The organism is Corynebacterium tuberculostearicum (genome assembly GCF_016894265.1).
In the GTDB taxonomy this organism is placed as follows: Bacteria; Actinomycetota; Actinomycetes; order Mycobacteriales; family Mycobacteriaceae; genus Corynebacterium; species Corynebacterium tuberculostearicum_D.
In genome coordinates this window covers 165,413-223,083 of the sequence record NZ_CP069791.1, presented here as the reverse complement: position 1 = coordinate 223,083, position 57,671 = coordinate 165,413, and the positions used below count along the sequence as shown (strand labels likewise).

Sequence of the window (57,671 nt, the reverse complement as noted above, 5' to 3'; positions counted from 1 at the left end):
TCGAGATGCGGTTTGTGCCGAAGGAAGCCTAGTCATTCTCGCCGTCGGCGTCGCGTTTGCGGCGCTGGCGGCGTTTTTCTTCTTCTGCCTCCTGTGCGCGGCGCTGCTTGAAGCGCTCCTTTTCTAGGTTCCACAGGAATTCCTCGTCATCGTCGGGGCCCTTGATAGCGCGGGGTTGTTCCACCTCGCGCTTTTTCCATGTCGAGGGCCCGAAGGCCTTCCAGACGAGGTAGGCGGCGAGGACAAAGAGTAGGAGGAGGATGATTCGGCCCATGCGTGCGATTCTACCTGCACCGCGTACAATCAACCCCCATGACGCATAACCCTGAGCCACCCAAGCCGGACCCAGAACTGCGCCGCCGTTCGCGCGCGGCGCTGTGGAAGTACGGGCTCGCCCGCGTAGTGCTTTTTATCGCATTGACCGCGGTGATCGAGATTTTGGCCATCACCATCGGCTTTCCCATCCCGGTGCTCATCGCGGCGCTACTGGCGCTTTTTGTGGCGCTGCCGCTATCGATGCTGATCTTTAAAAAGTGGCGCATCGAGGCCACCCAGACGCTGGCCGAGTACTCCGCCCAGCGCAAGGCCCACAAGCGCTGGGTACAGGCGGAGCTGGAAGGCCGCGCCGCCCAGGACTAGACGATGATGAGTGCGGCGGCCTCGATAACGGCCCACAGCAGCATCGCGCGGCCGGTCAGACCGAGCACGGGGATAAGCTCTGGGCCTTTGGCGCCGCGGTTGACGGTGCGGATGGCGCGCAGCGCAAGGGGGAAGTAGACCAAGCCGGCGAGCGCGAGCCAGCTGCCGAAGGCGATGCCGATGGTCAGCAAGAATGGCAGCAGGAGCAGCACCGTAAAGAGCAGGCGCGCCTTATCATTGCCGAGGCGCACGGCGAGGGTAATCTTGCCGGTTTCGGCGTCGGAAGGAATATCGCGGATATTGTTGACCAGGTTGACGCCGGAGCTCATCGCGCCGATGCCCACTGCCAGTGCGAGGCCCGACCACGACAGCCGGCCGGCCTGGGTAAATTCGGTGCCGAGCACGGCGACGAGCCCGAAGAAGACGAACACGGCGACCTCGCCGAGCCCGCGGTAGCCATAGGGATTCTTGCCGCCGGTATAAAACCAGGCGCCGGCGATGCATAGCGCGCCGACGAGGATGAGCCACCACGCGTGCGCCGCGAAGGAGAGCGCGATGCCGGCGATTCCGGCCACGGCGAAGGCGGCAAAGGCCGCGAGCTTTACGTGCTGCGGGCGGGCCAAGCCGCCGCCGGTCAGGCGCTGCGGGCCGGTGCGGTCGTCGTCAGTGCCGCGGATGCCATCCGAATAGTCATTGGCGTAGTTCACGCCGATGATAAGAGCCCACGCCACGATGAGGGCGAGCAGCGCGCGGCCTACGTGGCCGCCGTCGATGCCGAAGGCCGCGCCGGTGCCCGCGACGACGGGCGCGAACGCGTTGGCCCAGGTATGCGGGCGCGCGCCCTCGAGCCAATCCTGAGCAGTGGCGGGGTAATTACCGGCGGAACGGGCCCCAGAATTCGGGGCAGACTTCGAGGCAGACATAGCCACCATTGTGCCACTGGCGTGGTGGCGGGCGGCAATCAGCGTAGGCAGGCGCGGTGGTGTACCCGATACGCAGCCAGCGCCGCGATAAAGAGCGTGGCATTGGTGACCGTCATTGCGGCGGAGGTGGCCGCGTTTAGGTAGTACGCCAGCCAGAATCCTGCTACCGCGCTCAGCGCAGCGATGCCGCAGGCAGCCAGCACTAAGGCGGGAACCCGGCGAGTGATAAGCCGCGCGGTCATGGTGGGAAAGACCATCAAGGCGATAACCAGCATGGCGCCGGCGGCGTGGAAGGCGGCGGTAGCGGTGCAGGCGATGACCGCCATGAACGTTGTCTGTACGGCGCGGGAGTGGACCCCACGCACGGTGCAGAAGGGGGCGTCAAAGGATGTGGCGGAAAGCCGCGGCAAGGTAAGGGCGAGGAAGATCGCATTAGCGGCAAGCACGCCGGCCATGACATAGCAATAGTGGGGATTGGAAAAGGCGGCGAGGTTAACATCGCCAACCAAGACGGCATGGACATCGATATGTACGTGGCTCATTCGGGTAGAGATGAGGATGACGCCGGCGGCAAAGAGGGCGGGGAAGATGAGGCCTAGGGCGGCGTCGGCAGTAACCAGCGCGCTGCGCTGCAGCCACCGCGTGCCGAGGGCGACGGCCAGGGCACCGGCCGCGGCGGTAATAAGCAGCAGCGGGGAGTCGATATCGGAGGTTAAAAGGTAGCCCACGGCGATGCCGGGGAGGACGGCGTGGCCGATGCCGTCGATAAGCATGGCCTGTCCCTGTAGAACTACAAAAGTGCCGGGCAGCGCGCATGCTACGGAGGTAAGGACGGCGAGCAGGCAAGCGGTAGCTGCAAGGGTCATGGTCGAAGCTTTCTGGTGACGAGGCTGAACGCTACGGTGGCGGCTTGCACCAGCACGATGATGGGGCCGGTAGGCAGCGGGCCAAAGGCGATGGAAAGGTAGCAACCCACGGCGGCAGTAAGCGCGCCTAGGAAGCCGGCTAGTGCAATGAAGGGAAGCAGGCGGTGAACCCAGGGGCGGGCGGCCGCGGCCGGGCTGATGACTACGGCCACCATGAGGACCACGCCGACCACCTTGACGCCTATAACCGTGACGGCAGTTAAGGAGAGGAAGCTGAGGGCATTTAAGGCCGTGGTGCGAATGCCGGCTACGCGGGCAAAGGGGGCGTCAAAGGCGACGGTGGCTTGCCGAGTGTGTACCGAAGAAAGAATTAGCAAGACGCCGCCGCCAATGACGAGCGCAGAACTCACATCGGCGCGCGTGAGCGTGGACGCGTTTCCCAACAGGTAGTCCTGGATGCCGGCCTTGCCGGGCAAGGGCTGGCGGGAAATATGCTGCATGAGCAGCATGCCGATGGAGAAGAATGTGGTAAGCGTAGCGGCCATCGCGGTGGTTGAGCCGAGCGGGGCCAACCGCGGAATTAGGTGAATGCAGCCGACGGCCAGGGTGCCGGTGAGGATGGCGCCGGCAGACAGCAGCCAGATATTGCGGCCGTCCCACCCTAAGGCCGTGGCCACGATGAAGGCGACCAGCAGGCCAGGCAGGGAGGAATGCGAAATGGCATCAGCGAGCAGGCTGGTGCGGCGCACATAGACTAGCGGGCCGAGTGCACCGGCACAGGCTCCGATGAGCACGGTGCCCCACAGCGCCTGGCTATAGGTGAAGTCTTGAAAGAGCTCTAGTGGGTTCATGACGGCAAGCAGAACATGTCGGCGATGGCGGATTCGGTCAGTACCTGGCCGGTGGGGCCGGCGGCGATGAGGTGGCCTTGGCCCACCATGAGGACCTCATCACAGAAATCGGCGACTTCTGCCAGGTTGTGGTGGACCAGCAGGATGGTGGCGCCATCGGCGCGCAGTTGCCGGAGCACGTCCATGATGGCGCGCTGGCTTGCGGCGTCGACCCCAGCGAAGGGCTCATCCAAGACAATGAGTTCGGGATCGCTCACGAGCGTGCGGGCGAGCAAGACGCGCTGGCGCTGGCCGCCGGACAGGGCCGAAATGGGCAGGTGCGAGTGCTCTTGCATTCCGGTGCGGGCGAGTGCGTCGTGAGCGGCGCGCTTATCGACGCGGCTCGGCCACTGCCACCAGCGCAGGCCGGCGGTGCGGCCCATAAGCGCGACGTCGAAGGCCGTGGCCGGAAAATCCCAATCGATATCCGCGTGCTGCGGCATGTAACCGAGCCGGTGGCGGAAATGGGCAAGGTTGGTGCCATCAAAGGTGAGCGATTCGCAGTGAAGCGGTGGAAGCAAGCCCACCAAGGTGCGCACAAGGGTGGACTTGCCGGAGCCGTTGGCGCCCACGAGGCCGGTGATGGTGGCGGGAGTGAGGGCAAAGGTGGCGTCGGCAAGCAGGGGCGTGCGCGGATAGCCTACGGTGAGGTGGGTGGCGCGCAGCATTAGCTTAAGGCCTTTGCCACGGTGTGTGCGTTGTGCTCGAAAGCCCCAAGGTAGGTATCGGTGGGTGCGTCGGGTCCGAGGGTATCGGCGAAGAGCTCCTCGTCCGAGACGGTAACCTTCCAGCCGCGGGACTCCACGGCCTGCTGCAGCGAGGTGATGGCCTGTGGGTTGGCTTGATTGTCCTTGAAGATGACGGGGACCTTTTTATCGGCGATGGTATCGGCCAGCTCGGAGATCTCGGTGGCGGATTTTGTTGCCTCGGTGGTGACGAAATCGGTGGCGTGAATGTCAAAGTCGAAGGTCTTGCCAAAGTAGTTGAAAGCATCATGGCCGGTGATGAGCACGCGGGGCTTCGCAGCAGCGAGTTCCTTCTTAGCCTTGTCCTGTGCGGCGGCGATCTGGCTTTCGTAGTTATCGGCGGCAGTGGAGTAGTCCGCGGCGTGCTCGGAGTCGATATCGCCAAGTTTGTCGCCGATGCTCTCGACAGCCTGGCTCCACAGCTTGGGGCTATTCCAGATATGCGGATCATAGAGTTGCTCGCCGCCCTTTCCTTGTTCCGGCCAGGGCAGGAGATCTTGTTCATCGAGCTGATCGCCCACCGCGAGCTGCTTGTCTCCCAGGGACTTGAGCTGGTCCACCATCTGGGCCTCGAGGTGGAGGCCATTCCAAAGTACGAGGTCGGCGTCCTTCATAGCCTCAATATCGTGCGTGGTGGGCTGGTAGGTGTGCGGATCACCGCCGGGGCCGACCATGGTGGTGATATCGGCTTCGGGGGCGAGGCTGGCTGCGGCATCGGCCAAGTAGCCGGTGGTGGCGAAGATTTTTAGGCTATCTCCGTGGTTGTCATCGCCGCTTGAGCAGGCCGTTAGCGTAGTAGCGGCGAGCAGTACGGCGAGGGGAAGTGCGGTGGTTTTCTGCAACGAAAAGTCCTTAAATTAGAAATGAATACCAAAGTTCAATGTAGTGAACTTCTAAAAACATACATATTGAAACTCATGGAAGCAATAGGATGAACTACGATGGGGTGAATGCACGTAAGCGAGCTGCCCGAACGCACCCAGGACTACCTCAAGATTTTGTGGAACCACGAGGAAAAGGCGGGACGCGATACCGCCATGCCGCTCGGTGATCTGGCCAAGGCTGCCGGCCAAAAGCTGCCCACCACCTCCGAGTCCGTCAAGCGCCTCGCGGCCAAGGGACTCGTGGAACACGAGCGTTACTTTGGCGTCCGGCTGGTCCGGGAAGGTCGCGAATTGGCCGTGGCCATGGTGCGCCGCCACCGCCTGCTCGAGACCTTTTTGGTACGCACCTTGGGCTATACCTGGGACGAGGTGCATGAGGAAGCCGAAATGCTAGAGCATGCGACCTCCGATAGGTTTGTCGAGCGCATCGATGCTTTCCTCGGCGCCCCTGCGCGCGATCCCCACGGCGATCCCATTCCGGCGGCCGATGGCACGGCTGAGCCGCTCTCGCGCATTACGCTTGCCGACGTCCCACCCAACTCTCCCGCCACCATGGAACAGGTCAATGACGCCGATGGCGAATTCCTGCGCTACTTGGACAAGCACGGGGTTCGTCCAGGCGTGCGGCTGACCGTCGTTGCCCCGCCGGTAGCCGGCCTCCTAGAGGTTAGCGTGGATAATGGAGCCAGCTTTTCGCTCGGCGAATCCGCGGCGCGCGATATCGCGGTGCGCGACGTGGAAGGTGGCTAAGCGCCGAAGATGCGCGCCACCGCGCGGCGGTCTATTTTGCCTGGCCCGGCCGTGGGAAATTCCGCGAGGCGCTTGATGTCTTTCGGTATCTGCCAGCGGGGAAGCTCGGCGTCCTCGAGGGCTTCGAGGATATCGCCGATATCGGCCCAGCCGGTATACGCCGCCATGATTGCCTGGCCGAGCCGCGGGTGTGGCACGCCGACGACGCAGGCATGGTCCACGCCCTTAACCTTGAGGATTTCGGTTTCTAGCGCCTCTGGGTGCAGCTTGAGGCCACCGGAATCGATGACATTATCCAGTCGGCCAGTGACGGTGAGGGTGCCGGCGTTGATAAAGCCGCCGTCGGAAGTGGCGAACCAGCCCGGCTCGCGGAAGGCTTCGTGCTCGGGCGCGTTGCGGTAGCCGTGGGCGATGGTGGGCCCACCTAAGAGGATGCGGCCGTCCTGGACGCGGACCTGCGCGCCGGGAATCGGCCTACCATCGTAGACGCAGCCACCGGCGGTTTCAGACGACCCATACGTCGCCACCACCGCAATGCCCAGTTCCTCGGCCGCTGCGCGCAGGCGCGGGTTGATGGCCGCGCCACCGACAAGGATGGAGTCAAAGGTGCGCAGCGCGTCGATGCCTTCGACCGAATCCATGGCCTTAGCCAGTTGTAGCGGGGTGAGCGCGGTATAGGTGCGGTCCCCGGTACGGTCGAGATCTGCGGCCGCGCGGGCGAAGGTGGGTATATCGAAGCCCTCGCTGAGATCCATGCACAGCGGGTCGACGCCCGCTACCAGCGAGCGCACCAGTACCTGGATGCCGGCGATGTGGTGGGCCGGCATGGCGAGCAGCCACTGGCCGGTGCCGCCGAGCACCTGGTGGGTGGCATCCGCGCTGGCCACCAGGTTTGCTGGGGTGAGCTGCGCGCCTTTCGGCGTGCCAGTGGAGCCAGAGGTGGACATCACCAGGGCGATGCTGGAGTCGATGGGCTCGCCGGCGCGTTGAGTATTGCGCAGGAGGGTGGCGCGGGTGGCGTCGGCAAGCGGGAGCGGCAAAAAGCAGGCCTGCCCGGCGATGGCGTCCTCCAGGTCCGGGAGGATGGCGGCCGGGGAGTGGGGGTCAACCGGAAGAGGGGAGAGGATAGTCACGGCCGTCGATTTTAGCTGTCAAAGGGGCGGGATTCGTCTTTTTCCGCCTTGCGTATGCCGCGCAGCAACACAATGCGCCCGACCACGAGCGCACCCGTGGCCACGACGGCAATGCCGATACAAAAAGCGATAAGCATTAGTAGTAGTACGGGAAGCTATCCCAATTAGGCTCGCGCTTTTCTAGGAAGGACTCCTTGCCCTCGACGGCCTCGTCGGTCATATAGGCCAAGCGGGTGGCCTCGCCGGCAAAGACTTGCTGGCCCATAAGGCCATCATCGGTGAGGTTGAAGGCGAATTTGAGCATGCGCTGGGCGGTGGGGGACTTCATGTTGATCTCCTGGCCCATGCGGATGGCGGCGTCTTCCAGCTCGCCGTGGTCCGCGACCTCGTTGACTGCCCCCATTTCGTACATGCGCTGGGCATCGTAGGTGCGGCCCAAGAAGAAAATCTCGCGGGCGAATTTTTGGCCCACCATCTTTGCAAGATAGGCCGAGCCGTAACCGGCGTCGAAGGACCCCACGTCCGCATCCGTCTGCTTGAAGCGCGCCTCTTGGCGGGAGGCGACCGTCATATCGCAGACCACGTGCAGCGAGTGTCCGCCGCCGGCCGCCCAACCATTGACCACGGCGATAACCACCTTGGGCATGGTGCGGATAAGGCGTTGGACCTCGAGGATATGTAGGCGGCCGCCTTCCACCTTCTCGCGGGCGGTGTCCACGGTGGATTCATCCGCGGTGGCGTCATCATGGGCGTGCTCGGTGGCGTAGCGGTACCCGGAGCGGCCGCGAATGCGCTGGTCGCCGCCCGAACAAAAAGCCCAGCCGCCATCCTTGTCGGACGGACCATTGCCGGTGAGCAAAATCGTGCCCACATCCGGCGTGCGGCGGGCGTGGTCAAGGGCGCGGTAGAGCTCGTCTACGGTATGCGGGCGAAAGGCATTGCGCACCTCAGGGCGGTCGAAGGCGATGCGCACGATGCCGTTCTTGCGGCCCTCGCCGTTGAGCCGGTGATAAGTGATATCCGTCAGGTCTTCAAACCCTTCTACGGAATGCCACAATTCCGATCGAAAGGGATTATCGGTGCTGTATTTTCTCTGCTCGCTCATAAAGGCCAGCTTAGTGGCAAAAGAAGAATAGTCCCCATTCCCAACCCTCACCCACACACGCTGCCCAGCAGGCCGGTAATAATCAATACGCGATACTGCGAGGTTGTTGCCCCGCACAATACCCGTGTACGCCATACCAGCGCGGTACTCCATGCCATGGGGAGACTCGAACTCCCCGCCCCTTAAAGCGCTAAAGGGGGCCAGTGTCCCAGGATTTTCCCCTCCAGGGTGGGGGCCTGCTCGCTGCAGGTGTGTGGGCTACCATCGCGCGCTCTAAGCAGCGCGCGATATGACTATCCGTTTTTCAGTTCGGTATTCCAGTTCAGCTGCTGGATGCGGGTATCCAGCTCGCGGTACTGCTTAGACAGATCGTCGACGCGCTTGCGCAGATCCGCCACCGGGATGGTGGAGACAAACTTAATCTCAGTGCGGGAATAGCGATCCGAGCGCGTGCCCGCCCGCTGCGCCAGGTCGTGGTAGATGCGGCGCTTGCGCAAGAGGCCGTCGCGAAGCGCGAGGGCTTCCATCAGGTTCCTCTTCTCATCAAAGGCGGTGGCGATATTCGTCGCATTGATGGCCTGCACCAGCTCATCGATGCGCCCGGCCACGCCGTCGAGCTCGCGCAGCAGCTCCTGCGGATCCTCATCCGGGGTATCGCCCTCCTGCACGCGGGCCACGGTGAGCAGCCGCTCGTGCAGGCTATTGAGGCGCTCCTGCGCCTGCGCACGCTCCGCCAATGCCTCAGCTAGCAGCATAATTCCTCCTTTATTGGTATAGGTTCCCAAAATAGCGCAGAGCGGGGGAGGGGTCAACGGCCGGCGGGCGCTACCATGAAGGCCATGCATATCGATGACGTCCTCGACCGCGCCCACGTAGTCTCCCTTCCGCTCGCCGTGCGTTTCCGCGGCATTACCACTAGGGAGGCCCTGCTCATCGAGGGCCCGGCCGGCTGGGGCGAGTTCGCGCCCTTCCTGGAATACGGCCCGGCCGAGTCCGCCGCGTGGCTGCGCGCCGGGCTCGAGGCCGCCTACGAGGGATTTCCGGAGCCGGTGCGCGATTCCATCGAGGTCAACGCCACCATCCCGGCCGTACCCGCCAGCGAGGTTCCGGCCGTGGTGGAGCGCTACCCCGGCTGCCGCACCTTCAAAATCAAGGTGGCGGAGAAGGGACACACGCTTGCCGACGACGCCACTCGCGTCCGCGCCGTCCGCGACGCCGTCACCCAACGCGGCGATATCCCCATCCTGCGCGTGGACGCCAACGGCGGCTGGACCGTCGATGAGGCGGTCGAGGCCGCGCAGATGATGATGCCGCTGGATTATATGGAACAGCCCTGCGCCACCACTGAGGAGCTTGCCCAGGTCCGCGGCCGCCTTATGCGCGCCGGCCTCTTTGTGCGCGTCGCCGCCGATGAATCCATTCGTAAGGTCGCGGACCCTTATCGCGTGGCCGAGTTGCAGGCCGCGGACGTCGCCGTGGTCAAGCCTGCCCCGCTTGGCGGCGTGCGCCGCGTCCTCGAGGTGGCCCAACACCTGCGCCAGCGCCATATGGATATCACGGTGGCCTCCGCACTCGATACCTCCATCGGCATCAATATGGGCCTTGCGGCCGTCGCCGCCCTCCCGCGCATCTACGACGACGAGGACATCGACGTCACCCCGGCCGCCGCCGGCCTTGCCACCGGCTCCCTCTTTGAAGAGGATGTCACCGCCCCTCGCCCGCTTGTCGATGGCCACCTTCCCGCCGATATCCTCGCCCCCGACCCAGACCGCCTCGCCGCGCTCGCCGCCCCCGCCGACCGCCGCGATTGGTGGTTCGACCGCGTGCGCGACTGCTGGCCGCACCTTGCTGAATCGCACCTTGCTGACTAGGGCCTAGAGCAGGCTCTGGTGAAACCTCCACGCCGGAGTCGCCAGCGCCCGACGCACCTTCTGCGGCCTGCTCTTTAACCCGCGCACGCTGCGGCGATGCGCCACCGTCTCCTGCACCGTCTCCACCACCAGCTTGAGGTGGTAGTCGGTGCACTCATCCGTAAACTTTAGCGGCGCCCACCCGTGCTGCACCGCGTGATTGGTCTTCCACGTCCCGATGAGGAATTCCCGGTGATTATTCTCCGGCGTGTGATAGTAAAGCGAGTCCAAGTCCACCACGGTCGTTCCCGCTTCGAATCCTAAATCCCAGGTGTACGGTCCCAGCCGGAAATTCGGCACCGGCTTGAGACCCACCCGCCGCATCTCGCGAAACATCCGCTGCTCCCACTTCGATGCCGTCCCCACCGGCGCCAGCCTCGCTAACTCGCGCACCGCGTCCCTTTTCTTGCTGGTCACCAGCTCTAAATCAGCCGCGAATCTCCCCCTTCCGTTGAGCCCGCGGTAGGCCTGCGCCAGGGCCTCTTTGAGCAGCCACTCGCCACAGCGCTCGAAGCTCAGCGCATCTGCCACCGCCTGCGCGGGCAACGCCATCTTTACGCCCTTTACCCGATTTACCGGCACCGGCCGCGACCTCACAGTACGCACCAGCCCATCCGCCCGCGCCCGGCAATTGTTATCCACCCGAATCGTTGCCGGCAGCCGCACCTCGCATAAACCGTAGGCAGCAAGCGCCGCCGTTCCCGTAAACACCGCATCCGGATAAAGCTGCGCCACCGCGGCGAGCTTATCCTTCGCACTCGCCTCCGCCGAGACATAGCAATTGCGCCTAAGACGGAGGAGTCTGCCCTCTGCCACCTCCTTTTCAATTCGGTATTGAGTCATTCCTTCTTCGATGAGGTCTTTTCGCGTGTACATGGCCTTTTAGACTGTCGCACTAAGAATTCGGTTCCGCAGATCTGTAGAGATCGCGACTTTCGTCCATATAAACCACCAAAACCGTCGACGAAATCCCCGGTTTATATGGACAAAACTCGTGATCGTGGTCGGCGAACCACAAAAGCCTTCGCTGCCCAACCCACCACCTGTGCGTACGCTAGGGGACATGTCTACTATCAAGGTCCGCGATGCCCACCTGCACAACCTGCGCAACGTCGACGTCGATATGCCCCGCGGCAAGCTCGTTGCGGTCACGGGCGTGTCTGGTTCGGGCAAGTCTTCGCTGGCATTCGGCACGATTCACGGCGAAGGCCAGCGTCGCTATCTCGAATCGGTGGCGCCCTTCGCCCGTCGCCTGATCAGCTCGGCCGTCGACCCGCAGGTTAGCCAGGTAGAGGGCCTGCCGCCGACGGTCGCGCTGCAGCAATCAACTTCCGGCGGCGGTGCGCGCTCTACGGTGGGCACGGTGTCCGCGCTCTCCAATAGCGTGCGCCTTCTCTATTCGCGCGCCGGGGATAACCCGGAGGGCCTGTACTCGGATTCTTTTTCTCCGAATACCCCGGAGGGCATGTGCCCGCAGTGCCACGGCACGGGCGTGGTCCACGAGCCGACCGAGGACTCCATGGTCCCGGATCCCACTCTCTCCATTGAGGAAGGCGCCATCCAAGCATGGCCCGGCGCCTGGGCCGGCAAGAACTTCCACGACATCCTGATGAATCTGGGCTACGACCTGGATTCGCCCTGGCAGGACCTACCGCAAAAAGACCGCGACTGGATCCTCTTCACGGAAGAGCGCCCCGTCGTCACCGTGAAGCCTCTACGCGGCAAGGATCAGATTCAGCGCAATTATGAGGGCACGTGGCGCTCGGTGGCCAGCTACCTCAATAAGACGCTGGCGGAGACCCAATCGGATACGCTGCGCAAGCGCACCCTGTCCTATATGGAATCCCGCGAGTGCGAGACCTGTGGCGGCCGCCGCCTCAACCCGGCCGCGCTGAAGGTGACCTATGCGGGCATGCCTATCGATGAGCTGGGCGCGCTGCCGCTGGATAGGGTGCATGAGGTGCTCAGCAAGCAGAACCCAGAGGAGAACTCGGCCGAGGATTTGCTCCTGCGGCAGATTCTGCCGGCATTGACCTCGGCGCTGGAGCTCGGCTTGGCGCACCTCAGCCTGGATCGGCCGACGCAGAGCCTGTCCGGCGGCGAGATGCAGCGCATCCGTTTGGCGGCGCAGCTGCGCTCCGGTCTCTTTGGCGTGGCCTATGTGCTCGACGAGCCCTCGGCCGGCCTGCACCCCGATGAGCGCGACGCGGTCATGGATATGTGCCGTCGTTTCATCGCGGCCGGCAACTCCGTGCTCTTGGTGGAGCATGACATGGATTTGGTCGCGCAGGCGGACTGGCTCGTTGACGTCGGCCCGCTGGCCGGCGAGCGCGGCGGCAACGTGGTCTATTCGGGCCCGGTCGCAGACTATGACGCGGACACCCCTACCGCCAATGCGCTGGCTAATCGCACGCTCGCGCTTGCCGACGACCCCCGCACCCCCTCCTCCCACCTCACCCTCCGCGGCATCAACGCACGCAGCATCGACAACCTGGATGTGGACTTTGGCTTGGGCCAATTCACGGCGGTAGCCGGTGTCTCCGGTTCGGGCAAGTCCACCCTGGTCAGCACGGTGCTGGCTGGCCTGCTGCGACAGTCCGCCACGGCCATTTCCGATGAAGAGGAGACCGAGGACAAGGGCTGGTCCGTGGAGAGCACGGAGGGCTTTGATCGAGTAAAGCGCGTCGTGCAGATTACCCAGAAGCCCATCGGCCGCACCCCGCGTTCCACGCTGGCAACTTATACCGGGCTTTTCGATAACGTTCGCAAGCTCTTCGCCTCCACTGATGAGGCCAAGCAGCGCAAGTGGACGGTCTCGCGCTTTTCTTACAACGTAAAGCAAGGCCAGTGCCCCACCTGCGGCGGCGCGGGCAAGATCGAGGTGGAGCTGGTCTTCTTGCCGGGCTCGTACACCACCTGCCCGGAGTGCGGCGGCGCCCGCTTCAACGACGAGACCTTGGAGGTGACCTGGCAGGGCCGCACCATCGCGGACATCTTGGAGCTCACCGTAGATGAAGCGGCCGAGGTCTTTGCCGAAGAAGAAAAGATTTACCGCGCCATCGCCACGTTGCAGGCCGTCGGCCTGGGCTACCTCCGCTTGGGCCAGGGCGCGCCGGAGCTGTCTGGCGGCGAGGCCCAGCGCATCAAGCTGGCCACGGAGCTGCAGCGTTCCCGCAACTCGCGTCGCGGCCACACGGTCTACCTGCTGGACGAGCCCACCACGGGACTGCACCCAGCCGATATCGACCTGCTCAATACCGAGCTGCATAAGCTGGCGGATGCGGGCCATACGGTAATCGTCGTCGAGCATGATCTTTCGGTCATGGCGCATGCGGACCGCATCATCGAGATGGGCCCGGGCGCTGGCGAAGACGGCGGCCGCATCATCGCGGATGCCACCCCGGCGCAGGTCGCCGCCGAGGATACCGCCACCGGCCGTGCTTTGAGCGCACGCCAAGCGCACTAAGCGGCGAGCCTCCGCTGCCCGTTAGCTGTGGGAGTCCTCTCTAGGATCTCACAGCAAAATGGGGTAGAGGTAGAGGGTATGACTTCTAAAGGCCCTCATGGCGATAATAATGAAACCCGCAGCTGGTCCAGCCCGGCGGATGATGCCACGCGCCAGATTGGCCGCGTGCCCGATAATGCCGCCGGCCCCAGCCGCGACCAAGCGCGCCGCGAGCACCCCAAGCAGTACTTCCCGGGCGAGCAGCAGCCGCAGAATGAGACTCGTCAATTCGATGCGGCCGCTGGCTATCAGCAGGGCTACGGTCAGCAGCAAAGCTACGGCCAGAACTATCAGCAGCCGGCCGGGCAGGCATATGGCCAGCAATACGCGCAGCAGCCCGAGTACGAGCCGGTGCCGTCGAACTATGATCCGGACCAGCCGGAAAAGCGCAAGAAGAAGGGCAGCGGTGGCGGGGCTATGGCCGGCGTCTTCGCGGCCATCGCGGTACTTGCAGTACTGGCCGCGGCGGTGTTGTTTTTCCTGTGGCGCAATGCCGCGGACGAGGCGGATAAGCCGGACCCACAGCCGGTGACGGAAACGCTGACCACGGAGGTCCCCACCACCGTGACCCAGACCGAAGAGCCGGATACGCAGGATGAGAACTCCAATAATCTGCCGAAGCTGCCGGACTTCCAGAATGACCTGCCATCCGATATCCCGACCGAGTTGCCACCAGAGGTACAAGACCAGCTGGATAAGGGCAGCGACGTGGACATTGAGGGTCTCCTCAATGACCTCCTGGGCGGCGGCGAGCAGTCGGCCAACCAGAACTAAGCGCCCAGCACCTGCCCGGTAAGGGAAATGGCGCGCGGGCAGGTAAAATCGGGCGGCATGAATGAATCGATGCAGTTGGCTGAGAAGGTAGCCGCCCAACTAGCGCGCCACCTCACGGATGTCGTCTTGTGCCCTGGTTCGCGCAACGCGCCGCTGTCGCTGGCGCTATTGGCGCGTGACGATATCCGCGTACACACCCGCCTGGACGAGCGCGGGGGAGCGTTTACCGCCCTGGGCATGGCGCGGGTGCAGCGCCGCCACGTGGGCGTGGTGATGACCTCGGGAACTGCGGTGGCCAATACCTTGCCGGCCGTGGTGGAGGCGCACTATTCCCATACGCCGCTAGCCATCATTAGCGCGGACCGGCCGGAGCGCCTGGTGGGCACGGGGGCGTCGCAGACCATCGAGCAGCAGGGCATCTTCGGCGTCTATGCGGACACCACCCAGGTCACCGGCGCGGACGATATCGCGGCGATGGCCCAACGCTTCCGCGAAGACCTACAGGTACACATCAATGTGGCCTTTGATGCCCCGCTTGTCGACGCCACCTTGCCAGACCACACCTCCGGCGACAGCGTGCGCGAGCCCGCACCAGCCTTCGTGGACCACGGTGAGGTGGCCGTGGATTTGAGCAAGAACACGCTGGTCATTGCGGGTGATGAGGCCTGGGAGGTAGAAGGCCTCCAAGACGTGCCGACCATTGCGGAGCCGAGCGCGCCGGGCCCGTATCATCCGGTGCATCCAGCGGCGGCGCATATCTTCCGCAAGGCGCAGGTCTCCGCGAATGATTATGTGGTCAACACCAAGGTAGAGCAGGTCATCGTCGTGGGGCATCCGACGCTGCACCGTGGCGTGCTAGCGCTGATGAATGATCCGGATATTGAGCTGGTGGTGCTCTCGCGCACCAAGGACTTCACCAACCAGCGTGGCGAAGAGGCCCGGCTTGGCACCACCGTCAAGGTCACCGGTGAGCCGAGCCGCGAGTGGATGAAGATCTGCGAAGGCGCAACCGATATGGCCGGGCAAGCGGTGCGCGAGACCCTCGAGGATGAGGAACTGGGATTCACCGGGCTGCACGTCGCGGCCGCGGTGGGCGATACGCTCTCCGTCAATGACACCCTGGTGCTCGGCGCTTCGAACCCGGTGCGTGACGCCTCCATGGTGGGCCTGCCGTTCGATGGGGTGGATACGTACTCACCGCGCGGGGCGGCCGGCATCGACGGCACCATCGCCCAAGCCATCGGCATTTCCCTGGCCACGCAATCGCTGGATCCCACCAACTGGCGCGCCCCGCGAGTAATGGCGCTCATGGGCGATGTCACCTTCTTGCATGATGCGAATAGCCTGCTCATTCCGGAAGACCAGGCGCGACCTGAAAACCTCACCATCGTGGTGGCCAATGACAATGGCGGCGGCATCTTCGAGACCCTGGAACAAGGTGCCGATGCGCTGCGTGAGTCCTTCGAGCCGGCGTTTGGAACGCCGCATGGGGTGGACGTCGGCAAGCTGGCAGAAGCCTATGAAGCAGACTACCGCGAGGTGACCACCCCGCAGGAGCTATTGGATACGCTGGCGGAGCTGAAGGAATACTCCACCGGGATTACCGTCGTGGAGGCTAAGACCACCCGTGCCACGCGCCGGGCGCTCAATGAGAAGCTCACCGCAAAGGTAGGCCAGTAAGTGGCCCCGCCGCAGCATAAGCCGCACGCGGCCGTGGTGCCGCGCTATACGCCCGCGGTCTATCGCCGCCGCCTGCACCAGCTGACGCTGGCGCTGTATCTGGCCGCGCTGGTGGGCGTGGTGGGCATGGTCATCGGGCCGGTGATGAATGACCACGCCATCGCCAGCCACCCCGCGCGCGCTTTGGCCACGGTCAAGGATGTGGGCATGCTGCGCACCACGGTGGATTTCCAAGACAGTGAAGGGATTTACCACACCCCACAGCACGGGCTGCTCTATCCCAGTGGGCTGGGCGAGGGCCAGCAGGTGTGGGTGCAATACGCCCAGGACGACCCAGACCTGGTCAAGGTCGAAGGCCGCGAATGGACGTTGGCTATCATCCCGGCGCTCTCGGTAGGGGTGGTTGCCACGCTCATCGCGGCCGTGCTGTGGAAGCTGATTAGCTTCTTTACCCGCCTCGCGGAGAAATAATTAACCAAGATTTTCCGCTGGCTTCACCATAAACTTAAGAAAATGGGCCATGATGGTGGCATGCGTGTTGCGATCGTGGCTGAATCCTTCCTCCCCAATGTCAATGGTGTGACCAACTCCGTGCTGCGCGTTTTAGAGCACCTGCACGAGACCGGCCAGGAGGCCATCGTCATCGCGCCGGGCGCCCGTGAGGGGCAGGAGGAAATCCCGGACTACCTAGGATTCCCCATCTATCGTGTGCCCACCGTGCGCGTGCCGCTGGTGGATTCGCTGCCGGTGGGCGTGCCTACCACGGCGGTCGATGAGGCGCTGCGCGATTTCAAGCCGGATATCATCCACCTGGCCAGCCCCTTCGTACTCGGCGCTGCTGGCGCTTTCTCCGCCCGCCAGCAGCGCGTGCCCGCCGTGGCGTTGTACCAGACCGATGTTGCCGGTTTTGCCACCAAGTACCATGCCTCCGCGCTGGCCTATGGCGTGTGGGAGTGGCTGCGCACGATTCATAACTCCTGCCAGATGACGCTGGCACCGTCCTCGCTGACCATCCGGGATCTAGAAAAGCACCACATCAAGAATGTGCGCCACTGGGGCCGTGGCGTGAACGCGGAGCTTTTCCACCCCTCCAAGCGCTCTGACAAGCTGCGCCGCAGCTGGGATCCGAGCGGCACCAAGAATGTAGTGGGATTCGTTGGTCGCCTCGCCGCGGAAAAGGGTGTGCACCGGTTATCGGCGCTCAACGGGCGCGAGGATATCCAGCTGGTCATCGTGGGCGATGGGCCGGAGCGCCCGCTATTGGAAGCCCAGCTGCCCGGCGCCGTCTTTACCGGTGCGCTGTCCGGCGAAGACCTCGCCGCCGCCTATGCTTCCTTGGACGTCTTTGTCCATGCGGGTGAGTTCGAGACCTTCTGCCAGTCCATCCAGGAGGCGCAGGCCTCCGGCGTGCCGACCATCGGACCGCGGGCAGGTGGCCCGGTAGACCTCATCGACGAGGGCTATAACGGACTGCTGCTGGATGTAAAGACCTTTGTGGAAGACCTTCCCAATGCGGTAGACGCTCTGCTCAATCCGGAGATCCACCAGGAGATGCGGGACAATGCCCGCGAGTCCATTTCCTCCAAGACGTGGAAGGCGCTGTGCGAGCAGCTCGTGGGCTATTACGAAGAGGTGCTGGAGGATACTCGCCGGGTGCCGCTGACCATTCTGGGACAGCGTCCCGAGCTGCCGCGATGGGCGGCTCGTGCCCTTGGCGCCCGCGTAGCCTAGACTGATCATTTGTGTCTAAGGCAGATTTGGATAAAAAGCCCTTCGATGTGGCGCGCATGTTTGACGCCGTGGGCGAGAAATACGACCTCACCAATACCGTGCTGTCCTTTGGGCAGGACGCGCACTGGCGCAAGCGCACCCGTGAGCGTTTGAACCTTAAGCCGGGCGAGAAGGTCCTCGACCTTGCAGCGGGTACCGCCGTGTCCACCGTGGAACTTTCCAAGTCCGGTGCGTGGTGCGTAGCGTGTGATTTCTCCCGTGGCATGCTGGCCGCCGGCCGTGAGCGCGACGTGCCCAAGGTGGCTGGCGATGGCATGAAGCTGCCGTTTGCGGATAACACCTTTGACGCCGTGACCATCTCTTATGGCCTGCGCAATATCCACGACTTTGAACTCGGCCTGCGCGAAATGGCGCGCGTGACCAAGCCGGGCGGGCGCCTTGCGGTGGCGGAATTTTCCACCCCGGTGGTACCGATTTTTGGCACCGTGTACAAGGAATACTTGATGCGCCTGCTCCCACCGGTAGCGCGCCTGGTTTCTTCTAATCCGGAGGCATATATCTACCTCGCGGAATCCATTCGCGCGTGGCCGGGGCAGGAGGAGCTTGCCGCGGTTATCAATCGCAATGGTTGGGCCGAGGCCGGCTGGCAGAACCTCACCTTCGGCATCGTGGCGCTGCACTCGGCGGTAAAGCCAGCCTAGGCGCTGCTCTGCCCGCGCCCCGGGGCCGGGGGACTATGCCGCGGTCGAATCCCAGAGTGGCGTATCGCGGCGAAGGGACGAGACCGTGCGGCCGGCGGCGCGCCAGGTGCGTGCGATGAGGTCGCGGTCATCGTCAGTAATGAGGTTGCCCATCAGGCGCGCAGCGGCCGGCATGAGCATGCGGCCGACGGGTCCGCGCAGGGCCAGTGGACCGGCCAGCGGTAGGAACTGTGGGTAAGTAAGCAGGCGTGCGGCCGTGCGGGCCAAGAGGAAGGACTCGCCGTAGTGCTCGCGGAGGACGGCCGGCCAGGCCAGGGTGAAATCCTTCGGGCCGAGTAGGGCTACGGCCAGCGCAGCCGTCTCCAAGCCGTAATCGATGCCTTCGCCGTTGAGGGGATTGATGCAGGCAGCGGCATCACCAATGATCATCCAATTGGCGCCGGCCACGTTGGATACCGCACCGCCCATGGGCAGTAAGGCAGAGGTAACGTGCTCAATCTCGCCGAGTCCCCACTCGGGACGTTGTTGGGCAGCGTAGAACTCGAGCAGCTTCTTGGTGTTGATCTTGGCGGGGCGCTGCGCGGTTGACAGCGCGCCGAGGCCGATGTTGACCTGGCCTAGCTCGGGGCCGAGCGGGAAGATCCAACCGTAGCCGGGCTGCACCTCGCCTTCCTCGTCCTTGAGCTCAACGTGAGAGTGCATCCAGGGCTCATCGGCATGCGTGGAGGAAGCATAGGAGCGCGCGGCGATGCCATAGACCTCCTCGCGGTGCCAGGTGCGGCCGAGCTTCTTGCCAAAGGTAGAGCGCACGCCATCGGCCACGATGACCCACTTGGCATGCACGGTGACCTCTCCCACGCAGAAGGAGGTTACGCGGTTGCCCTCGAGCACCGGATCGGTGGCGGGGGTGCCGGTGAGGAGGGTGGCGCCGGCTTCCCGGGCGGCGTCGGCAAGCAGGGCATCAAAGCGGAAGCGCGGCAGGGCCGTGCCCACCTGGGAGGGATAGGTCTCCGGCCAAGGCGCGGTAATATCGCCGCCGTAGCCGTGCAGCTTCAGGCCGCGATTGCGATAGGAGGCGTTGACCGCAATGCCGAGCTCATCGAGCTGGTGCATCGCGCGCGGGGTGAGCCCGTCGCCGCAGGTTTTATCGCGGGGAAATGTAGCGGAATCAATAAGGAGGGTGTCATAGCCGGCGCGTGCGGCATGGATCGCGGCGGCGGCTCCGGCAGGCCCAGCGCCAATGATGGCGACCTCGACATAGGTTTGGGAATCGATCTGCTCCGACATGAGGACTATCATTGCATGAGTTCGACCCCTCGAGTGTGTTTAGGGGCGCAGTTTGGACTACGGTAGGTAATCGATTATCTCTGGCTTTTAGTTGCAAGGAACACTATTTAATGACTCACGGTCAATCGCATGCCACGCACGTGGATCTTGGTGATCCGCAGCTCAACGAGCGCATTGGTGCGGGCATGGAAGCAGTAGAAGACAAGCTGCGCAGTGAAATCGACCGCGGCCAGGACTTCTTAAAGGACAAGGTTAGCCACCTGTCTAAGGCCGGTGGCAAGCGCTTTCGCCCCATGATGGCGCTGCTGGCCTCCGAGTATGGTCCGCGTCCGGGCTGCGAAGAGGTGGTTAAGGCCGCCACCGTCGTGGAGATGGTGCACGTCGCCACCCTTTATCATGACGATGTCATGGATGAGGCGGACCGCCGCCGCGGCGTGGAATCTGCCAATTCGCGGTGGAATAACTCCGTGGCCATCCTCGCCGGCGATGCGCTCTTGGCGCATGCCTCCCGCTTGATGAGTGAGCTGGATACCCACACCGTGGGCCACTTTGCCGATACCTTTGAAGAGCTGGTGACCGGTCAGATGCGCGAGACCATCGGCGCGGGTGAGGCCAATGCCGTGGAGCACTACACGGCCGTTATCCGTGAAAAGACCGCGGTGCTCATCGCCTCTGCTGGCTACCTGGGTGCCTACCACTCCGGCGCCTCGGCCGAGCATGCCGCAGCCCTGCACCGCATTGGTGGTGCCATCGGCATGATCTTCCAGATTGTGGACGATGTCATCGACATCTTCTCTGACCCAAAGGAGTCCGGCAAGACCCCGGGCACAGACCTGCGCGAGGGCGTATTTACCCTGCCGGTTCTTTACGCCTTGGAAGAAGAGGGCGAAGTGGGCGATAAGCTGCGTGAGCTGCTTACTGGCCCGCTGCATTCCGACGCCGAGGTGGAGCGCGCCATCGAGCTCCTGCACCAGTCTGGCGGCCGTCAGAAGGCGCTGGAGGACATCAATGCCTACCTGCGCACGGTGGAGGAGCAACTCGCCGTGCTACCGGAGAACTCCGCGAGTCAGGCCTTGCGGCAATTAGCGGATTACACGGTGCGCCGCGTGGGCTAGCTGCTTCGTTAAGTCCCTCTCTATAGCCCCATTCGCCCCTACTACGCTGGCGATTTGTGGGTGGGAGGGTGGTTCGTAGTAAAGTACTTACTCGCACCACACAGTGCATGCCAGGTTGCCCGAGCGGCCAAAGGGAGCGGACTGTAAATCCGCCGGCATTGCCTTCAGAAGTTCGAATCTTCTACCTGGCACAGAATGAACCTCGCAAGCAGATGTTTGCGGGGTTTCAAGCGTACCTGCAGCTGTGAGGCGGGATCTACTGGCTGGGCTCCTGGGTGCGGGAGCTTTTAGCCTTGTGCCACACCGCATAAGCACTGGCGAGGAAAACAACTAAGAAAACCCCAGCGATCTTGAAGTAGAAAAAGCCTTTTCCTAGCCTGCGAGAAATATCTGGCAATGAGGTGGAATCCGATTCAGCTAGGGCCTTGGCAACGTACATCGCATTCAAACCGCCGATGAAGTAGCCGAGGCAGAGCAATAATGAAATAACGGCCGTAATCAATACCAAAACTGCTAAGGGTGAATGGCGGGACATTGTTCTCATCTAACTCCTCTCATCGCGGCCTAAAGGACCAGCAAAGTACACCTTTCTAAGGCGCTTGGTACTAACAGGTTTGCTCTCCTGTCTTATCATCCCTCACGGGCTGCCATCAGAGGTCTTCACAAAGTCCGCCTGGGCGGCTGCGGCGGCTTGCCTGGCGATGACAATGAGGCGACGGAAAGAGCGGCGGGCTCGATGATGATCTTGACACCTTACCGGGGGTAGCATCGCGTGGGCTGGGAAATGGACGCGGAGTGGAGGTCTTTGGTGGAACGCTCTGTATGCGAGTGGCCGCCCTTTGTCCTGCACGATCTCTGCGCCTTTGGGGGGCGCCGCCGCAGGTGGGAGGAGCCGGCGCTGCCAAGATCCGCCAGGGTGGAACCTAGGGGGCGGGGTGGCGGTCACGCGACCGTCGGCAAGCGCAAAGCACTTAAACAGCTGACTTATCCCTTTATCGGAGTGCTCGCGCGGATCAGTAATGCTGATGCTGGCGAAGCCGAAGTTGTAATACAGCTTTGTAGCATCGCTGGATTGGCGATCCTCGTCATCCAACACGCCCTTCATTCAAGCACGTTTACATCGCGTAAAAAGAAGCCACTTGAACTGTATATTTATGGGGTCTGACGTGGCGATTTGTGTAAAACGTTGAAAGCAGGTTAGATTATTGGAGTCCGCAACGGAGAGCACAACGAAATAGCGATGTGTTCAACGCTAGGATGTGCCCCCTTAGCTCAGTCGGCAGAGCGTTTCCATGGTAAGGAAAAGGTCGACAGTTCGATTCTGTCAGGGGGCTCCATTCATGTTTGGAGGAAGGGACTCCTCCAAGGTGAATATGGCGGTGTAGCTCAGTGGTAGAGCAAGCGACTCATAATCGCTGTGTCGCGAGTTCAATTCTCGCCATCGCTACCGGGAAAGAAAGGCGCCCGCAGGGCGCTTTTTTATTACCGCGCTGAAGGCAATCCAGGCTGTGCCTAGTTTCGGATTGGAACTATGGCTCTGGTAAGGTCTTCAACGCTTGATGCTTAGGTATCAAGGAATAAAAGAATAGGGGCGTGGCGCAATTGGTAGCGCAACGGTCTCCAAAACCGTAGGTTGCAGGTTCGAGTCCTGTCGCCCCTGCATAGTAAACCCCGTCACCTCAGGTGGCGGGGTTTCTTCATACCCTATTTTCTTCGTGACGCTTAGCCCGCCCACATGTTGTCAAGGCCACGTCCGGTAAATGCCGTGGTCAGCTTTTCATGCTGTGCAAGCTTTGCTAGGGTTGACAAAGTTATGGAGGTGCGCGTTAAGCGCCCTATTAGATTTAGTTCCCAAGGAGGGTTAGCTGTGAGCGATGAGCAGCAGCCGAAGAATTCGGGTGCATCGCGCCCGACCGGTAAGCGTCAGCTCTCTGGTGCGGCTACCACGTCCTCCGCGGATTACGCCGATAAGCACGTCGTCCGCGTCGAGGATAAGAACCACGATGACACCCCAGGTGGTGGCGTAGCCGCCTTCCCGGGCGAGGTAGCATCCGAGATGAAGAAGGTGGTGTGGCCTACCGCTAAGGAGATGCTGCAGTACACCCTCATTACCTTTGCGTTCCTTATCGTGCTGACCGTTTTGGTCTGGGGCGTTGACACCCTGGCTGGTCTCGGAGTTGAGCAGGTTCTCTCAGATTAGTAAGATAAGCGCATAATCTTTTATCCCGCTGTTTCCGCTTAAAGGAACGGCGGGATACTTTTTGCCCATACGCGGGCGGGTAGGCTGGTCCTACGCAACGCGCCGAGGAATTTTTTGGAGTAAGAATTATGAGCGACGAGAACAACGTCGAAACCGTAGGCACCTCGCTGGAAGAGGCAATGCAGTCCAACGTGCAGGAGCAGGCGGCAGAGCACGCTAGCTCTGTAGAAGAAGCGCAGCAGGAGGATGCTACCCCAGCCGCTCCGGCAGCGGAAGAAACTGAAGGAACGGCTGAGTCCACCGACGCTGCAGGCGAGTCCGCCGAGTCCACCGACGCAGCGGAACCGGCAGCGACCGAAGCAGAGGCCGAGGGTGCAGCCCCTGAGGCCGGCGAAGACGAGTCCGAGGATGCCGCCTACCGCAAGCGCCTGCGCGCCTTTACCCGCGAACTGAAGAAGCAGCCGGGCCAGTGGTACATCATTCAGTGCTACTCCGGCTACGAAAACAAGGTAAAGACCAACCTGGACATGCGTGCCCAGACCCTCGAGGTAGAAGATTCCATCTTCGAGGTCGTAGTTCCTATTGAGCAGGTCCTAGAGACCAAGGACGGCAAGAAGAAGATCGTGAAGCGCAAGCTGCTACCGGGCTACGTCCTGGTTCGCGCTGAGCTTAACGACGCCGCATGGTCCGTCATCCGCGAAACCCCAGGCGTGACCTCCTTCGTGGGCAACGAAGGCAACGCCACCCCGGTCAAGACCCGCGACGTGGCAAAGTTCCTCATGCCCAACGAGGCACCGTCCACCAAGGGCGATGCTGCCCCGAACGAGGCAGAGGGCGAGCAGGTTGTGGCTATGCCGGAGAAGGAAGTGGCCAAGAAGTACGCGCACGATTTCGAGGTGGGCGAGGCCGTGACCATCCTGTCCGGCCCGCTGGCCGCCGTATCCGCGACCATTTCCGAGATCGACCCGGAGACCGGCAAGATGCAGGGTCTGGTGTCCATCTTCGGCCGCGAGACCCCGGTGGAGCTGTCGCCGACCGAGATCGAGCGCATCTCCTAAAAAGTGATTTTGTGCAGGGCGCACGGTGTTCTAAACTGGAACGCCGTGCGCCTTTGGCGTGCGTATAAGAAAACGTTTCATCCTCCGGTGGCCCACTGAAGGTGAGCATCCGGACGGGATCCCGTTATTCATCGTGGCGGACATCCCGGTAACACAGGAAAGAGGTAATTCGATGGCTCCTAAGAAGAAGGTATCCGGCTTCATCAAGCTGCAGATCGAGGCAGGCGCCGCTAACCCGGCACCGCCAGTTGGCCCGGCACTGGGTGCCCACGGTGTCAACATCATGGAGTTCTGCAAGGCTTATAACGCCGCTACCGAGAACCAGCGTGGCAACGTGGTTCCGGTTGAGATCACCGTCTACGAGGACCGTTCCTTCGACTTCAAGCTGAAGACCCCGCCGGCAGCTAAGCTGCTGCTGAAGGCCGCTGGCATCCAGAAGGGCTCCGGCGTCCCACACACCGACAAGGTCGGCTCTGTGTCTTGGGATCAGTGCAAGGAAATCGCAGAGACCAAGTTTGCGGACCTGAACGCACGTGACATCGAGAACGGCGCTCGCATCATCGCCGGTACCGCCCGCTCCATGGGCATCACCGTTGATGGCGCACCGGAGAAGTAAAAACTTTATGTGGTAGGGCCAGCTACGGCCCGCCGAACACCACACCAATCCAGAAAAGGAATTGTTAAATGAGCACCAAGTCTAAGGCTTATAAGGCCGCTGCGGAACTGGTAGATAAGTCCCGCCTGTACCGTCCGATCGAGGCTACCAAGCTGGCCAAGGAGACCTCCTCCAAGAACTTCGACGCCACCGTTGACGTCGTCTTCCGCCTGGGCGTTGACCCGCGCAAGGCTGACCAGCTGGTTCGCGGCACCGTTTCCCTGCCTAACGGCACCGGTAAGGACGTTCGCGTTGCTGTCTTCGCTGAGGGCGAGAAGGCTACCGCTGCTCAGGAAGCTGGCGCTGACATCGTCGGCACCGCTGAACTGATCGAGCAGATCAACGAGGGCAACATCGACTTCGACGTTGCTATCGCTACCCCGGATCAGATGGCCAAGGTTGGCCGCGTTGCCCGCGTCCTGGGCCCGCGTGGTCTGATGCCGAACCCGAAGACCGGTACCGTTACCGCAGACGTTGCTAAGGCAATCTCTGAGGTTAAGGGCGGCAAGATCTCTTTCCGCGTTGATAAGGCTGCTAACCTGCACGCCATCCTTGGCAAGGCATCCTTCGACGCTGAGAAGCTGGCTGAGAACTACGGCGCCCTCATGGATGAGATCCAGCGCCTGAAGCCTTCTTCCGCTAAGGGTATTTACGTCAAGCGCGCTACCATCTCCACCACCTCCGGCCCGGGCATCCCGGTTGACGGTTCCGTGGTTAAGGATTACACCGCGTAAGCAGTTCTAACGCACTGCGTTCAAAGTTAAAGGGCTTCGAGGAATTCCTCGAAGCCCTTTTTCTATGTCTTAGCCCGCCTGCAGCTACACGACGTCAATATCGTCTGGCACCCAATCGCCGCCGTCGAAGTAGACGTTGCGTGCCAAAGGAATTTGGTGCGAAGCAGACTCCAGGATGTGCATAAAATATCCGGCTGTATTCGGAATGGCGAGGGTATCTCCTACGGCGATGCCGTCCGGGAAGTCCAGTTCGCGGCGGAGGATAACCTCGTCTTCAATGCAGTAGGCGCCCACCACAAAGCCGGTGCGTGGCTCGCGGGAGATATCCTTTACCGGCCCAGCCGTAGGTACCAGGAGGGGGTCTAGCAGGATGTCATCTGCGGCGGTCCGGCATTGGGTGCGATTCATCGCCACGCCGATAAGGGGCAGGCCATCAGAGCGTTCTTTGAGGAAGCTCACCTCGGCGAGGATGACTCCACAGCCGTCGAGGAGGCTGCGGCCGGGCTCCAGGTGAAGTGCGATATCCCGCTCGCGCAGCGCAGTGCCAGCGGCGCCGTAGCCGGGGACCTCGCCGGAGAGGAGCTGGTCCAACCACTGACCGCGCGTCGGCTCCTGCCAGAAGGGGTAAGTATTGGAGAGCGGATCCGATTTCCACGTGAATGGTTCACCGGTACCAGCGCGTTGGGAGGCGATGCGCTCGAGGTAATTCTCCCACTGCTCGCGGGATTCCAGGTAGCTCATGGGCACGCCGCCGCCGATATCGATGAAACCTGCGGGCTGGCCCAATGTGCGTACGTGCTCGACCAAGGAAATTGCCTCTGCAAGGGCGGTTCGGCGGTCGGCCTCGCTATAGCCATGCAGGTGCACGTGGACGCCCACAACACGAAGTTCCTGTGGCCACTCGGATTGCCGCCATGCCGGCAGCCTCTCGCCGAAGCGGGTGGGAGGTAGGGAGTTCGGATCTGGAGCGAGGCGTGGCGCCACGTGGGCGGTGGTGTTTAAATCCCGCGCGATGGCGGCGATGTGGTGGGATTCGGCGCGAGAATCACAAGAGATAGTAACTCCCCGCGAAACCGCGAGGTGGAGCAAGCCATCGGTTTTGATAGCGGCGCTGAGGATGATGCGCTCGGGGGCGACACCGCGGTCGAGCACTTGGCGGAGCTCGTTCTCGCTGGCTACATCCACCCCGAGCCCGGCATCGCGCGCAGCATCGACAAAACACAGAGCCTTATTGGCCTTGCGTGCGAAAAACACCTGGGTCTCCACGCCGTGGGAAGCGCCCGCGTCGAGCAGCTCTTGGGCATTGTGGCGCAGCGGAGCGGGATTCAACACGTTCACCGGAGAACCGAAGCGCGAGGTCAATGCGCTGACGCGCTGCGGGTTTTCGACGAGATCACGCATCCACCGTTCCCACCGGGCGCGCAGCGGGACGGTGCCGTGAACGGGTAGTGGCTCTACAGGGGTGGTGGTGGTCATGGGTTTCCTACTTTCTCCGCCCAGCGGGGGATGTCATCGTGCACGGAACGGTTAAGGGAGTCATGGCCGGGCAGGGAGAGCTCATTCATCCGGCCAATTTCCACCACGCCAGGAACGTCGTGGAAGGGGGAGGGGGTGGCCTGGGGAGCAACGGTGGCGTCGATAAGCAGATCCACGCCGCCCTTTTCCCGCCAGGAATCTATCTGGCCAGGCGTGCCTAGGTAGTCGGTATTCACCACGCCGGAGTGGAGCAGCTCGAGCAGGCGCCTGGCTGTGACCGGTGGCGGACCAAAAGCCACGCGCTCAAGGGCGCGTGAAAGCTCGCGGAAGCCAGGCATGGGGCCATGCGCCTTGTGCCAATCGACGCAGTCTTGGAATACCCCACGAAACGCCGCACCCACGGCCGCGGCCGGGGTGAGCGGACCGGTACCTTCGGCCGCACGTAGGGAAGCCTCGAGCTCAGCGACGGCATCGCCAGTGAAATCCTGACCGTCGATAACGGCGGCGAGGTCGGCAGTAGAGAAGTCACCGATTTCGCCTGCCGCCCCGATGAGGATCTCACGCAGCTCCGAAGCGTTGTCGATATGCGCGCAGGCCTGCCGCCACCGCGGTGACACCTCCGGCAACAGTGTCTCTGGGGCTGGCTTTACCTCCATGAAGCGCCCGCTGCGGCTAACCGGGTAGATGGTTTCGGCGGTATCGCCATACAGCAGGCACACATCGATGAAGCTTAGGGCGGCACCGCGTACGCCGATCCGCCGTGCGGAGCTCTGGAGATCGGCACCGAAGTAGAGACCGGTGACCGGTACGCACGAGGCCTCATAGGCCAAGGAACCGGCGTGGAGATGGTCGTGGCCGGTGCAGACCAGGACTTCGTCGAAGGGGGCGCCATCGACCATGAAACCTTCTCCGTCGGCGCTTACCGCGGTCACGCGGTGCGGCAGGTGCCGGATGCGAACGTGGGCCGGCGCGCGGCGCACTGCGGCGGACCAGGTATCGGCGAGAAACTGGCCCACCTGAGCCCGCGGTGGGAAGGCATCGGTGGTGTCTGCACCGCGGCGGGTGCGCCAAGCGTTGAAATTATCGTGGGCCGTGGTGACGATGGCGCAGTTGACGTTGAGGCGCCACTGCAGCGGCTGCTGCGGGCGGTAGACGGCGCCCGCACCGGCGGGGTAGGGGTCAAAGACGGTGACATCGAGTGGAACGCGGGCGCGCTCGAGGAGTTCCTCGACGGCCCAAAGGCCACGCGGGCCAGCTCCAATGATGGCAATGCGGCGGGCAGAACGAGAAGAAGTCACTGCGCTGACCCTTCGATGCGCGCGGCAAGTTCAGCGGGCGAAATGTCAAAGTTTTCGCACACCCAGGAGTCGTTATAAATGGTGTCCAGGTAAGGCTGGCCGGCGTCGTGCAGCACGGCAACCACTTCGGCCCCTGCCGGTAGGGAGGGTGCGAGGCTCTGGAAGGCGGCGATGACGGCACCGCCGGAAGCGCCAGGCAGCAGGCCCTCTGCTTGGGCGAGTTGTCGGGCGGCAACGATGGCATCGAGATCTGGAACCCTCTCCACGGAAGAAGGCGAAAACTTGGTGGATAGCTCGGTCACGATACCTGCGCCGTAGCCGGGCAGCATGCGGGTACCGCGCTCACCACCAAAAAGCACGGAGCCTTCCGCATCAACGCCGATTGTGTGGGTATCGGCGCCCAGCTCGGAGAGCTTGCGTACGCAGCCGCCAAGGGTTCCGGTGGTGCTCATAGCCACGAGTAGATGGCTAGGGGCCTGGCCGAGCTGGTCCACAATCTCCGTCATGGTGCCTTCCGCGTGGGCGTGGAAGGCGGCTTCATTGGAATACTGGTTGAGGTTGAAAGAATCGGGGATCTCTTCCAAAAGCTCGGCCACGCGGGTGCGGCGGGCGGTGAGCCAATCGCCGGTTTCTGGATCGGGGTGGTCGAGCAATTCCACGTGTGCGCCGTAGGCCCGCATGGTAGCCACCGTGGAGGCGTTGACCCGCGGATCCACCACGCAATGGAACTTCATGCCTTGTAGCGGGGCTTGGCGAGCTAGAGCCATGCCCAGGTTGCCGGAGGAAGATTCCACCAGCGTCGAACCAGGACGGATATCGCCGGCTGCAAGCGCCGCCTGGATCAGTGCTCGTGCCGTCCGGTCTTTTGCAGAACCGCCGAGGTTGAATTGTTCGAGTTTGAGATAGAGGTGGACATCCGGCCGGGGACTAATCGCCTCCACTCGCATGAGTGGGGTATTGCCAATGGGCGGGTGCGCTTGAGAATGAATCCTGGGGCTCATCATTGGCCCCATGGTAGACCTTTGCGTCCACCTTTTCCGCCGGCTTAATCCTTGATCTCCGCATAGGCATCGAGCGCGGCTTGGCGCGATTCCTTCAGGTCGACGATGGGTGGGGCAGACAGCGCGGGTGCCCAGCGGCGCACGTACTCGCCGTCGGGGTCGAAGCGTTTGGCCTGCGTTTCGGGGTTGAAGATGCGGAAGAAGGGCGCGGCGTCATCGCCGCAGCCGGCCACCCACTGCCAATTAAACGGGTTGGAGGCGGCATCGGCGTCCACCAAGGTGTCCCAGAACCATTCCTCGCCCAGGCGCCAGTGGATGCCCAGGTTCTTGGTGAGGAAGGAGCCCACCACCATGCGCACGCGGTTGTGCATGTACCCGGTGGCCCATAGCTCGCGCATTCCGGCGTCGACAAGCGGAATTCCGGTAGTGCCGGCCTGCCAGTCCTTGAGCCGCGGGTCATCCCAGGACCAGTCGAAGCGGTCGAATTTCTCCCGCACGTTCTCGGTGGCGAGATTGGGCAGGTGGTAGAGGCGGTGCCAGGCAAAGTCGCGCCACAGCAGCTCGGAGTGGAACTTGGCGGCTTCGGGCTCCTCGGCCGCCGCGAACCACACCTCGCGCGGGGAGACCTCGCCAAAGCGCAGGTGGGGCGAGAGTAGGGAGGTGGCATTGAGCGCGGGGATATCGCGCTCCTCGGCGTAGTTGGCCAGGTCCAGCTGGGCTAGTCGCTCGCGCGCGCCGGCCTCGCCGGGCGTCCAGTGCTCGGCCAGGGATGCGGCCCATGCCGGTTCGGTGGGTTTGGGCCAGGCAGATGCACTGCTTGCCGACGCCCCCATCTCCGGCACCCCCTCCGGTTCATCTCCCGCCACCTGGGAGGCGGCGGCCTTGGAGAAGGGAGTAAAGACCTTATAGGGCTGGCCCTGGCCATTGGTGACCTCCCAGGGTTCGACAAGGGTGAAGCCGGGCGAGGAGGTGGCGGTAATGCCCTGGGAGGTTAGGGTTTCCTTGACGCTCGCATCGACCTCGCGCAAGGGGCCGTGGTAGCGGCGGGTCCACGTGACGGTGGTGGCGCCCAGTTCTGCGGCCAGGCGGGGGATTTCCGTGCGGGCATCGCCGGCGGCGCGAATGAGTTCTACACCGTGGTCGGCAAGGTCGCGGGCGAGGGCATAGAGGGAACGTTCGCGCCACCACGTGGTCGCGCCGCCCAGCGGGCGGGTGCCGGGATAGGCAGGCTCGTCGAGGACGACGGCGACCAAGGGGACGTCGCCAAGCGAGGCGGCCTCGGCCGCGCGGGAAAGGGCCTGGTTATCGTGCAGGCGCAGGTCATCGCGGAACCACATCAGGCTGGTCATGGCAGCCATCCTACGCGGCGGAAACGGCGATTTGGAGAAACCGCGGGTGGGGAGGTAGTGTTTTCCACGAAGTTTGAACGGCCACTTCACGGCCGAGTCAAAGTTCACCGAAGACCGTTGGTCATCCATTTGGATCGAAGGTTCTCCATCCTAGGAGGCGGCCCACGCAGGAGACACTTTGCGATTATTCGCGGCATTCTCTTATGTCGCGCGCCCTGTGCTCTTGCACGGGGCTTTTGTTGTTTCGGGCAACCGAAGCGAGGAAGGCCCCGGCGGAATAATAAAAGAGATGTTTTGGAAGGAGGCGAGAGACAATGGCAAACCCAAAGAACACTGCAGACCTGGCAGAGCTGAAGGAGAAGCTGGCTGGCGCTAACTCTGTTGTACTGACCGAGTACCGCGGCCTGACCGTATCCCAGCTGCAGGAGCTGCGTAACGATCTGGGCTTTGACGTTGAATACTCCGTCGCCAAGAACACCCTTTTCAAGATCGCTGCCAAGGAAGCTGGCATCGAAGGTCTTGATGATTTGCTGACTGGCCCGACCGCAATTGCGTTCATCAAGGGCGAGGCAGTGGATGCTGCGAAGGTCATCACCAAGTTCGCTGATGACAACAAGGCACTCATCATCAAGGGTGGCTACATGGACGGCAACGCACTGTCTGCCGACCAGGTTGAGGCCATCGCCAAGCTGGATAACCGCGAGACCACCCTCGCAAAGCTGGCTGGCGCTATGAAGGGTTCTATGGCGAAGGCAGCCGCTCTCTTCAACGCTCCTGCAACCAAGGCTGTACGCACCGTCGCAGCTCTGCAGGACAAGAAGGAAGCAGAAGCTTAAGTCGTCACAAAAGACGCACAATTACAACACCGTGTGCGCGGCATAAATCACGCGCAGCGCACACACAACACAGAAAGGACTTGCCATCATGGCTAAGCTCACCAAGGACGAGCTCATTGAAGCTTTCAAGGAAATGACCCTCATCGAACTGTCCGAGTTCGTTAAGGAATTTGAAGAGGTATTCGACGTTGAGGCTGCTGCTCCGGTTGCTGCTGTTGCAGCTGGCGCTCCGGCTGAGGGCGGCGCTGGTGCCGCTGAGGAGAAGACCGAGTTCGACGTCGTTCTGACCGACGCTGGCGCTAAGAAGATTGGCGTTATTAAGGCTGTCCGCGAGATCGTCTCCGGTCTGGGCCTGAAGGAAGCTAAGGAAATGGTCGAGGGTGCTCCTAAGGCTATCCTCGAGGGCGCTTCCAAGGACGACGCTGAGGCTGCTAAGGCTAAGCTGGAAGAGGCTGGCGCTTCCGTCGAGCTCAAGTAATTTCACTGAGCTTTACGCTTTCAAACCCCCACTCTTACCGCCGCGCGCGGTGGGAGCTGGGGGTTTCCTCGTTTTATGCTCGCGGGCGCAATGCGGGTAGTACAGCAATGGCCAATAGTGTCAAAGTGTGACACTATGGCATTGTGGAGTTCAGGAGGGGTAGCTTAGAGCGCTTTCACACAGATGGTAAGGCGCCAAAGTACGTGCCCCCTGAACTGCGAAGGATACTGCGTCGCAAATTCATCATGATTGACCGAGCAGCCTCTCTTGCCGATTTGAGGATTCCACCAGCGAATCACTTAGAGAGGCTGAAAGGGCAGTGGGACGGATTTTATTCCATCCGTGTTAATGCGCAGTGGAGAGTAGTCTTCCGGTGGACAGGGAAAGGAGCTGTGGACGTTGACTTCATCGATTATCACAAATAAGGGGGAAGAGTCCTCGGATGTCGTCCCCGTTCCACACCCTGGAGAGGTTCTGCGCGAGGAATTTCTGGAGCCGCTCGGACTGACTCAATACCGCTTAGCCAAGGATATTTTTAGCTCCAAGTCCCAAATTTCCAAGCTGGTGCGTGGGCGCATTGGGATTAGTGCGGAAATGGCGCTCCGTCTTTCCGCTTATTTTGGCAATTCGGCAGAGTTTTGGCTGGGGCTGCAAGAAGAGTTTGATCTCTGGTGCGCGCGGCAGACCACGGATACTAGCAGCATCATCGCTTGGAATGCGCAGACGGCTTAAAACCAATCCGGTGTGGCGGGGCGGCCTGTAGAAACAGGGAATCGCCGCCACGGGTTGTAGAATTAGCCCCCATGCTGCCCAAGTCCCGCATTTTTTCCGTCCTGCTCCTAGGCCTCGGCGTCGCGCTTATCGCCGCCGGTATTGTGGCGCCGGCGTTTTTGGATTACTCCCCGCGGCTGCCGCTGAACCTGAAAAACAGTACGTGGACACTGCACGATGATTCTGCGGATTCGCAGCAGCTGTCCAAGGACGGCACCACGCCGTATTCGGGCCCCATGACCTACCAAATCAACATGGATATCCAGGAGCCCTCGGACGATGAGAAGGCCACCGTGCGCATCGGTGAGACCCGCATGCGTGGCGAGGGGGAGGGCCTCAATGACCTGAGCCAGGCCCAGGTGTGGACGTACCCCGTGGATCGCCTGAGCGGCGAGGCGGCGGGGGAGGCCACGTTGAGCCACACACTTGCGACCCCGTCCGACACGGTGACTGTGGACGGCTATTGGCTCAAGTTCCCAGCGGACGCGGAGAAGACTAACTACCCGGTCTTTGACCCGACGCTGCGCAAGGCCGTCGATGCGGTCTTTGAAGAAGAAACCACGATGGACGGCCGCACGGTCTACCGCTACCACCAAGAGATCGAGCCGACCAACGTCGCGCAGCTCTTTGCGGCCGATGGCAATACCACCAGCTTGCCCAAGGAAGGCGGCGGCGAGGAGCAGGGCTACCTGACCCACTCCGGCAGCCGTGACTTCTATGTGGACCAGCAAACCGGCCTCGTGGTGGGCATGGATATGGATATCGATGATTACTACGCGGACCGCGAGGGCGTGGGCCGTGAGCGCGCCTTCGTCTTTAATGGCTCTACCTCCGAAGAGGACCAGCAGGCGCTGCTCAAAGAGGCGGCAGAATTCCCGCGCGACCGCGTGGCGGAGATCGTGCGGTGGGGTGCCATCGGCCTCGGTGCACTTTTAGCCCTGCTCGGAATCATTGGCGCATTGGGCCTATTTGGCGGCAAGAATAAGCATGCCCGCTCGCGCCATAACCGCGGGCGCATCGGCGGGAGCGCGGTGCCGGCGAGCCGGTAAAAGCGCAGCTGGAAAACAAAATCGCCGCCGGGGTTGCGGTGTATTGAGATTTTAGTGGTAGGGTGCTCGGTGGTTGTCGCGCACAGTCGCGCGACGGGGACGCGTTAGCGCCGCGGCGAGCACGAGCTTGCCCCCTAGCGCGGTAGCGACACGCCCCAAGAGTGGTGTGTCTTTACATGGCAGGTCTTTTCCTATAAGCTGTTTCGTTGCGCTGGAATCTGGATCTTCGGTGCACATTTAGCCTTTCAGGCCGGTGATGGCAAAACCGACTTGACAAGGTGATTTTGTGCATTCTGAACCCAGACACTCCACAGCAGACCGAATGCTAGAATTACCAGCGGTTTTGCGGCTCGTCGGCCAGGGCGAGCTGGCAATCCGCGTGAGGTGCTGGAAGGACCCATCTTGGCAGTCTCCCGCCAGACCAAGTCAGTGGCCAATATCCCCGGAGCCCCGAAGCGATACTCGTTTGCAAAAATCAGCGAGCCTATCGCCCTGCCGGGTCTCCTTGACGTACAACTTGATTCCTTTGATTGGCTCGTTGGCGCGCCGGAGTGGCGCGAGCGCGAGCAGGCTGAGCGCGGCGATGACGCCCGCGTGACGAGCGGCCTCGAGGACATCCTCGAAGAGCTCTCGCCGATTGAGGACTACTCGGGCAATATGTCCCTGTCCCTCTCGGAGCCGCGCTTTGAGCCGGTGAAAAACACCGTTGATGAGTGCAAAGAAAAGGACATCAACTACTCCGCGCCGCTGTACGTGACCGCAGAGTTTATTAATAACGACACCCAAGAGATTAAGTCGCAGACCGTCTTCATCGGCGATTTCCCGATCATGACGGATATGGGCACGTTCATCGTGAACGGTACCGAGCGTGTCGTCGTCTCTCAGTTGGTGCGCTCCCCGGGCGTCTACTTCGATCGCTCGATCGATAAGTCCACCGAGCGCCCGCTGCACTCCGTGAAGGTTATTCCTTCCCGCGGTGCATGGTTGGAGTTCGACGTCGACAAGCGCGACACCGTTGGCGTGCGCATTGACCGCAAGCGCCGCCAGCCGGTAACCGTGCTGCTTAAGGCACTGGGCTGGAGCGAAGAGCAGATCAAGGATCGCTTCGGCTTCTCCGAGCTCATGATGTCCACCCTGGAGTCTGACGGTGTAGCGAACACCGATGAGGCACTGCTGGAGATTTACCGCAAGCAGCGCCCAGGCGAGCAGCCTACCCGCGAGCTGGCACAGTCCCTGCTGGATAACTCCTTCTTCCGTGCAAAGCGTTACGACCTGGCAAAGGTCGGCCGCTACAAAATCAACCGCAAGCTGGGTCTCGGCGGCGACCACGATGGTCTGATGACCCTGACCGAGGAAGACATTGCCGTCACCCTCGAGTACCTGGTCCGCCTGCACGTAGGCGAGCGCGAGATGAAGGCACCAAACGGTGAGATGATCGCCCTGCACACGGATGACATCGACCACTTTGGTAACCGCCGCCTGCGCACCGTAGGTGAGCTCATCCAGAACCAGGTCCGTGTGGGCCTGTCCCGCATGGAGCGCGTTGTGCGCGAGCGCATGACCACCCAGGATGCGGAGTCCATCACTCCGACCTCCCTGATTAACGTGCGCCCGGTCTCTGCTGCTATCCGCGAGTTCTTTGGTACCTCGCAGCTGTCCCAGTTCATGGACCACAACAACTCGCTGTCCGGCCTGACCCACAAGCGCCGCCTGTCCGCACTGGGCCCAGGCGGCCTGTCTCGTGAGCGCGCCGGCATTGAGGTGCGAGACGTTCACGCTTCTCACTACGGCCGTATGTGCCCGATTGAGACTCCCGAGGGCCCGAACATTGGCCTCATTGGTGCGCTGGCGTCCTACGCCCGCGTGAATGCTTTCGGCTTCATTGAGACCCCGTACCGCAAGGTTGTGGACGGCAAGATCACCGACCAGGTGGAGTACCTCACCGCCGATGAAGAGGACCGCTTCGCTATTGCTCAGGCCGAGGTCGAGCAGGACGCAGAGGGCAACCTCACCGGCGAGCGTATTGAGGTCCGCCTGAAGGACGGAGATATCGGGCTTACCGATGCCTCCGGTGTGGACTACGTTGACGTCTCCCCGCGCCAGATGGTTTCCGTGGGTACGGCCATGATTCCGTTCTTGGAGCACGACGATGCTAACCGTGCCCTCATGGGTGCGAACATGCAGAAGCAGGCCGTGCCGCTGGTGCGCTCCGAGGCTCCGCTGGTGGGTACCGGTATGGAGCAGCGCGCTGCGTACGACGCTGGCGACGTTGTTATCACCCCGAAGGCCGGTGTGGTCGAAAACGTCACCGCTGATGTCATCACCATCATGGATGATGAGGGCCAGCGCGATACCTACATCCTGCGTAAGTTCGAGCGCACCAACCAGGGCACCAACTACAACCAGACCCCGCTGGTTTCCATGGGTGAGCGCGTAGAGGCCGGCCAGGTTCTGGCCGATGGCCCTGGTACCCACAATGGTGAGATGTCCCTCGGCCGCAACCTGTTGGTTGCCTTCATGCCGTGGGAAGGCCACAACTACGAGGACGCCATCATCCTCAACCAGCGCATCGTGGAAGAGGACATCCTGACCTCCGTCCACATCGAAGAGCACGAGATTGATGCTCGCGATACCAAGCTGGGCGCTGAGGAAATCACCCGCGAGATCCCAAACGTCTCTGAGGACGTCTTGAGCGACCTGGACGAGCGCGGCATCATCCGCATCGGTGCCGACGTCCGCGCCGGCGACATCCTGGTGGGTAAGGTCACCCCGAAGGGTGAGACCGAGCTGACCCCGGAGGAGCGCCTGCTGCGCGCCATTTTCGGTGAGAAGGCCCGCGAGGTCCGCGATACCTCCATGAAGGTGCCGCACGGTGAGGTGGGCAAGGTCATCGGCGTTGCCCGCTTCTCCCGCGATGATGATGACGATCTGGCCCCTGGCGTCAACGAGATGATTCGCGTCTACGTGGCCCAGAAGCGCAAGATCCAGGACGGCGATAAGATGGCCGGCCGCCACGGCAACAAGGGCGTTGTGGGCAAGATTCTGCCGCCAGAGGATATGCCGTTCATGGAAGACGGCACCCCGGTAGACATCCTGCTGAACACCCACGGTGTGCCGCGTCGTATGAACATTGGCCAGGTCCTCGAGGTTCACTTGGGCTGGTTGGCACACGCCGGCTGGAAGGTCGACACCGAAGATCCGAAGAACGCCGAGCTGCTCAAGACCCTGCCGGAGGAGCTCTATGACGTTCCTGCGGATTCCTTGACCGCGACCCCAGTCTTCGACGGTGCTACCAACCACGAGATCGAGCGCCTGCTGGCTTCCTCCCGTCCTAACCGCGACGGCGATGTGCTGGTAGATGAGAACGGCAAGGCCACGCTTTTCGACGGCCGCTCGGGCGAACCGTACAAGTACCCAATTTCGGTTGGCTACATGTACATGCTCAAGCTGCACCACTTGGTCGATGAGAAGATTCACGCCCGGTCCACCGGTCCTTACTCCATGATCACCCAGCAGCCGCTGGGTGGTAAGGCCCAGTTCGGTGGCCAGCGCTTCGGCGAGATGGAGGTGTGGGCAATGCAGGCATACGGCGCTGCCTACACCCTGCAGGAGCTGCTGACCATCAAGTCCGATGACGTCGTCGGCCGCGTGAAGGTCTACGAAGCCATTGTTAAGGGCGACAATATTCCAGATCCGGGCATCCCTGAGTCCTTCAAGGTGTTGCTCAAGGAGCTGCAGTCCCTGTGCTTGAACGTGGAAGTTCTCTCCACCGACGGCACGCCGATGGAGCTGTCTGGCTCTGATGACGATGACATGGACAGCCCATCGCTTGGCATTAACCTGTCCCGCGATGAGGGTTCCTCCGCTGACATCGCCTAATTAGTTTCTTGGTCCACCGCGGGGTAAGTCCCCGCGGTAGGGCATAAACGTTCCATTCATACAAAGCCATCAATTCCTCGACAACGAGGATGAAAGGGAGACATTACGTGTTTGACGTAAATCTCTTCGACGAGCTCCGCATCGGTCTGGCCACCGCAGACGATATTCGTCGCTGGTCCAAGGGCGAGGTCAAAAAGCCTGAGACCATTAACTACCGCACCCTGAAGCCGGAGAAGGACGGCCTCTTCTGTGAGCGCATCTTCGGCCCCACCCGTGACTGGGAGTGCGCTTGTGGTAAGTACAAGCGCGTCCGCTACAAGGGCATCATCTGTGAGCGCTGTGGCGTTGAGGTCACCAAGTCTAAGGTCCGCCGTGAGCGCATGGGCCACATTGAGCTGGCCGCTCCGGTAACCCACATCTGGTACTTCAAGGGAGTTCCTTCCCGCTTGGGCTACCTGCTGGACCTGGCTCCGAAGGATCTCGAGCGCATCATCTACTTCGCAGCCAATATCATCACCTCCGTGGATGAAGAGGCTCGCCACAACGATCAGTCCACCCTGGAAGCAGAAATGCTCCTGGAGAAGAAGGACGTTGAGGACGATACCGAGTCCGAGATCGCCGAGCGCGCCTCCAAGTTGGAGTCTGATCTGGCCGAGCTGGAAGCAGCCGGTGCCAAGGCAGATGCCCGCAAGAAGGTGCAGAATGCTGCCGATAAGGAAATGCAGCACATCCGCGAGCGCGGCGAGCGCGAAATCGCCCGCCTCGATGAAATCTGGAATACTTTCATCAAGCTAGCTCCGAAGCAGATGATCATTGATGAGACCATCTACGAAGAGCTGGTGGACCGCTACGAGGATTACTTCACCGGCGGCATGGGTGCAGAAGCCATCCAGACCCTGGTCCGCAACTTCGACCTCGAGGCTGAGGCCGAGGAGCTGCGCGAGATCATCAACAACGGCAAGGGCCAGAAGAAGATGCGTGCCCTGAAGCGCTTGAAGGTTGTTGCGGCCTTCCTACGCTCCGGCAATGATCCGGCTGGCATGGTGCTGGATGCTGTCCCGGTTATTCCACCAGAGCTGCGCCCGATGGTGCAGCTGGACGGTGGCCGCTTCGCTACCTCCGACCTGAACGACCTCTACCGCCGCGTAATCAACCGCAATAACCGTTTGAAGCGCATGATCGACCTGGGTGCACCAGAGATCATTGTGAACAACGAGAAGCGCATGCTGCAGGAGTCTGTAGACGCGCTCTTCGATAACGGCCGCCGCGGCCGTCCGGTCACCGGTCCGGGTAACCGTCCGCTCAAGTCTCTGTCTGACTTGCTCAAGGGCAAGCAGGGCCGCTTCCGCCAGAACCTGCTGGGTAAGCGCGTGGACTACTCTGGCCGTTCCGTTATTATCGTTGGTCCGCAGCTGAAGCTGCACGAGTGTGGTCTGCCGAAGCTCATGGCTCTCGAGCTATTCAAGCCATTCGTCATGAAGCGCTTGGTAGAAAATGACTACGCCCAGAACATCAAGTCCGCCAAGCGCATGGTTGAGCGCCAGCGCCCAGAGGTGTGGGACGTTCTGGAGCAGGCCATTTCCGAACACCCAGTGATGCTCAACCGTGCGCCTACGCTGCACCGCCTGGGTATTCAGGCCTTTGAGCCGAAGCTGGTTGAGGGTAAGGCTATCCAGCTGCACCCGCTGGCTTGTGAGGCATTCAACGCCGACTTCGACGGTGACCAGATGGCAGTCCACCTGCCACTATCCGCTGAGGCACAGGCTGAGGCCCGCGTCCTGATGTTGGCTTCCAATAACATTCTGTCCCCAGCATCCGGTAAGCCACTGGCCATGCCGCGTCTGGATATGGTTACCGGCCTGTACTACCTGACCATGGACAAGGCCGAGGACGAGATCGGTGGCAACGGCCGCTTCCGCGAGGCAGAAGAGGATAAGCCAGCAACGGGCGTTTACTCCTCCTACGCCGAGGCCCTCATGGCCTATGACCGCGGCACCGTTGGCCTGCAGGCTCCGATCAAGGTCCGCATCGATCACCTTCGCCCGCCGCAGGAGATCGAGGAGGAGCAGTTCCCAGATGGCTGGACCAAGGGCCAGGCATGGATGGGCTACACCACCATTGGCCGCGTCATGTTCAACGAGCTGCTGCCATGGAACTACCCGTACCTAGAGGGCATCATGGTCCGTAAGGGCGGCGGCTCCGGCAACAAGGTCCTCATCGGTGACGTGGTCAATGACTTGGCCAATAAGTACCCGATGATCACCGTGGCTCAGGTGCTGGACAACATGAAGGATGCCGGCTTCTACTGGGCAACCCGTTCCGGCGTGACCATCACCATGTCTGACGTTCTGGTTCTGCCGAATAAGACCGAGATCCTCGAGTCTTATGAGAAGGAAGCAGAGCGCATCGAGCGCAAGTACTGGGAGCAGGGTGCTCTGACCGAGCGCGAGCGCTACGATCGCCTGGTTGAGCTGTGGAAGGACGCTACCGACACCGTCGGTGAGGCCGTCGAGAACATGTACCCGGACCACAACCCGATTCCGATGATTGTGAAGTCTGGTGCTGCCGGTAACATGCGTCAGATCTGGACGCTGGCCGGTATGAAGGGCATGGTTGTGAACTCGCACGGTGATTACATCACCCGTCCGATTAAGACCTCCTTCCGCGAAGGTCTGTCCGTGCTGGAGTACTTCAACAACTCCCACGGTTCGCGTAAGGGTCTGGCCGATACCGCACTGCGTACCGCTGACTCCGGCTACCTCACCCGTCGTCTGGTGGACGTGGCCCAGGATGTCATCGTCCGTGAAGAGGACTGTGGCACCCGCCTAGGCGTCCAGGTGCCAATCGGCGAGGAGTCCGGGGACAAGGTTGTTCTCTCCGAGCTGTGGGAGACCTCTGCATCGGGCCGCGTTCTTGCGACCGATGTCAAGGGCGAAGACGGCGAGGTTGTGGCCGAGGCCGGCTCTGACCTCACCGAGGAGCTCACCCAGAAGCTGCTTGACGCTAAGGTCACCGATGTCAAGGTTCGCTCCGTGCTGACTTGCCAGACTCCGGCCGGCGTATGCGCCAAGTGCTACGGCAAGTCCATGGCTTCCGGCCAGCTTGTCGATATCGGCGAGGCCGTCGGCATTGTGGCTGCGCAGTCCATTGGTGAGCCGGGTACCCAGCTGACCATGCGTACGTTCCACCAGGGTGGTGTCGGTGGCGATATTACCGGCGGTCTGCCGCGTGTTCAGGAGCTCTTCGAGGCCCGTAACCCGAAGAATCGCGCTCCTATTGCCTCCGTTGACGGCACCGTCTCCCTGTCCGATGAGGGCAACTTCTGGACCTTGACCATCACCCCGGATGATGGCTCTGATGATGTGGTCTATGAGAAGCTCTCCAAGCGTCAGGGCCTGGCTCAGGTCCGTCGCCCGATGGAGTCCAACCCGGATGCGATGATCGAGCGCTCCCTCAAGGACGGCGACCACGTTGAGACCGGTGACCGCCTGATGCGCGGTGCGGCTGACCCGCACGACGTGCTCGAGGTCCTCGGCCGCCGCGGCGTGGAGCAGCACCTCATTAATGAGGTTCAGGCTGTGTACCGTACCCAGGGTGTGGCTATTCACGATAAGCACATCGAGATCATCATCCGCCAGATGCTGCGCCGTGGCACCGTCATCGATGCTGGTACCACGGACTTGCTGCCGGGTAATCTCATTGACCTTTCTGAGGCCAAGCAGCTCAATGCTGCCCAGGTTGCAGAGGGCGGCGAGCCGGCTCAGCTGCGCTCGGAGATCATGGGTATTACCAAGGCTTCCTTGGCTACCGAGTCCTGGCTGTCCGCTGCATCGTTCCAGGAGACCACTCGCGTGCTTACCGACGCCGCTATTAACAAGCGCTCCGATAAGCTCATTGGCCTCAAGGAGAATGTCATCATCGGTAAGCTCATCCCGGCTGGTACCGGTATTTCCCGCTACCGCAATATCTCCGTCAAGCCGACCGAGGCTGCACGCAACGCTGCATACTCGATCCCAACTTACGGCGATTCCATCTACGGCGATGACGGCTTCGGTGAATTCACCGGCGCTTCCGTCCCGCTGGATGAGGATTTCACCTTCTAAGTAGAAGCGAGGCAGCAACGGACTAATTGCTGCCTCAACAGAAAGCGTGTCTGGATTCCCAGGCACGCTTTTTTCATGTCCAAAACAGGGAATATAAAAGACAATGCATTGCCTTCCAAGAATCAAATTTAGGGGACTTATCACACACTTAGCTTGGACAGAGAACCTTAAACACCGCTGACTAGGAGAATTGCGGAAGGTTGCGAATGTATACAATGTTAACCAGTGATAATAATGTATTTAGATGACGTCATAGCTTGCGGTATCCAGCGGATTTCAATAATATGACAGTCCGAGAACAGTTCAGAATCAGCTAAAAGTCAGTTTCGCGTACGCCCGAGCACAGGTTGCTAGGCATACTCTTGTTCTCTGATGTTCCCTAATTTTTCTTAAGGAAGGACTTTTCGTGAAAATGAAGAGTTTTAACGGCGTAACTCGCCGTCGCGGCACCACTATTGCTGCCGCCGCTCTCTCTGTTGCAATGGTAGGACCGTTCGTCCATGCGGTTACTCCAGATTACGCTGTCTCTGCAGCAGCTTCGACGCCAGATCAGAAGGCTGAAACGAACCCAAATAATACTGGCAATATGTACCCGGGTGTGAATGCCGACGGCATTTACCAGACTTCTGTCGGTGAGCCGCGCTACACCTTTGAGCCGCCGAAGAAGAAGGCTGGCACGATTGAGTCCGGCACCACGCAGGATGACACGGATTCCATCCAGGGCTTCGTGCTGAATACCCGCAACGGCAATATGTTGGTCAACCCGGACACGAAGAACTACCGTCCGATCCCGATGGAGGGCGTGCGCGTGTACGCCGAGTGGGTGGACAAGGGTGGTTACACCTCGCCGACCTACACCACGGTGACCGGTCCGGATGGACGCTACGCGATCAAGATGCGTCCGTTCTTCGATGCGCTCGGTAAGGAGCACAAGTTTGACGCTGACCCGAACGCACCGCAGAAAGAGAAGATCCGTGTCTGGGCTGAGAACCCGGACGGCGAAACATTCCAGCAGGTCTTTAGCTACAACGATGGTTTCCTGGGCCCGCTGGCCGACACGATCGATACGCAGGGTGTGTCGACGCAGTGGCTCGTTGGCGAGAACCGCGTGAATAATGTGCGTTTCTACTACGGTGAGAAGCCGAAGAATGATGTCATGCACAAGATGGACCAGGCTGTGGAGAACCCGGTGAAGTCTTCTGGCCAGGGTGGCCAGGTGCAGGGCAAGGCCTTCTGGGAGCAGGATCACACGCAGGGTGTATTCACCTGGAACTTGATGAATACCCTTAACAAGGGAGACGTTGCCGCTGAGGGTCTGAAGGTCTACGGCTCCTACCTGTCGGACTACGCAATCAACAAGATTAAAAACGAAGCGCCGGCAGCAATCGGTGTTGATGAGATTCCTGATGGGGTTAACGGTAGGTCGCCGGATGCGGGCTGGACCCGCGACAATGAGGCTGCTCTGCAGAACTGGATTAAGCGCGAGATGGCCGCGGACACCGAGAAGGATCCGGTGACCGGCAAGTTCGGCAAGGACCGCTGGATCGCTGAGACTGTCATGGCGACGGTCGGCGCGGACAATGACTACACGCTGCAGTTCAACGGCACCTTCGGTACCGGATTGGCGCTCAACGACGGTCGTGGAACTAGGGCTGGTGGCAACCCTCTCACCCGTAATGATGGCACGAAGGTGCCGTTCCCTGATGGTTCCGAGCACGTCGCATGGGATCTGCTTGGTACTGTGGCACCGTCCCCAGAGTACGGTACATTCTCGAAGAGCAACAACGGCAATGTGCCGGAGGAAATGCCGAAGCACGTCAACTGGGATTGGCTGTTCGTCTCCACCGAGGATGTGCCGGGCTTTGGTGTCCAGACTCCGTGGCAGACTAACGGCTACCTTGATCATTGGCGCTACAACACCGGCGACGGTTGGAATGCGGTCAAGGTGGGCGAGCACCTGAACACTTCGTTCCTTTCTCTGTACGCGGACTACATCACGTTCGATGTGACTCCGTACGACACCGCTGAGAACTGGGCGAAGCCGGGTGATGTGGCTGAGACGGACACCAAGGGCGTGCCCACGAAGTTCGCTAACAATCTCAAGTACGAAATTGAGTGGGTCAACACTGACACCGGTAAAGTCGTTGACACCAGTGAGCCGTTGAAGGCGGACGCGAACGGTGAATTGCCTTCCTTCCCGCTGGACACGGGTGATGAAGATCTGTTCCCGGACGGCATTGACAAGACCACGACGTTCCGTGCGGACCTCTACCCGGTTGATATCGACGAAGACAACGCCCGCGGCAGCCGTATCGCCGCTGACTCCTTCACTGTGCTGGTCGGTTGGGCTCCGGTGTACGAGGAGACTGAAGGTGCTCCGGGTGAGCCGCTGGAGTCAGGTGTTCCGACCTTTGACAACACCACCACTACCGATGAGGTGGAGTCGGAAAAGGGCGAGGACCTGCCGTCGCCGGTTTCCAAGTTCGAGCTTCCGGGTACGTTCGAGGAGCCTGAAGGCTACACCGTTGAGCTGGACGAGGCCACTGGTGAAGTGACTCTGACCTTCCCGGAGGGTGCAGAGCCGGGCACCAAGTTTGATGTTCCGGTTGTTGCAGTCTTGGAGGATGGCACCAGGACTGTCGGTTCCGCTCCGTTCGAGGTCGAGGAAGCAACGCCTCAAACAAAGCAGAACGACGAGTTCGAGCCGGAGTACAATGACGGCACCGGTAAGCCTGGTGACGATGTCAAGATCGACAAGCCTGAGTTCAAGGACAAGGACGGCAAGGACACCAAGGCTCCTGAGGGCACCACGTTCAAGCCGGGCGAGGATGCTCCTGAGGGCGTAAAGGTTGATGAGAACACTGGTGAGATCACCGTTCCGGTTCCGGAGGATGCCAAGCCTGGTGACAAGATCACCGTTCCGGTTATTGTGACTTACCCGGATAAGTCCACCGATACTGTTGATGTCACTGTTGACGTAAACGACCCGAACATTGCTGTGACTGTGGATGCTATCCCGAACATGAAGGTTCAGCGTGGTGAGAAGGAGGTTTCCATCCCGGTTAGGGCTACTGATGGTGCTGAGGTAACTGTTGATGGTTTGCCGAAGTTCTTGAAGTACAACCCGGATACCAAGGCTATTGAGGGCGATGTTCCTGCTGATGCTGAGCTGGAGACTTGGAAGGACATCACTGTTAAGGCAGTGCTGAAGGATGATGAGGGTAAGGATATTACCGCTACTGATTCCTTCGACCTCACCGTAACCGAGCGCATGATTGAGGATCCGGACACCGATGGTGACGGTATCCCGGATTCCCAGGATCCGGATATCGACGGTGACGGCGTCAACAATGCTGACGAGAAGGCTGCCGGTACCGATCCGAAGAACCCGGATACCGATGGTGATGGCGTCAACGATGGTGACGAGGACACCGACGGTGACGGCATCAAGAACAAGGACGAGTCCGAGGTTCCGGTTGGGCCGGACGGTAAGGAAATCCCGGGTGAAGCCGAAATCACCGATAAGGACAAGGACGGCATCCCGGATATCGTCGACCGCGATAACGAGGACGGTCCGGAGGGTGATAAGGACGGCGACAAAATCATCAACAAGGAGGATCCGGACGCTGATGGCGACGGTGTTTCCAACGATGATGAGAAGGAAGCTGGCCTTGATCCTCTGAACCCGGATACCGATGGTGACGGCATCAATGATGGTGACGAGGACACCGACGGTGACGGTAAGAAGAACAAGGATGAGTCTGAGGTTCCGGAGGGCTCGGTTGAGGATAAGGACGGCGACGGCCTTGGCGATACCGGTGTTACCGATAAGGATCCGGAGGACGGCGAGGCTGATATCACCGATGGCCCGCTGACCAATGACACCGATAACGACGGCATCCCGGATGCGGTTGACCCGGATATCGATGGCGATGGCGTCAACAACTCTGACGAGAAGGCTGCCGGTACGGACCCGTACGACCCGAAGACTAAGGATAAGGACGGAAACAAGACTCCGGACGGTGAAAAGGACACCGATGGTGACGGTAAGTCCAATGCTGAGGAGTCTGACCCAACCGTTGATGAGTCCAAGGACTCTGATGGCGATGGCATCCCGGATATCATCGATAAGGATGATGAGGATGGTCCGAAGGGTGATAAGGACGGCGACAAAATCATCAACAAGGAGGATCCGGACGCTGATGGCGACGGTGTTTCCAACGATGATGAGAAGGAAGCTTGCCTTGACCCGCTGAACCCGGATACCGATGGTGACGGCACCAATGATGGTGACGAAGACACCGATGGTGACGGTAAGACCAACGCTGAGGAGTCTGAAGTTCCAGAGGGCTCGGTCAACGACGAGGACGGCGACGGCCTTGGCGATACCGGTATTACTGACAAGAACGACAACGGTGTTGCGGACCTAGTAGAGAATTCGGATTCGGACACGGACGAGCCGAATTGGAACGACTCTAAGACGACTCCGGGTGAGTCCGTAGAGATTGACAAGGATCCTAATTCCGGTGACGTTAAGCCTGGCACTACCGTTGAGGTAACTGACGGTCCGGGTACCGCTGAGATTGATGAAAACGGCAACATCACTGTGAAGCCGAATGAGGATGCCAAGCCTGGCGACAAGATTGTCGTTGAGGTCAAGGATCCTGAAGGCAAGGTGATTGACACTGTTGAGGTCGCCATCGAAGAGAAGGATGAGTCTGGTTCCAGCATTACTGATGGCTCCAGCATCCTGGATGGTTCTTCCAACGTTGATTGGGAGCGCTGTGCTCCGGCTGCTGCCGGCCTTGGCTTGCCGCTGCTGTTCCTGCTGCCGATTGGTCTGGCTTCCCAGATGAACATCCCGGGCTTCTCCCCGCTGGTAAAGCAGGTCTCTGCACAGATTGATGGCATCAACCGTCAGCTGGGTCAGAAGAATGCTCAGCTGCAAAAACAGCTGGGTATCTTCAATGGCCCGCTTGCAAAGCAGGCTAACCAGATTGACCTGATGCTGAAGAAGGTTAGCCCAGAGGCTGGCCGCATTGGTGGCGGAATTGCTCTGGCTGCGGCTGGCGCACTGGCACTGGGATTGCTCATCAACTCCTGTGCTCCGGGCGCTGGTTCCTCCAGCTCTTCCAGCTCCTCCAAGTAATCGTGAGTGCGGGATCGTTTAGAGTCTTGCACTTCCGCGCCACGGGAAGGGCGTAATCTTCCCACCGATTAGGGAACGGTATTGGCCGTTAGCCCAGTACAGTCCGTAGCGATTGCTGGTGCTAACGGCCTATCGTCTTCTTACGTCTGATTGCTGATTGCGCTGGTGATTTTGGCTGGGCAATTGACCTCAGATCTTGACCCTGCGTGGCGTTTGTTGGCGCTCCGCAGGGTTTCATTGTTTTGGGTGGCTTTGGTGGAGGGTGGTGAGCATCTGGGTCGCGCTGTGGGGAAGGTGCTCGTTCGGTGCTGGGTAGGTAGACAAGTCTCGATGATGTGGCTGAACCTTATGCTGCGTGCGGGGTGGTAGTAAGGGGTAGGGGTGTTGGGACTTGCTAGGATGAGTACAGCTTTTGGTCAGGAACGCGCATACGTCTGTGTGGCTCGTGACTGAGGTTTGATAATTGCACAAATCACGGGTGCTTTTGCCTGTGCTGACACTGAGCTCGTTGAGCAAGGTAGAGGCTGAGATGCCACAGAAGTTGTGGCGAACCGTTGAACCTGATCCGGATAATGCCGGCGAGAGGGAGGAAATTATGACTACTAATACACGTGTGTCTGCAGCACCGAAGCGCAGCTTGAACTGGCGCGTGGTCGATATTGTGGTGGCGTCCGTTTTGGGCGTGGCCTGTGGTTTCGTGTTCCTGGGGTGGAATGCGGTGGGCTATGCCTGGTTTGAGGCCATGGATGCCGTGACTCCGGGCCTGGGAGGCATTGCTACTGGTATTTGGCTTATCGGTGGCGTGCTGGGTGGCCTGATTATTCGCAAGCCGGGTGCGGCTGTCTATGTGGAGGTTCTTGCCGCAACCGTTTCTGCGGTGCTGGGCTCCCAGTGGGGCTTTAGCACCCTGTACTCCGGCCTCGCGCAGGGCATTGGTGTGGAGATCATCCTGGCAATTTTCCTCTACCGTAGGTTTGGTCTGGGCGTGTCTATCTTGGCCGGCATGGCTGCCGGTTGGGGTGCTTTTGTTCTGGAGCTGTTTCTCTCCGGCAACCTGGCTCGTAGCTTTGAGTTTAAGATTATTTACCTGGCTACGCTGAGCGTTTCCGGTGCCATTTTGGCCGGTGCGTTGGGCTATTTTGTGGTCAAGGCGTTGGCGAAGACCGGTGCCTTGGATCGCTTTGCCGCAGGCCGTGAACAGCGCGCTTAGGGCGTGTTGTTTCGGTGTCTGATTTTTCAACGCTGGCGGGAAATGCCACCAAGATAACCGCCCGTGGCTTTGGGTGGACCCATGCGGGACGAAAGCAGCCGGCTTTGGCCGATATTGACTTGGTCATTGAGCCAGGCGAGCGGGTACTGCTGTGTGGTGACTCGGGATCGGGTAAGTCCACTTTGCTGGCCGCGATGGCAGGAGTGCTCGGCTCCGATGAGGAGGGAACTCGCACAGGCGAGATTCTTCTTGAAGACTCCACCGGCATGGTGGAGGAACCGGGGCGCTCCATCCCGGTGGGGTTGGTGCTCCAGGACCCAGACTCGCAGGTGATCTCCGCGCGCGTAGGCGATGACATTGCATTCGGCTGTGAGAACCTGGCTTACCCGCGTGAGGATATTTGGCGTCGAGTAGCGGCTGCCAAGGAGTTGGTGGGGCCTTTTGTACCGCTGGATTTTCCCACTGAGAGGCTTTCTGGTGGCCAAAAACAGCGTTTGGCGTTGGCCGGTGTCATTGCGATGGGCGCGGGTGTGGTGCTGCTGGATGAGCCCACGGCCAACCTGGATCCAGCCGGCGCGCGCGATGTGGTGCGAGCGGTCTCTAGGCTGGTGGAAGAAACCGGCGCGACGCTCGTGGTGGTAGAGCACCAGCACGCAGCGTGGGACGGTGTGCTCGACCGCGCAGTGGAGCTGGACCGCGGGCGCATCGTAGCGGATACTTCCTTCGCGGAGGTGGCCCAGCGCCGCCAGGTCTCCGGCCTGCTGCAGGCGCGCCGCCTCAGCGAGGCCGAGCTTGCGCAGCGCGAAGCCGCGCTGTGGAGCACCGACCTCGTCACGCGTTATGGGCCACCACGCACGATTGCGCTGCCGGCGGGAGCATCCACGGTCATTACCGGGCCGAATGGCGCGGGTAAGTCCACCTGGTTGATGACCATGGCCGGGTTGCTGCCGGCTAAATCCGGGGAAATTGGGGTGGCCGATTTCGTGCGACGCGGGGTCAAAGGGTCACCGCTCCGCTGGAAATCACGCGAGCTAGCGGACCGCATTGGCTTTGTCTTCCAGAATCCGGAGCACCAATTCGTCGCCCGCACGGTGGCCGAAGAGCTGCGCGTTGCGCCCAAGGTAATGCGCGCGGACCCGCCGGAGGAAAGGATCGCGCAGCTGGTGGAATCACTGCGCCTGCAACATCTCTTAGACGCTAACCCGTTTACGCTCTCGGGCGGCGAGAAACGACGCCTATCTGTGGCCACTGCCTTGGTGACCGCGCCGTCGGTGCTGCTCTTGGATGAGCCCACCTTTGGGCAAGACCCTCAGACCTTTGTGGAGCTGGTGCGCTTGCTGCGGCAATTGGCGGATGACGGCATCACCATCGCCTCCATTACCCATGACCCGCTATTTATCCAGGCCTTGGGGGATCACCGAGTGGAGGTGCGCGGTGCCTAATCTTTTGCACGGGGCTAATCCGCTTAGCCGCATCTTTTTGATGTTTATCTGGGTTACCCCACTATTGGCCTCCATTGACTGGATCTCGGCTGCGGTATCGCTGACGCTTACCCTGATCCTCGCGCCGCTGTGCGGGGTGTCATGGGGGCAGCTACTAAAGGGCGGTTGGTTCCTCTTTCTCATTGCACCGATTTCTGGCATCTCGATGCTGCTATATGGCGAGCCTGGTGGCACGGAGTACTTCAGCTGGTGGCTTATTACGGTCACACAGAACTCGCTGACCCTCGCGATCGCCATTACGCTGCGTGTCTTTGCAGTGGCCCTACCCATGGTGGTCCTAGCCCGCGATATTGATCCGACCGAATTGGGAGATGCCCTATCGCAGATCCTGAAGCTACCCTCGCGGTTTGTTATTGGTGCGGTGGCCGGTGTGCGTATGATGACGCTCTTTCAATCTGACTGGCAGTCGTTGGGTATGGCGCGCAGGGCGAGGGGGCTGACGGACGTCGGCAAGCTGAAGCATCTGCTTACTATGTCCTTCGGGCTTTTGGTCATCGCGCTGCGCCGCGGTGGCAAGTTGGCCACGGCTATGGAGGCGCGCGGATTTGGTCGTACTCCACCTGGAGGAAGGGCACGGACATGGGCGCGCGAGTCCCGCCTGCGGGCCCGCGATGGGTGGATTATGGCCCTAGGTACTGTCTTCGCTTTCGTACCGGTGGTAGTTTCGGTACTCACTGGGGCCTGGAGATTCTTCGGCCTATAAACCGCGAAAGCAGTGATTGAGCGACCATGGACTTTGATAGCCAACTAGAGCGCCTTTTAGAGGACGTCGTCAAGCTGGCGGCAGCCAGAAAGCGTGCCTTCAAGCCGGTGACCGTACTTATCGACGGCCCTTCGGGCGCCGGAAAAACCTGGACTTCCGCCGCGCTGGCCGAGCGCACCAATTGGCGGGTAGTGCACCTCGATGAGTTCTATCCCGGCTGGCACGGGTTGGACAAGGGCTCTGACATGGTGGCAGAGCAGGTGTTGCGCACCATGAACCCGGGCTATTGGCGCTGGGATTGGGAGGCAGACGCCCCTGGAGACTGGGCAAGTCTGGACGTCCGCGATGACCTTATTGTCGAAGGCGTGGGCTCGGTAACCCCGGCCAATATCGCAGCAGCAAAGGAGAGGGGAGCGGTGGTAAGCGTGCTTATCGATGGCCCCCGGGACCAACGCCGCGAACGCGCCATCGCCCGCGAGCCTGACTACGAGCAGTGGTTTGAAACCTGGGAAGAACAGGAAAAGGACTACTTTGCCACCAAGGCCGCCGAGGCGGACCTGGTCTGGGAATGGTCCTAGCAGGAGGAAGGACCTGGTTGCGTTTTGTATCAAGCGCGATCGGTTTGCTACTCTAAACCTCAGTTCACTACGCGTGCCTTTCTAGGCGCGCGGTGAAGAGTCTGATCCTTTACAAAGCACCGGCTTTGGAAAGAGTTCTGGACATGCGGCAGCGCCCCGGGAAAGAGCGCCTATTTTGGCATGTTTGGTTCCTTTCTTTTGGCTTCGGTGCGATTCGACAGAAAGACTGTTAAATGCCAACTATTCAGCAGCTGGTCCGCAAGGGCCGCCACAGCAAGCGTTCTGAGGTGTCTACCGCTGCGCTGAAGGGTTCCCCGCAGCGTCGCGGTGTGTGCACCCGTGTGTACACCACCACTCCTAAGAAGCCGAACTCCGCACTGCGTAAGGTTGCTCGTGTTCGCCTGACCACCGGTATTGAGGTTTCCGCCTACATTCCGGGTGAGGGCCACAACCTGCAGGAGCACTCCATGGTCCTCGTTCGCGGCGGCCGTGTGAAGGACCTTCCTGGTGTTCGTTACAAGATCGTCCGCGGCGCTCTGGATACCCAGGGTGTCAAGGACCGTAAGCAGGCACGTTCCCGTTACGGCGCAAAGAAGGGACAGTAATAAACAATGCGTAAGAATGCTGCTCCGAAGCGTCCTGTAGTCAAGGACCCGGTATACAACTCCGAGCAGGTCACCATGCTCGTCAACAAGATCCTCCAGGACGGCAAGAAGTCCACCGCAGAGCGCATCGTCTACGGCGCTCTCGAGGCTTGCCGCGAGAAGACCGGTACCGATCCGGTTGGCACCCTGGAAAAGGCACTGGGCAACATCCGCCCAGACCTCGAGGTTCGCTCCCGCCGTGTCGGTGGCGCTACCTACCAGGTGCCGGTTGAGGTTCGCCCTGACCGTGCTACCACCCTGGCACTGCGCTGGATGGTGACCTTCACCCGCCAGCGTCGCGAGAACTCCATGATTGAGCGTCTCGCAAACGAGATCCTGGATGCCTCCAACGGCCTCGGCGCTTCCGTTAAGCGTCGTGAGGATACTCACAAGATGGCAGAGGCCAACCGCGCCTTCGCCCACTACCGCTGGTAATTTCAGCACCCACATCAATGGCCCAAGCAACGAGAAACAAGTTTCGCGCTGGCTGCCGGCAGTTTTCCTGCCGCGGCAACACAAAACTCCATATCTCTTGCTTGGGCCATTTTTTGCCCTAATGGGTGTGATCTCTGGGCGGTATCCCTGCCCAGTCCAGCGGCATCGTGGAGTGTCCAGTACACTGAAGCGATGGAAGTCTAGGGGCAGGCTGCCCCGAGGACGGCCAAATAGTGGCAAAAATATACATGACCTTATCCATGCAGGCGTCATAGCCAGAAACCTGGTCACGGCGTCGACGACTATTAAGTTGGGGTATAAACGTGGCACAAGAAGTGCTTAAGGATCTGAACAAGGTCCGCAACATCGGCATCATGGCCCACATCGATGCTGGTAAGACGACCACCACCGAGCGTATTCTCTTCTACACCGGTATTAACCGTAAGGTGGGCGAGACCCACGACGGTGCGTCCACCACTGACTGGATGGCACAGGAGAAGGAACGCGGCATCACCATTACCTCCGCTGCCGTGACCTGTTTCTGGGACAACAACCAGATCAACATCATCGACACCCCGGGTCACGTTGACTTCACCATTGAGGTCGAGCGCTCCCTGCGTGTTCTCGATGGCGCTGTTGCTGTCTTCGATGGCAAGGAAGGCGTTGAGCCACAGTCTGAGCAGGTGTGGCGTCAGGCTGCTAAGTACGACGTTCCGCGTATCTGCTTCGTCAACAAGATGGACAAACTGGGCGCAGATTTCTACTACACCGTCTCCACCATTGAGGACCGCCTGGGCGCTAAGCCGCTGGTAATGCAGCTGCCTATTGGTGCTGAAGATGACTTCGACGGCATCGTTGATCTGCTGAACATGCAGGCACTGACCTGGCGCGGCAAGGTCGAGACCGGTGCAGAGCCTGTTGTAGAAGATATCCCTGAGGACCTCAAGGACAAGGCTGCAGAGTACCGCGAGAAGTTGGTCGAGACCGTTGCTGAGTCCGACGAAGAACTCATGGAGAAGTACTTCGGCGGCGAGGAGCTGACCATTGAGGAGCTCAAGGCCGGCATCCGCAAACTGACCATCAACACCGAGATTTACCCGGTTTACTGCGGTACCGCATACCGCAACAAGGGCGTCCAGCCGCTTCTCGACGCTGTCGTTGACTTCCTCCCGAACCCACTCGATGTTGGCGAGGTTGTCGGCCACGCTGTCGGCGACGAGGATGAGCAGGTTACGCGTAAGCCTTCCGTTGAGTCCCCGTTCTCTGCACTGTCCTTCAAGGTTGCTGCACACCCGTTCTTCGGGCAGCTGAACTTCGTCCGCGTTTACTCTGGTCAGGTTCTGCCGGGCACCGAGGTTATGAACTCCACCAAGGGTAAGAAGGAGCGCATCGGCAAGCTGTTCCAGATGCACGCCAACAAGGAGAACCCTGTTGAGCAGGCTGACCCAGGTAACATCTACGCGGTTATCGGCCTGAAGGAAACCACCACCGGTGACACCCTGTGTGACAAGGATGACCAGATCATCCTCGAGTCCATGGACTTCCCGGATCCAGTTATTAAGGTTTCCATTGAGCCAAAGACCAAGGCTGACCAGGAGAAGCTGGGTACCGCTATCCAGAAGCTCGCTGCTGAGGACCCAACCTTCACCGTTGAATTGGATGAAGAGACCGGCCAGACCGTTATCGGCGGCATGGGCGAGCTCCACCTCGACGTTATGGTTGACCGCATGAAGCGCGAATTCAAGGTTGAGGCCAACATCGGTAACCCGCAGGTTGCTTACCGTGAGACCATCCGCAAGAAGGTTGAGTCCATGGAATACACCCACAAGAAGCAGACCGGTGGCTCCGGCCAGTTCGCAAAGGTTATCTGCACCATCGAGCCGTACAACCCGGACCCAGAGACCTTGGAAGAGGGCGAGTCCGCAACCTACGCATTCGAGAATGCCGTTACCGGTGGCCGCGTTCCGAAGGAGTACATTCCTTCCGTTGACGCTGGTATCCAGGACGCTATGCAGTACGGCTACCTGGCAGGCTTCCCGATGGTTAACATCAAGGCCACCCTGGAAGACGGCCAGTACCACGACGTCGACTCCTCCGAGATGGCCTTCAAGCTGGCCGGCTCCCAGGTCTTCAAGGAAGCAATGGCCAAGGCTAAGCCGGTTCTGCTCGAGCCAATGATGGCCGTTGAGGTTGTTACCCCTGAGGAGTACATGGGTACCGTTAACGGTGACATCTCCTCCCGTCGTGGCCAGGTCTTCGCTATGGAAGACCGCTCCGGTGCGAAGGTTGTCAAGGCTAAGGTGCCGCTGTCCGAGATGTTCGGTTACATCGGTGACCTGCGTTCTTCCACCGCAGGCCGCGCAAACTTCACCATGGTCTTCGATTCCTACGCAGAGGTTCCATCCTCCGTTGCACAGGAGATCATCGAGGAGCGCACTGGCGGTGCTAACTAAGCGTTAGCCCCCGTCTCTTCCGCGGTTTAGTCGGGCTGGTAATCTTCGCCAGTAGATGCCAGACCCGCCGCGGGCGGGGACAACTGGGCCAGGGTAGCGGCGGGCTGAGTTTGCAGCTTAGGTTTATAGGTTGTGAATTGAGCCGGCCGTTACCCTCCCAGGATCCTTTTCAAAAGATTCTTGTCGAGGGAAATGGCCGCGATTTTTCGCGGGGTTACCTCCTATAACGGCGGTTTGAAAAAACCGCGACATAAATCTAGGATCGTGTAACTGGCACGTAAAGAAAGCGTCATTAGCGCTTTGCCCCACATACTGTGGGTCGGGTGCCAATGACAACTGTCAACCACGTGGCTGCGAAGGTCGTAGCCACCATATAGTCCAGGAGGACATACAGTGGCAAAGGAGAAGTTCGAGCGTACGAAGCCGCATGTGAACATCGGCACCATCGGACACGTCGACCACGGCAAGACCACCACCACCGCAGCGATCACCAAGGTTCTGGCTGACCAGTACCCTGAGGAGAACCAGGCATTCGCGTTCGACATGATCGACAAGGCTCCTGAGGAGAAGGAGCGCGGTATTACCATCAACATCTCCCACGTTGAGTACTCCACCCCGAAGCGCCACTACGCACACGTTGACGCTCCGGGCCACGCCGACTACATCAAGAACATGATTACCGGCGCTGCTCAGATGGACGGCGCTATCCTGGTTGTTGCTGCAACCGATGGCCCGATGCCGCAGACCCGCGAGCACGTTCTGCTTGCTCGCCAGGTTGGCGTTCCTTACATCCTCGTTGCACTGAACAAGTGCGACATGGTTGATGATGAGGAAATCATCGAGCTCGTTGAGATGGAGATCCGTGAGCTGCTCGCAGAGCAGGACTACGATGAGGAAGCTCCTATCACCCACATTTCCGCTCTGAAGGCTCTTGAGGGCGAAGAGAAGTGGGTACAGTCCGTCGTTGACCTGATGGAAGCCTGCGACAACTCCATCCCGGATCCGCAGCGTGCTACCGACCAGCCGTTCCTGATGCCTATCGAGGACATCTTCACCATTACCGGCCGCGGTACCGTTGTTACCGGCCGTGTTGAGCGTGGCCGTCTGAACGTCAACGAGGACGTTGAGATCATCGGTATCCAGGAGAAGTCCCAGACCACCACCGTTACCGGTATCGAGATGTTCCGCAAGATGATGGACTACACCGAGGCTGGCGACAACTGTGGTCTGCTTCTGCGTGGTACCAAGCGTGAGGACGTTGAGCGTGGCCAGGTTGTTATCAAGCCGGGCGCTTACACCCCGCACACCAAGTTCGAGGGTTCCGTCTACGTCCTGAAGAAGGAAGAGGGCGGCCGCCACACCCCGTTCATGAACAACTACCGTCCGCAGTTCTACTTCCGTACCACTGACGTTACCGGTGTTGTTAACCTGCCTGAGGGCACCGAGATGGTTATGCCTGGCGACAACGTTGAGATGTCCGTTGAGCTCATCCAGCCGGTCGCTATGGACGAGGGCCTGCGCTTCGCTATCCGCGAGGGCTCCCGCACCGTCGGCGCTGGCCGCGTTACCAAGGTTATCGAGTAATCGATACCCCGTAACCGCTCAGTAGAGCTTTAAAGAGTCCGCTCCACCTTCGGGTGGCGCGGATTTTTTGATCTATATTTCACGCTCGCCCCATATGGTGTTGCTGCCGTCCGTACGATCCTTCTGGGCTGCGATGGGCCCGGTATGCTTGGGCTGGTATAGTGTGTAGGGATATGGATGATCCCACCCGCATCGACCCCACCCTCGAGTCCCTCCGCCGCGCCTGGGAGGGCCAACCCGATCTGAGCCTTCCCACCTTCTTTGCCATGCTGGCTAATCGAGGAATCGGTTGGGGTGCGAGCGATGCGGAGCTGGTAGCAGAATTGGAGCGCCAAGCGGGCGTCCACCCGCCCCTGCTACCTTTAGAAGGCGGCCGCATTGCGGCCGGGGAGTGGCTCGTGCTTGCCGACGCCCCTGCTTACCGCATTACCGCCACTCCCACCCACATCATTGTGCGGCGGTCCGATACCCAGCCCGTGGTGTGGGCTTACAATTCTATTCGCCCTACAGGCCCCGGCCGTCCCTTCACCATTCGTGATACGGAGGGGTTTGAATACCGCTTCGGAGTAGTCTCCATCCTCATGCGGCTTAACACCGAGCGCCCAAATCTTGAAGGCCTCAAGAGGCAAGAGCTCGGTGATTATGTCTTTGTTCTGCGTTTCTGCGAGACTATCGGGGTTCTCGACCACGGCCTGCACCTATTTGCTAAGGAAAACCGCCGCGTAACTCGCCAGGACTACTCTTGGCAGCGCATAGAAAAATGCCGCCCCGGCGAGGAATTGGAAATGATTCTCGGGGGCGGCGAGTCGGCCCGCCTTGGGACCGTTCAGGAAATCTTGGTGGCGGAGACTCCGAACCCGCTATTCGGATAGGTCCTTCATCGGACCTACCTTGCTGAACTGCAGCTTGTAGATGGTGTCCAAATCGGCGTCCGGAAACGCTGCGCGGAAATCGCGTTCATTGGTTTCAACGGCGCCAGTAAGGCGCTCCACCGGGGTGTCCGGATTTGCCGTCACCGTGTACTGCAGCGTGGGCCGCGCGCGGTCATAGGCCACGAGGCGCTCTACATGGTCTACTCCCTTGACTCCATCCAAATCTTGGGCCACGGCGCCGGCGATAGCGTTCATCGACGTCGTGATAGAGCCCTTGTCATTGGACGAAGCGGACTCCACGTTATTGAAGCGGCGGTGGCGCAGATTGGCCACCACAATCCACAGCCCCAGAATAAGTAGCAGTGCGGAGCCGCCGGCTAGCGCCCACACCCACCAATCATTGTCCGCCAGGCTCTTCCACGTATCGTGGTCCACCCACAGGGCTAAGTACTTGGCAATTTCCACATTGAAGTGGATCAAGATAGGCCACACGCCCAAAGCGATGAGGATGATTCCCAGCAGGCCCAGCAGGATACGGTCAAAGGTAGCAAGTTTTCTAGACATTGTTATCCAACTCCGGAATCTTCTCTACAGCTACGGTGACCTGCGGCGGGTTCTTGAGATGAGCCAGGCAGCGTGTTACCGCGGTCTCCACCCGGCCCTGTAACTCTGCATCCTCGGTATCGCCATTGACGGTGACCTTGGCAGTCTTGCTATCCGCGGAGGTCTGTGCGGAGGCCACGCCCGGAACACGGCGAGCAGTGGCCGACGAGAGGCGAGCGATATCCACCGGCCGCATCCACATGGACGCGGTATCGGAGGCTAGTTGCATGTGCGTGGTGCGGCGGGTCTTCACTGCCGCGAAGAGGAAAATCAGGCCTACGACAATGGAGGCAACGCCGGCCCAAATCATCCACGTCTGCAGGTCTTCGGTGGCAATGAGATTAAGCACCGGCTGTACCCAGGACTGGGCATCGGAGCCGGAACCCACCAGCCACGTCTCGCGCACGCCGAT

The 57,671-nt window shown here is 60.8% G+C and carries 51 protein-coding genes, 4 tRNA genes and 1 riboswitch (2 of these 56 running past the window's edge); of the genes, 36 read left to right on the top strand and 19 right to left on the bottom strand.

Going from position 1 to position 57,671, the window contains the following annotated elements; genetic code table 11:
* Positions 1-32 carry the 3' end of a helix-turn-helix domain-containing protein gene (locus tag I6J28_RS01160; protein ID WP_200436254.1) on the top strand. Its footprint begins 229 nt before the window's first position, so 32 of the gene's 261 nt are visible here — the last part of the coding sequence; its start codon lies beyond the left edge, outside the window; its stop codon occupies positions 30-32.
* Here the strand turns inward: I6J28_RS01160 and I6J28_RS01155 are convergent.
* A complete protein-coding gene (locus I6J28_RS01155; protein ID WP_204610314.1) occupies positions 29-274 on the bottom strand; it encodes a hypothetical protein in 246 nt (81 codons plus the stop codon). The genes I6J28_RS01160 and I6J28_RS01155 overlap by 4 nt on opposite strands.
* Before the next feature lie 38 nt (positions 275-312).
* Here I6J28_RS01155 and I6J28_RS01150 point away from each other — a divergent pair, with 38 nt between their 5' ends.
* Entirely contained in the window at positions 313-639 is a 327-nt protein-coding gene (locus I6J28_RS01150) for a DUF4229 domain-containing protein (RefSeq protein WP_204610312.1), read from the top strand.
* Here the strand turns inward: I6J28_RS01150 and I6J28_RS01145 are convergent.
* Genes I6J28_RS01145 through I6J28_RS01125 form a run of 5 tightly spaced genes read right to left on the bottom strand, consistent with a single transcriptional unit; the run spans position 636 to position 4,906 of the window.
* On the bottom strand, positions 636-1,562 hold the full coding sequence (locus tag I6J28_RS01145; RefSeq protein ID WP_204610310.1) for a 1,4-dihydroxy-2-naphthoate polyprenyltransferase: 927 nt from the start codon (positions 1,560-1,562) through the stop codon (positions 636-638). The two genes, I6J28_RS01150 and I6J28_RS01145, sit on opposite strands and share 4 nt — an antisense overlap.
* A 38-nt stretch (positions 1,563-1,600) precedes the next feature.
* Complete coding sequence (locus tag I6J28_RS01140) at positions 1,601-2,428, bottom strand: metal ABC transporter permease (RefSeq protein WP_204610308.1); 828 nt, start codon at positions 2,426-2,428, stop codon at positions 1,601-1,603.
* The gene (locus tag I6J28_RS01135; protein ID WP_204610306.1) at positions 2,425-3,279 is read right to left on the bottom strand and encodes a metal ABC transporter permease; all 855 of its coding nucleotides are present in this window, start codon (positions 3,277-3,279) and stop codon (positions 2,425-2,427) included. The genes I6J28_RS01140 and I6J28_RS01135 overlap by 4 nt, the downstream gene beginning before the upstream one ends.
* Positions 3,276-3,986, bottom strand: a complete 711-nt coding sequence (locus I6J28_RS01130) for a metal ABC transporter ATP-binding protein (RefSeq protein WP_204610304.1) — start codon at positions 3,984-3,986, stop codon at positions 3,276-3,278. The genes I6J28_RS01135 and I6J28_RS01130 overlap by 4 nt, the downstream gene beginning before the upstream one ends.
* Positions 3,986-4,906 (bottom strand): metal ABC transporter substrate-binding protein, encoded by a 921-nt coding sequence (locus tag I6J28_RS01125; RefSeq protein WP_204610302.1) that lies wholly within the window; start codon positions 4,904-4,906, stop codon positions 3,986-3,988. Before I6J28_RS01125 ends, I6J28_RS01130 begins: the two co-directional genes overlap by 1 nt.
* Before the next feature lie 108 nt (positions 4,907-5,014).
* On the opposite strand from I6J28_RS01125, the gene I6J28_RS01120 reads away from it, so the two are divergent.
* Positions 5,015-5,698 (top strand): metal-dependent transcriptional regulator, encoded by a 684-nt coding sequence (locus tag I6J28_RS01120; protein WP_204610301.1) that lies wholly within the window; start codon positions 5,015-5,017, stop codon positions 5,696-5,698.
* On the opposite strand, the gene menE is transcribed toward I6J28_RS01120, so the two are convergent.
* From menE to I6J28_RS01105, 4 genes are all read right to left on the bottom strand, one after another.
* Positions 5,695-6,831, bottom strand: coding sequence for an o-succinylbenzoate--CoA ligase (menE, locus tag I6J28_RS01115; RefSeq protein WP_204610300.1), 1,137 nt, complete (start codon positions 6,829-6,831; stop codon positions 5,695-5,697). The genes I6J28_RS01120 and menE overlap by 4 nt on opposite strands.
* Before the next feature lie 11 nt (positions 6,832-6,842).
* Positions 6,843-6,968, bottom strand: coding sequence for a hypothetical protein (locus I6J28_RS11875; RefSeq protein WP_275431218.1), 126 nt, complete (start codon positions 6,966-6,968; stop codon positions 6,843-6,845).
* Positions 6,968-7,936, bottom strand: a complete 969-nt coding sequence (locus I6J28_RS01110) for a 1,4-dihydroxy-2-naphthoyl-CoA synthase (protein WP_204610299.1) — start codon at positions 7,934-7,936, stop codon at positions 6,968-6,970. Before I6J28_RS01110 ends, I6J28_RS11875 begins: the two co-directional genes overlap by 1 nt.
* A gap of 293 nt (positions 7,937-8,229) precedes the next feature.
* Positions 8,230-8,691: a DIP1984 family protein gene (locus I6J28_RS01105; RefSeq protein WP_005322951.1), complete on the bottom strand. Its 462-nt coding sequence runs from the start codon at positions 8,689-8,691 to the stop codon at positions 8,230-8,232.
* 75 nt (positions 8,692-8,766) lie between these two features.
* Between I6J28_RS01105 and I6J28_RS01100 the strand changes: the two genes are divergently transcribed.
* Entirely contained in the window at positions 8,767-9,807 is a 1,041-nt protein-coding gene (locus tag I6J28_RS01100; protein WP_410493231.1) for an o-succinylbenzoate synthase, read from the top strand.
* A 3-nt stretch (positions 9,808-9,810) separates the two neighbouring features.
* On the opposite strand, the gene I6J28_RS01095 is transcribed toward I6J28_RS01100, so the two are convergent.
* A complete protein-coding gene (locus tag I6J28_RS01095) occupies positions 9,811-10,722 on the bottom strand; it encodes a hypothetical protein (RefSeq protein ID WP_204610297.1) in 912 nt (303 codons plus the stop codon).
* A 187-nt stretch (positions 10,723-10,909) separates the two neighbouring features.
* Here I6J28_RS01095 and I6J28_RS01090 point away from each other — a divergent pair, with 187 nt between their 5' ends.
* The 6 genes from I6J28_RS01090 to I6J28_RS01065 all read left to right on the top strand — a co-directional run bounded on the left by I6J28_RS01090 (position 10,910) and on the right by I6J28_RS01065 (position 18,237).
* Positions 10,910-13,312: an ATP-binding cassette domain-containing protein gene (locus tag I6J28_RS01090; protein ID WP_204610296.1), complete on the top strand. Its 2,403-nt coding sequence runs from the start codon at positions 10,910-10,912 to the stop codon at positions 13,310-13,312.
* A gap of 78 nt (positions 13,313-13,390) precedes the next feature.
* Positions 13,391-14,125 carry a hypothetical protein gene (locus I6J28_RS01085; RefSeq protein WP_204610294.1) on the top strand — a complete coding sequence of 245 codons (735 nt, stop codon included), beginning with the start codon at positions 13,391-13,393 and terminating at the stop codon, positions 14,123-14,125.
* Positions 14,126-14,182: 57 nt separating this feature from the next.
* A complete protein-coding gene (gene menD, locus I6J28_RS01080; protein WP_204610292.1) occupies positions 14,183-15,805 on the top strand; it encodes a 2-succinyl-5-enolpyruvyl-6-hydroxy-3-cyclohexene-1-carboxylic-acid synthase in 1,623 nt (540 codons plus the stop codon).
* On the top strand, positions 15,806-16,276 hold the full coding sequence (locus tag I6J28_RS01075; protein WP_204610291.1) for a DUF3592 domain-containing protein: 471 nt from the start codon (positions 15,806-15,808) through the stop codon (positions 16,274-16,276). It begins immediately after the preceding gene.
* A 60-nt stretch (positions 16,277-16,336) separates the two neighbouring features.
* Complete coding sequence (locus tag I6J28_RS01070; RefSeq protein WP_204611376.1) at positions 16,337-17,536, top strand: glycosyltransferase family 4 protein; 1,200 nt, start codon at positions 16,337-16,339, stop codon at positions 17,534-17,536.
* 11 nt (positions 17,537-17,547) lie between these two features.
* Positions 17,548-18,237, top strand: coding sequence for a demethylmenaquinone methyltransferase (locus I6J28_RS01065; RefSeq protein WP_005322922.1), 690 nt, complete (start codon positions 17,548-17,550; stop codon positions 18,235-18,237).
* A 33-nt stretch (positions 18,238-18,270) separates the two neighbouring features.
* On the opposite strand, the gene I6J28_RS01060 is transcribed toward I6J28_RS01065, so the two are convergent.
* The gene (locus I6J28_RS01060) at positions 18,271-19,536 is read right to left on the bottom strand and encodes a geranylgeranyl reductase family protein (RefSeq protein WP_204610290.1); all 1,266 of its coding nucleotides are present in this window, start codon (positions 19,534-19,536) and stop codon (positions 18,271-18,273) included.
* A gap of 98 nt (positions 19,537-19,634) precedes the next feature.
* Here I6J28_RS01060 and I6J28_RS01055 point away from each other — a divergent pair, with 98 nt between their 5' ends.
* Positions 19,635-20,639: a polyprenyl synthetase family protein gene (locus tag I6J28_RS01055; RefSeq protein ID WP_005322918.1), complete on the top strand. Its 1,005-nt coding sequence runs from the start codon at positions 19,635-19,637 to the stop codon at positions 20,637-20,639.
* Positions 20,640-20,748: 109 nt separating this feature from the next.
* Positions 20,749-20,830: transfer RNA gene (locus I6J28_RS01050), tRNA-Tyr, on the top strand.
* A gap of 65 nt (positions 20,831-20,895) precedes the next feature.
* Here I6J28_RS01050 and I6J28_RS01045 read toward each other — a convergent pair.
* Positions 20,896-21,174, bottom strand: a complete 279-nt coding sequence (locus I6J28_RS01045) for a hypothetical protein (RefSeq protein WP_204610289.1) — start codon at positions 21,172-21,174, stop codon at positions 20,896-20,898.
* A 726-nt stretch (positions 21,175-21,900) separates the two neighbouring features.
* On the opposite strand from I6J28_RS01045, the gene I6J28_RS01040 reads away from it, so the two are divergent.
* The 7 genes from I6J28_RS01040 to rplA all read left to right on the top strand — a co-directional run bounded on the left by I6J28_RS01040 (position 21,901) and on the right by rplA (position 25,286).
* A tRNA-Thr gene (locus tag I6J28_RS01040) sits at positions 21,901-21,976 on the top strand.
* Positions 21,977-22,014: 38 nt separating this feature from the next.
* A tRNA-Met gene (locus tag I6J28_RS01035) sits at positions 22,015-22,086 on the top strand.
* Between the two features lie 140 nt (positions 22,087-22,226).
* Positions 22,227-22,299: transfer RNA gene (locus I6J28_RS01030), tRNA-Trp, on the top strand.
* Between the two features lie 207 nt (positions 22,300-22,506).
* Complete coding sequence (gene secE / locus I6J28_RS01025) at positions 22,507-22,839, top strand: preprotein translocase subunit SecE (protein ID WP_204610288.1); 333 nt, start codon at positions 22,507-22,509, stop codon at positions 22,837-22,839.
* 128 nt (positions 22,840-22,967) lie between these two features.
* The gene (gene nusG, locus I6J28_RS01020; RefSeq protein WP_204610287.1) at positions 22,968-23,897 is read left to right on the top strand and encodes a transcription termination/antitermination protein NusG; all 930 of its coding nucleotides are present in this window, start codon (positions 22,968-22,970) and stop codon (positions 23,895-23,897) included.
* 172 nt (positions 23,898-24,069) lie between these two features.
* Positions 24,070-24,513 (top strand): 50S ribosomal protein L11, encoded by a 444-nt coding sequence (gene rplK / locus I6J28_RS01015; protein WP_049358678.1) that lies wholly within the window; start codon positions 24,070-24,072, stop codon positions 24,511-24,513.
* Between the two features lie 68 nt (positions 24,514-24,581).
* Entirely contained in the window at positions 24,582-25,286 is a 705-nt protein-coding gene (gene rplA, locus I6J28_RS01010; RefSeq protein WP_204610285.1) for a 50S ribosomal protein L1, read from the top strand.
* A gap of 84 nt (positions 25,287-25,370) precedes the next feature.
* Here rplA and I6J28_RS01005 read toward each other — a convergent pair whose 3' ends face one another.
* From I6J28_RS01005 to I6J28_RS00990, 4 genes are read right to left on the bottom strand one after another with little or no spacing between them, the layout of a single operon-like run.
* Complete coding sequence (locus tag I6J28_RS01005) at positions 25,371-26,762, bottom strand: Y4yA family PLP-dependent enzyme (protein WP_204610283.1); 1,392 nt, start codon at positions 26,760-26,762, stop codon at positions 25,371-25,373.
* Entirely contained in the window at positions 26,759-28,060 is a 1,302-nt protein-coding gene (locus I6J28_RS01000) for an FAD/NAD(P)-binding protein (protein WP_204610281.1), read from the bottom strand. The genes I6J28_RS01005 and I6J28_RS01000 overlap by 4 nt, the downstream gene beginning before the upstream one ends.
* Positions 28,057-29,073 (bottom strand): pyridoxal-phosphate dependent enzyme, encoded by a 1,017-nt coding sequence (locus I6J28_RS00995; RefSeq protein WP_204610279.1) that lies wholly within the window; start codon positions 29,071-29,073, stop codon positions 28,057-28,059. The genes I6J28_RS01000 and I6J28_RS00995 overlap by 4 nt, the downstream gene beginning before the upstream one ends.
* Before the next feature lie 32 nt (positions 29,074-29,105).
* Positions 29,106-30,410: a cryptochrome/photolyase family protein gene (locus tag I6J28_RS00990; protein WP_204610278.1), complete on the bottom strand. Its 1,305-nt coding sequence runs from the start codon at positions 30,408-30,410 to the stop codon at positions 29,106-29,108.
* A 314-nt stretch (positions 30,411-30,724) separates the two neighbouring features.
* Here I6J28_RS00990 and rplJ point away from each other — a divergent pair, with 314 nt between their 5' ends.
* The 17 genes from rplJ to I6J28_RS00905 all read left to right on the top strand — a co-directional run bounded on the left by rplJ (position 30,725) and on the right by I6J28_RS00905 (position 56,656).
* Positions 30,725-31,246, top strand: coding sequence for a 50S ribosomal protein L10 (rplJ, locus tag I6J28_RS00985; protein WP_005322886.1), 522 nt, complete (start codon positions 30,725-30,727; stop codon positions 31,244-31,246).
* 88 nt (positions 31,247-31,334) lie between these two features.
* Positions 31,335-31,724 carry a 50S ribosomal protein L7/L12 gene (rplL, locus tag I6J28_RS00980; protein ID WP_150851002.1) on the top strand — a complete coding sequence of 130 codons (390 nt, stop codon included), beginning with the start codon at positions 31,335-31,337 and terminating at the stop codon, positions 31,722-31,724.
* 143 nt (positions 31,725-31,867) lie between these two features.
* Entirely contained in the window at positions 31,868-32,149 is a 282-nt protein-coding gene (locus I6J28_RS00975) for a type II toxin-antitoxin system RelE/ParE family toxin (protein WP_204610277.1), read from the top strand.
* Positions 32,124-32,456 carry a HigA family addiction module antitoxin gene (locus I6J28_RS00970; RefSeq protein WP_204610276.1) on the top strand — a complete coding sequence of 111 codons (333 nt, stop codon included), beginning with the start codon at positions 32,124-32,126 and terminating at the stop codon, positions 32,454-32,456. Before I6J28_RS00975 ends, I6J28_RS00970 begins: the two co-directional genes overlap by 26 nt.
* Positions 32,457-32,527: 71 nt before the next feature.
* A complete protein-coding gene (locus I6J28_RS00965) occupies positions 32,528-33,544 on the top strand; it encodes a DUF3068 domain-containing protein (RefSeq protein ID WP_204610275.1) in 1,017 nt (338 codons plus the stop codon).
* Between the two features lie 384 nt (positions 33,545-33,928).
* On the top strand, positions 33,929-37,423 hold the full coding sequence (locus tag I6J28_RS00960) for a DNA-directed RNA polymerase subunit beta (RefSeq protein ID WP_204610274.1): 3,495 nt from the start codon (positions 33,929-33,931) through the stop codon (positions 37,421-37,423).
* 107 nt (positions 37,424-37,530) lie between these two features.
* Positions 37,531-41,526 carry a DNA-directed RNA polymerase subunit beta' gene (locus I6J28_RS00955; RefSeq protein ID WP_204610273.1) on the top strand — a complete coding sequence of 1,332 codons (3,996 nt, stop codon included), beginning with the start codon at positions 37,531-37,533 and terminating at the stop codon, positions 41,524-41,526.
* Between the two features lie 412 nt (positions 41,527-41,938).
* Positions 41,939-46,675, top strand: a complete 4,737-nt coding sequence (locus tag I6J28_RS00950; protein ID WP_204610272.1) for a YPDG domain-containing protein — start codon at positions 41,939-41,941, stop codon at positions 46,673-46,675.
* 464 nt (positions 46,676-47,139) lie between these two features.
* Positions 47,140-47,281: riboswitch (TPP riboswitch) on the top strand.
* A complete protein-coding gene (locus I6J28_RS00945; RefSeq protein WP_204610270.1) occupies positions 47,271-47,885 on the top strand; it encodes an ECF transporter S component in 615 nt (204 codons plus the stop codon). It overlaps the preceding riboswitch by 11 nt.
* Positions 47,886-47,899: 14 nt before the next feature.
* Entirely contained in the window at positions 47,900-49,327 is a 1,428-nt protein-coding gene (locus I6J28_RS00940; RefSeq protein ID WP_204610269.1) for an ABC transporter ATP-binding protein, read from the top strand.
* Positions 49,320-50,090, top strand: coding sequence for an energy-coupling factor transporter transmembrane component T family protein (locus I6J28_RS00935; RefSeq protein WP_204610268.1), 771 nt, complete (start codon positions 49,320-49,322; stop codon positions 50,088-50,090). Before I6J28_RS00940 ends, I6J28_RS00935 begins: the two co-directional genes overlap by 8 nt.
* 26 nt (positions 50,091-50,116) lie before the next feature.
* Complete coding sequence (locus I6J28_RS00930) at positions 50,117-50,668, top strand: hypothetical protein (protein WP_204610267.1); 552 nt, start codon at positions 50,117-50,119, stop codon at positions 50,666-50,668.
* 233 nt (positions 50,669-50,901) lie between these two features.
* The gene (gene rpsL / locus I6J28_RS00925; RefSeq protein WP_204610266.1) at positions 50,902-51,273 is read left to right on the top strand and encodes a 30S ribosomal protein S12; all 372 of its coding nucleotides are present in this window, start codon (positions 50,902-50,904) and stop codon (positions 51,271-51,273) included.
* Positions 51,274-51,279: 6 nt separating this feature from the next.
* Positions 51,280-51,747, top strand: a complete 468-nt coding sequence (gene rpsG / locus I6J28_RS00920) for a 30S ribosomal protein S7 (RefSeq protein ID WP_204610265.1) — start codon at positions 51,280-51,282, stop codon at positions 51,745-51,747.
* 323 nt (positions 51,748-52,070) lie between these two features.
* Entirely contained in the window at positions 52,071-54,200 is a 2,130-nt protein-coding gene (gene fusA / locus I6J28_RS00915) for an elongation factor G (protein WP_204610264.1), read from the top strand.
* 393 nt (positions 54,201-54,593) lie between these two features.
* Positions 54,594-55,784, top strand: a complete 1,191-nt coding sequence (gene tuf, locus I6J28_RS00910; protein ID WP_204610262.1) for an elongation factor Tu — start codon at positions 54,594-54,596, stop codon at positions 55,782-55,784.
* A gap of 173 nt (positions 55,785-55,957) precedes the next feature.
* Positions 55,958-56,656, top strand: a complete 699-nt coding sequence (locus tag I6J28_RS00905; RefSeq protein WP_204610261.1) for a hypothetical protein — start codon at positions 55,958-55,960, stop codon at positions 56,654-56,656.
* On the opposite strand, the gene amaP is transcribed toward I6J28_RS00905, so the two are convergent.
* Positions 56,645-57,220 carry an alkaline shock response membrane anchor protein AmaP gene (gene amaP / locus I6J28_RS00900; protein WP_204610260.1) on the bottom strand — a complete coding sequence of 192 codons (576 nt, stop codon included), beginning with the start codon at positions 57,218-57,220 and terminating at the stop codon, positions 56,645-56,647. The genes I6J28_RS00905 and amaP overlap by 12 nt on opposite strands.
* Positions 57,213-57,671, bottom strand: the 3' portion of a protein-coding gene (locus I6J28_RS00895; protein WP_204610259.1) for a DUF6286 domain-containing protein. The gene runs 108 nt beyond the window's last position; only the last 459 of its 567 coding nucleotides appear in the window; its start codon lies beyond the right edge, outside the window; it ends in the stop codon at positions 57,213-57,215. Before I6J28_RS00895 ends, amaP begins: the two co-directional genes overlap by 8 nt.

Bases quoted from the DNA above. Each gene is read 5' to 3' on its own strand.
- I6J28_RS01155 (WP_204610314.1), bottom strand. From the start codon at position 274: ATGGGCCGAATCATCCTCCTCCTACTCTTTGTCCTCGCCGCCTACCTC.
- I6J28_RS01150 (WP_204610312.1), top strand. From the start codon at position 313: ATGACGCATAACCCTGAGCCACCCAAGCCGGACCCAGAACTGCGCCGC.
- I6J28_RS01145 (WP_204610310.1), bottom strand. From the start codon at position 1,562: ATGTCTGCCTCGAAGTCTGCCCCGAATTCTGGGGCCCGTTCCGCCGGT.
- I6J28_RS01140 (WP_204610308.1), bottom strand. From the start codon at position 2,428: ATGACCCTTGCAGCTACCGCTTGCCTGCTCGCCGTCCTTACCTCCGTA.
- I6J28_RS01135 (WP_204610306.1), bottom strand. From the start codon at position 3,279: ATGAACCCACTAGAGCTCTTTCAAGACTTCACCTATAGCCAGGCGCTG.
- I6J28_RS01130 (WP_204610304.1), bottom strand. From the start codon at position 3,986: ATGCTGCGCGCCACCCACCTCACCGTAGGCTATCCGCGCACGCCCCTG.
- I6J28_RS01120 (WP_204610301.1), top strand. From the start codon at position 5,015: ATGCACGTAAGCGAGCTGCCCGAACGCACCCAGGACTACCTCAAGATT.
- I6J28_RS11875 (WP_275431218.1), bottom strand. From the start codon at position 6,968: ATGCTTATCGCTTTTTGTATCGGCATTGCCGTCGTGGCCACGGGTGCG.
- I6J28_RS01110 (WP_204610299.1), bottom strand. From the start codon at position 7,936: ATGAGCGAGCAGAGAAAATACAGCACCGATAATCCCTTTCGATCGGAA.
- I6J28_RS01105 (WP_005322951.1), bottom strand. From the start codon at position 8,691: ATGCTGCTAGCTGAGGCATTGGCGGAGCGTGCGCAGGCGCAGGAGCGC.
- I6J28_RS01100 (WP_410493231.1), top strand. From the start codon at position 8,767: ATGAAGGCCATGCATATCGATGACGTCCTCGACCGCGCCCACGTAGTC.
- I6J28_RS01095 (WP_204610297.1), bottom strand. From the start codon at position 10,722: ATGTACACGCGAAAAGACCTCATCGAAGAAGGAATGACTCAATACCGA.
- I6J28_RS01090 (WP_204610296.1), top strand. From the start codon at position 10,910: ATGTCTACTATCAAGGTCCGCGATGCCCACCTGCACAACCTGCGCAAC.
- I6J28_RS01085 (WP_204610294.1), top strand. From the start codon at position 13,391: ATGACTTCTAAAGGCCCTCATGGCGATAATAATGAAACCCGCAGCTGG.
- menD (WP_204610292.1), top strand. From the start codon at position 14,183: ATGAATGAATCGATGCAGTTGGCTGAGAAGGTAGCCGCCCAACTAGCG.
- I6J28_RS01070 (WP_204611376.1), top strand. From the start codon at position 16,337: ATGCGTGTTGCGATCGTGGCTGAATCCTTCCTCCCCAATGTCAATGGT.
- I6J28_RS01060 (WP_204610290.1), bottom strand. From the start codon at position 19,536: ATGATAGTCCTCATGTCGGAGCAGATCGATTCCCAAACCTATGTCGAG.
- I6J28_RS01055 (WP_005322918.1), top strand. From the start codon at position 19,635: ATGACTCACGGTCAATCGCATGCCACGCACGTGGATCTTGGTGATCCG.
- I6J28_RS01045 (WP_204610289.1), bottom strand. From the start codon at position 21,174: ATGTCCCGCCATTCACCCTTAGCAGTTTTGGTATTGATTACGGCCGTT.
- nusG (WP_204610287.1), top strand. From the start codon at position 22,968: ATGAGCGACGAGAACAACGTCGAAACCGTAGGCACCTCGCTGGAAGAG.
- rplK (WP_049358678.1), top strand. From the start codon at position 24,070: ATGGCTCCTAAGAAGAAGGTATCCGGCTTCATCAAGCTGCAGATCGAG.
- rplA (WP_204610285.1), top strand. From the start codon at position 24,582: ATGAGCACCAAGTCTAAGGCTTATAAGGCCGCTGCGGAACTGGTAGAT.
- I6J28_RS01005 (WP_204610283.1), bottom strand. From the start codon at position 26,762: ATGACCACCACCACCCCTGTAGAGCCACTACCCGTTCACGGCACCGTC.
- I6J28_RS00995 (WP_204610279.1), bottom strand. From the start codon at position 29,073: ATGGGGCCAATGATGAGCCCCAGGATTCATTCTCAAGCGCACCCGCCC.
- I6J28_RS00990 (WP_204610278.1), bottom strand. From the start codon at position 30,410: ATGACCAGCCTGATGTGGTTCCGCGATGACCTGCGCCTGCACGATAAC.
- rplJ (WP_005322886.1), top strand. From the start codon at position 30,725: ATGGCAAACCCAAAGAACACTGCAGACCTGGCAGAGCTGAAGGAGAAG.
- rplL (WP_150851002.1), top strand. From the start codon at position 31,335: ATGGCTAAGCTCACCAAGGACGAGCTCATTGAAGCTTTCAAGGAAATG.
- I6J28_RS00965 (WP_204610275.1), top strand. From the start codon at position 32,528: ATGCTGCCCAAGTCCCGCATTTTTTCCGTCCTGCTCCTAGGCCTCGGC.
- I6J28_RS00950 (WP_204610272.1), top strand. From the start codon at position 41,939: ATGAAGAGTTTTAACGGCGTAACTCGCCGTCGCGGCACCACTATTGCT.
- I6J28_RS00945 (WP_204610270.1), top strand. From the start codon at position 47,271: ATGACTACTAATACACGTGTGTCTGCAGCACCGAAGCGCAGCTTGAAC.
- I6J28_RS00930 (WP_204610267.1), top strand. From the start codon at position 50,117: ATGGACTTTGATAGCCAACTAGAGCGCCTTTTAGAGGACGTCGTCAAG.
- rpsL (WP_204610266.1), top strand. From the start codon at position 50,902: ATGCCAACTATTCAGCAGCTGGTCCGCAAGGGCCGCCACAGCAAGCGT.
- rpsG (WP_204610265.1), top strand. From the start codon at position 51,280: ATGCGTAAGAATGCTGCTCCGAAGCGTCCTGTAGTCAAGGACCCGGTA.
- I6J28_RS00905 (WP_204610261.1), top strand. From the start codon at position 55,958: ATGGATGATCCCACCCGCATCGACCCCACCCTCGAGTCCCTCCGCCGC.
- amaP (WP_204610260.1), bottom strand. From the start codon at position 57,220: ATGTCTAGAAAACTTGCTACCTTTGACCGTATCCTGCTGGGCCTGCTG.